This is a genomic window from Paenibacillus sp. Y660 (assembly GCF_057221575.1).
The window spans coordinates 1-48,829 of the sequence record NZ_JBXBBJ010000033.1; the positions used below are offsets into that span (position 1 = coordinate 1).

Annotated in this window: 47 protein-coding genes and 3 pseudogenes; 13 read left to right on the plus strand and 37 right to left on the minus strand. The window is 46.1% G+C overall.

Annotation, left to right across the window (positions count from 1 at the left end):
- The 3 genes and pseudogenes from AC2TDN_RS23570 to AC2TDN_RS23580 form a co-directional block, all read left to right on the plus strand.
- A pseudogene (locus AC2TDN_RS23570) lies at positions 1-190 on the plus strand (IS5-like element ISLpl3 family transposase); the annotation flags it as partial.
- Between the two features lie 414 nt (positions 191-604).
- Entirely contained in the window at positions 605-1,522 is a 918-nt protein-coding gene (locus AC2TDN_RS23575) for a tyrosine-type recombinase/integrase (protein WP_484690380.1), read from the plus strand.
- Between the two features lie 13 nt (positions 1,523-1,535).
- A pseudogene (locus AC2TDN_RS23580) lies at positions 1,536-4,505 on the plus strand (Tn3 family transposase).
- A 77-nt stretch (positions 4,506-4,582) separates the two neighbouring features.
- Here AC2TDN_RS23580 and AC2TDN_RS23585 read toward each other — a convergent pair.
- The 4 genes from AC2TDN_RS23585 to AC2TDN_RS23600 form a co-directional block, all read right to left on the minus strand.
- On the minus strand, positions 4,583-5,248 hold the full coding sequence (locus AC2TDN_RS23585) for a D-alanyl-D-alanine carboxypeptidase family protein (RefSeq protein ID WP_484690381.1): 666 nt from the start codon (positions 5,246-5,248) through the stop codon (positions 4,583-4,585).
- The gene (gene alr / locus AC2TDN_RS23590; RefSeq protein WP_484690382.1) at positions 5,212-6,372 is read right to left on the minus strand and encodes an alanine racemase; all 1,161 of its coding nucleotides are present in this window, start codon (positions 6,370-6,372) and stop codon (positions 5,212-5,214) included. Before alr ends, AC2TDN_RS23585 begins: the two co-directional genes overlap by 37 nt.
- A gap of 5 nt (positions 6,373-6,377) precedes the next feature.
- Positions 6,378-7,454 carry a D-alanine--D-alanine ligase family protein gene (locus AC2TDN_RS23595; protein WP_484690383.1) on the minus strand — a complete coding sequence of 359 codons (1,077 nt, stop codon included), beginning with the start codon at positions 7,452-7,454 and terminating at the stop codon, positions 6,378-6,380.
- Between the two features lie 182 nt (positions 7,455-7,636).
- Entirely contained in the window at positions 7,637-8,641 is a 1,005-nt protein-coding gene (locus tag AC2TDN_RS23600; RefSeq protein WP_484690384.1) for an aldo/keto reductase, read from the minus strand.
- 186 nt (positions 8,642-8,827) lie between these two features.
- Between AC2TDN_RS23600 and AC2TDN_RS23605 the strand changes: the two genes are divergently transcribed.
- A complete protein-coding gene (locus tag AC2TDN_RS23605; RefSeq protein WP_484690385.1) occupies positions 8,828-9,628 on the plus strand; it encodes an AraC family transcriptional regulator in 801 nt (266 codons plus the stop codon).
- Positions 9,629-9,670: 42 nt separating this feature from the next.
- On the opposite strand, the gene AC2TDN_RS23610 is transcribed toward AC2TDN_RS23605, so the two are convergent.
- Positions 9,671-10,099 (minus strand): GNAT family N-acetyltransferase, encoded by a 429-nt coding sequence (locus tag AC2TDN_RS23610; protein WP_484690412.1) that lies wholly within the window; start codon positions 10,097-10,099, stop codon positions 9,671-9,673.
- 462 nt (positions 10,100-10,561) lie between these two features.
- On the opposite strand from AC2TDN_RS23610, the gene AC2TDN_RS23615 reads away from it, so the two are divergent.
- From AC2TDN_RS23615 to AC2TDN_RS23625, 3 genes are all read left to right on the plus strand, one after another.
- Positions 10,562-11,458: a chitosanase gene (locus AC2TDN_RS23615; protein WP_482065872.1), complete on the plus strand. Its 897-nt coding sequence runs from the start codon at positions 10,562-10,564 to the stop codon at positions 11,456-11,458.
- Positions 11,459-11,669: 211 nt separating this feature from the next.
- On the plus strand, positions 11,670-12,509 hold the full coding sequence (locus tag AC2TDN_RS23620; protein WP_484690386.1) for a sugar phosphate isomerase/epimerase family protein: 840 nt from the start codon (positions 11,670-11,672) through the stop codon (positions 12,507-12,509).
- Positions 12,510-12,610: 101 nt separating this feature from the next.
- Positions 12,611-13,411 carry a hypothetical protein gene (locus tag AC2TDN_RS23625; protein WP_482065870.1) on the plus strand — a complete coding sequence of 267 codons (801 nt, stop codon included), beginning with the start codon at positions 12,611-12,613 and terminating at the stop codon, positions 13,409-13,411.
- Positions 13,412-13,608: 197 nt separating this feature from the next.
- On the opposite strand, the gene AC2TDN_RS23630 is transcribed toward AC2TDN_RS23625, so the two are convergent.
- From AC2TDN_RS23630 to AC2TDN_RS23650, 5 genes are all read right to left on the minus strand, one after another.
- Complete coding sequence (locus AC2TDN_RS23630) at positions 13,609-14,544, minus strand: tyrosine-type recombinase/integrase (protein ID WP_482065869.1); 936 nt, start codon at positions 14,542-14,544, stop codon at positions 13,609-13,611.
- Positions 14,545-14,704: 160 nt separating this feature from the next.
- Positions 14,705-14,893, minus strand: coding sequence for a Ger(x)C family spore germination C-terminal domain-containing protein (locus tag AC2TDN_RS23635; protein WP_484690387.1), 189 nt, complete (start codon positions 14,891-14,893; stop codon positions 14,705-14,707).
- Positions 14,880-15,083 (minus strand): GerAB/ArcD/ProY family transporter, encoded by a 204-nt coding sequence (locus AC2TDN_RS23640; protein WP_484690413.1) that lies wholly within the window; start codon positions 15,081-15,083, stop codon positions 14,880-14,882. Before AC2TDN_RS23640 ends, AC2TDN_RS23635 begins: the two co-directional genes overlap by 14 nt.
- An 89-nt stretch (positions 15,084-15,172) precedes the next feature.
- A complete protein-coding gene (locus AC2TDN_RS23645) occupies positions 15,173-17,116 on the minus strand; it encodes an ATP-dependent DNA helicase (RefSeq protein WP_484690388.1) in 1,944 nt (647 codons plus the stop codon).
- 141 nt (positions 17,117-17,257) lie between these two features.
- Positions 17,258-17,761: a hypothetical protein gene (locus AC2TDN_RS23650; RefSeq protein ID WP_482065866.1), complete on the minus strand. Its 504-nt coding sequence runs from the start codon at positions 17,759-17,761 to the stop codon at positions 17,258-17,260.
- Between the two features lie 218 nt (positions 17,762-17,979).
- Here AC2TDN_RS23650 and AC2TDN_RS23655 point away from each other — a divergent pair, with 218 nt between their 5' ends.
- Both AC2TDN_RS23655 and AC2TDN_RS23660 read left to right on the plus strand, forming a co-directional pair.
- Positions 17,980-18,303, plus strand: a complete 324-nt coding sequence (locus AC2TDN_RS23655) for a DUF5658 family protein (RefSeq protein ID WP_484690389.1) — start codon at positions 17,980-17,982, stop codon at positions 18,301-18,303.
- Between the two features lie 125 nt (positions 18,304-18,428).
- The gene (locus tag AC2TDN_RS23660) at positions 18,429-19,640 is read left to right on the plus strand and encodes a voltage-gated chloride channel family protein (protein WP_484690390.1); all 1,212 of its coding nucleotides are present in this window, start codon (positions 18,429-18,431) and stop codon (positions 19,638-19,640) included.
- Between the two features lie 61 nt (positions 19,641-19,701).
- Here AC2TDN_RS23660 and AC2TDN_RS23665 read toward each other — a convergent pair whose 3' ends face one another.
- The 11 genes from AC2TDN_RS23665 to sleB form a co-directional block, all read right to left on the minus strand.
- On the minus strand, positions 19,702-20,541 hold the full coding sequence (locus AC2TDN_RS23665; protein WP_484690391.1) for an undecaprenyl-diphosphate phosphatase: 840 nt from the start codon (positions 20,539-20,541) through the stop codon (positions 19,702-19,704).
- 188 nt (positions 20,542-20,729) lie between these two features.
- Positions 20,730-21,605, minus strand: coding sequence for a radical SAM/SPASM domain-containing protein (locus AC2TDN_RS23670; protein WP_484690392.1), 876 nt, complete (start codon positions 21,603-21,605; stop codon positions 20,730-20,732).
- Positions 21,606-21,736: 131 nt separating this feature from the next.
- Positions 21,737-22,414: a DUF4166 domain-containing protein gene (locus AC2TDN_RS23675; RefSeq protein WP_484690414.1), complete on the minus strand. Its 678-nt coding sequence runs from the start codon at positions 22,412-22,414 to the stop codon at positions 21,737-21,739.
- Between the two features lie 26 nt (positions 22,415-22,440).
- On the minus strand, positions 22,441-23,346 hold the full coding sequence (locus tag AC2TDN_RS23680) for a DoxX-like family protein (RefSeq protein WP_484690393.1): 906 nt from the start codon (positions 23,344-23,346) through the stop codon (positions 22,441-22,443).
- A complete protein-coding gene (locus tag AC2TDN_RS23685; RefSeq protein WP_484690394.1) occupies positions 23,315-23,803 on the minus strand; it encodes a thiol-disulfide oxidoreductase DCC family protein in 489 nt (162 codons plus the stop codon). Before AC2TDN_RS23685 ends, AC2TDN_RS23680 begins: the two co-directional genes overlap by 32 nt.
- 133 nt (positions 23,804-23,936) lie before the next feature.
- On the minus strand, positions 23,937-24,575 hold the full coding sequence (locus AC2TDN_RS23690) for a response regulator transcription factor (RefSeq protein WP_484690395.1): 639 nt from the start codon (positions 24,573-24,575) through the stop codon (positions 23,937-23,939).
- Positions 24,576-24,600: 25 nt separating this feature from the next.
- The gene (locus tag AC2TDN_RS23695) at positions 24,601-25,914 is read right to left on the minus strand and encodes a sensor histidine kinase (protein WP_484690396.1); all 1,314 of its coding nucleotides are present in this window, start codon (positions 25,912-25,914) and stop codon (positions 24,601-24,603) included.
- 146 nt (positions 25,915-26,060) lie between these two features.
- On the minus strand, positions 26,061-26,276 hold the full coding sequence (locus AC2TDN_RS23700; RefSeq protein ID WP_482065857.1) for a cold-inducible protein YdjO-related protein: 216 nt from the start codon (positions 26,274-26,276) through the stop codon (positions 26,061-26,063).
- A gap of 46 nt (positions 26,277-26,322) precedes the next feature.
- A complete protein-coding gene (locus tag AC2TDN_RS23705; RefSeq protein ID WP_484690397.1) occupies positions 26,323-27,411 on the minus strand; it encodes a lactonase family protein in 1,089 nt (362 codons plus the stop codon).
- Between the two features lie 227 nt (positions 27,412-27,638).
- The gene (locus AC2TDN_RS23710; RefSeq protein WP_484690398.1) at positions 27,639-28,358 is read right to left on the minus strand and encodes a DsbA family oxidoreductase; all 720 of its coding nucleotides are present in this window, start codon (positions 28,356-28,358) and stop codon (positions 27,639-27,641) included.
- Positions 28,359-28,544: 186 nt separating this feature from the next.
- On the minus strand, positions 28,545-29,201 hold the full coding sequence (sleB, locus tag AC2TDN_RS23715; RefSeq protein ID WP_484690399.1) for a spore cortex-lytic enzyme: 657 nt from the start codon (positions 29,199-29,201) through the stop codon (positions 28,545-28,547).
- Between the two features lie 445 nt (positions 29,202-29,646).
- Here sleB and xerS point away from each other — a divergent pair, with 445 nt between their 5' ends.
- Positions 29,647-30,741 (plus strand): tyrosine recombinase XerS, encoded by a 1,095-nt coding sequence (xerS, locus tag AC2TDN_RS23720; protein ID WP_484690415.1) that lies wholly within the window; start codon positions 29,647-29,649, stop codon positions 30,739-30,741.
- Between the two features lie 58 nt (positions 30,742-30,799).
- Here xerS and AC2TDN_RS23725 read toward each other — a convergent pair whose 3' ends face one another.
- The 3 genes from AC2TDN_RS23725 to AC2TDN_RS23735 form a co-directional block, all read right to left on the minus strand.
- A complete protein-coding gene (locus AC2TDN_RS23725) occupies positions 30,800-32,608 on the minus strand; it encodes an ABC transporter ATP-binding protein (RefSeq protein ID WP_484690400.1) in 1,809 nt (602 codons plus the stop codon).
- 15 nt (positions 32,609-32,623) lie between these two features.
- Positions 32,624-34,369: an ABC transporter ATP-binding protein gene (locus AC2TDN_RS23730; RefSeq protein WP_484690401.1), complete on the minus strand. Its 1,746-nt coding sequence runs from the start codon at positions 34,367-34,369 to the stop codon at positions 32,624-32,626.
- A 312-nt stretch (positions 34,370-34,681) separates the two neighbouring features.
- Positions 34,682-35,224, minus strand: coding sequence for an ADP-heptose synthase (locus AC2TDN_RS23735; protein WP_482065851.1), 543 nt, complete (start codon positions 35,222-35,224; stop codon positions 34,682-34,684).
- Positions 35,225-35,440: 216 nt separating this feature from the next.
- Here AC2TDN_RS23735 and AC2TDN_RS23740 point away from each other — a divergent pair, with 216 nt between their 5' ends.
- Positions 35,441-36,415, plus strand: coding sequence for a YpdA family putative bacillithiol disulfide reductase (locus tag AC2TDN_RS23740; protein WP_484690402.1), 975 nt, complete (start codon positions 35,441-35,443; stop codon positions 36,413-36,415).
- 696 nt (positions 36,416-37,111) lie between these two features.
- Here the strand turns inward: AC2TDN_RS23740 and AC2TDN_RS23745 are convergent.
- From AC2TDN_RS23745 to AC2TDN_RS23785, 9 genes and pseudogenes are all read right to left on the minus strand, one after another.
- A pseudogene (locus tag AC2TDN_RS23745) lies at positions 37,112-37,519 on the minus strand (AAA family ATPase); the annotation flags it as partial.
- A gap of 57 nt (positions 37,520-37,576) precedes the next feature.
- Positions 37,577-38,500 carry a polysaccharide deacetylase family protein gene (locus AC2TDN_RS23750; protein WP_482065849.1) on the minus strand — a complete coding sequence of 308 codons (924 nt, stop codon included), beginning with the start codon at positions 38,498-38,500 and terminating at the stop codon, positions 37,577-37,579.
- The gene (locus AC2TDN_RS23755; protein WP_484690403.1) at positions 38,487-39,479 is read right to left on the minus strand and encodes a phosphotransferase; all 993 of its coding nucleotides are present in this window, start codon (positions 39,477-39,479) and stop codon (positions 38,487-38,489) included. The genes AC2TDN_RS23750 and AC2TDN_RS23755 overlap by 14 nt, the downstream gene beginning before the upstream one ends.
- A gap of 5 nt (positions 39,480-39,484) precedes the next feature.
- Positions 39,485-40,165, minus strand: coding sequence for an MOSC domain-containing protein (locus AC2TDN_RS23760; RefSeq protein WP_484690404.1), 681 nt, complete (start codon positions 40,163-40,165; stop codon positions 39,485-39,487).
- A 229-nt stretch (positions 40,166-40,394) separates the two neighbouring features.
- Entirely contained in the window at positions 40,395-40,541 is a 147-nt protein-coding gene (locus AC2TDN_RS23765) for a hypothetical protein (protein ID WP_484690405.1), read from the minus strand.
- A 52-nt stretch (positions 40,542-40,593) separates the two neighbouring features.
- A complete protein-coding gene (locus AC2TDN_RS23770; protein ID WP_484690406.1) occupies positions 40,594-41,193 on the minus strand; it encodes a response regulator in 600 nt (199 codons plus the stop codon).
- Between the two features lie 62 nt (positions 41,194-41,255).
- The gene (locus AC2TDN_RS23775; protein WP_482065844.1) at positions 41,256-41,867 is read right to left on the minus strand and encodes a DUF3298 and DUF4163 domain-containing protein; all 612 of its coding nucleotides are present in this window, start codon (positions 41,865-41,867) and stop codon (positions 41,256-41,258) included.
- 15 nt (positions 41,868-41,882) lie between these two features.
- Entirely contained in the window at positions 41,883-42,395 is a 513-nt protein-coding gene (locus AC2TDN_RS23780) for a GNAT family N-acetyltransferase (RefSeq protein WP_484690407.1), read from the minus strand.
- Positions 42,392-43,117, minus strand: a complete 726-nt coding sequence (locus tag AC2TDN_RS23785) for a phosphonate ABC transporter ATP-binding protein (protein WP_484690408.1) — start codon at positions 43,115-43,117, stop codon at positions 42,392-42,394. Before AC2TDN_RS23785 ends, AC2TDN_RS23780 begins: the two co-directional genes overlap by 4 nt.
- 159 nt (positions 43,118-43,276) lie before the next feature.
- On the opposite strand from AC2TDN_RS23785, the gene AC2TDN_RS23790 reads away from it, so the two are divergent.
- On the plus strand, positions 43,277-43,501 hold the full coding sequence (locus AC2TDN_RS23790; protein ID WP_169081557.1) for a hypothetical protein: 225 nt from the start codon (positions 43,277-43,279) through the stop codon (positions 43,499-43,501).
- 65 nt (positions 43,502-43,566) lie between these two features.
- Here AC2TDN_RS23790 and AC2TDN_RS23795 read toward each other — a convergent pair whose 3' ends face one another.
- The gene (locus AC2TDN_RS23795; RefSeq protein ID WP_482065991.1) at positions 43,567-43,704 is read right to left on the minus strand and encodes a hypothetical protein; all 138 of its coding nucleotides are present in this window, start codon (positions 43,702-43,704) and stop codon (positions 43,567-43,569) included.
- A 146-nt stretch (positions 43,705-43,850) separates the two neighbouring features.
- Between AC2TDN_RS23795 and AC2TDN_RS23800 the strand changes: the two genes are divergently transcribed.
- On the plus strand, positions 43,851-44,585 hold the full coding sequence (locus tag AC2TDN_RS23800; RefSeq protein ID WP_484690409.1) for an HAD family hydrolase: 735 nt from the start codon (positions 43,851-43,853) through the stop codon (positions 44,583-44,585).
- An 84-nt stretch (positions 44,586-44,669) separates the two neighbouring features.
- On the opposite strand, the gene AC2TDN_RS23805 is transcribed toward AC2TDN_RS23800, so the two are convergent.
- The 3 genes from AC2TDN_RS23805 to AC2TDN_RS23815 form a co-directional block, all read right to left on the minus strand.
- Positions 44,670-46,922, minus strand: coding sequence for a type IA DNA topoisomerase (locus AC2TDN_RS23805; protein WP_484690410.1), 2,253 nt, complete (start codon positions 46,920-46,922; stop codon positions 44,670-44,672).
- Positions 46,923-47,162: 240 nt separating this feature from the next.
- Positions 47,163-48,314 (minus strand): hypothetical protein, encoded by a 1,152-nt coding sequence (locus AC2TDN_RS23810; protein WP_484690411.1) that lies wholly within the window; start codon positions 48,312-48,314, stop codon positions 47,163-47,165.
- A gap of 50 nt (positions 48,315-48,364) precedes the next feature.
- Positions 48,365-48,685: a hypothetical protein gene (locus AC2TDN_RS23815; protein WP_482065838.1), complete on the minus strand. Its 321-nt coding sequence runs from the start codon at positions 48,683-48,685 to the stop codon at positions 48,365-48,367.
- Between the last annotated feature and the right edge of the window lie 144 nt (positions 48,686-48,829).

The following is a 48,829-nucleotide window of genomic DNA, read 5'->3' on the forward strand; positions in this document are numbered from 1 at the left end:
CATTCCGCCTAAAGCGAATAGTCAAAATCCATGGAAAGTGGATTGGTATCGGTACAAAGAACGCCACTTAGTTGAGTGCTTTTTTAATAAAATCAAACACTTTCGCCGTGTGGCTACTCGTTATGACAAGTTGGCCACGTCATTCCTGACGTTTGTATACGTAGCTGCCATTTTCAAATTGACTCAATGATGAGTTTTCAGACACGTCCTAGTCTTCTCACTTTGGCTTCCTCTCCTCATATAAAAATTAGGATGCCTTGACAGTAGGTGCGATGGTTTCGTGAAAAACCTGTCTTTAGCAATAAACGCAATTAATGGAGATTAAGTTGCGGATATTAATCGTGAAAGAAAATTTAAAGAACCCAAATGTATTTACAAAAGAGTTAGACCATTTTTCAGGTTAGTCTAATAACCGTCAATCTGGTAATGCAATCATATTTGTGATCTACTATACGGAAAGGTTTTCTCAAAGTTAGAATGACCGCTAATTAAGATTAGCGGTCATTTAGTGTTTTCAAAGCATATACTTGATGTCCGCTAATGTTTCGTTTAAGTTGAGATTACAATGTCCGCTAATGTAATTCAAGATTTGGAGGCTTTTCTAATGAGACAGGCGACCGGGATTTCAGAACAGGGCGAGCAGACGATTCAGGACTTTATTCAAGCTCTCACCACCCACGAAGATTTGAATCCCAAAACACTAAAAGAGTACGCAAGCGACTTGAAGCATTTTATCGTTTGGTTTGAGACAGCCGATCACCAAGAGGAGGAGATTATCTTTCAAATTGAAGATGTGGTGACTCCAACACTAACACGATACCGCGAAGCCACACAAAAAGTGATGGAATTGAAACCGGCCACCATTAACCGCCGAATTATAACCTTGAAACGTTTTTTTGAGTGGGCCGTGTCGGAATCCAGGATTCGCCGCGACCCTTCGAAGCCGGTTAAATTGGTTCCAGAAGAAAAGGTAAGCCCGAGACAAATGACAGACAAAGAAGAAGCTGCATTGATCGCTGCGGCTGAACACAGTGGTTCTCTTCGGGATCAGACGATTTTAATTGTGATGTTTCACACCGGCTTGCGGACAATGGAAGTGTGTGACCTGGCCCCCGGAGATATTCAAATCGGTAAACGCAGCGGGCTGCTTACGGTCCGATCCGGAAAAAGGAATAAACAGCGGGAAGTTCCTTTGAACGCTACGTGTAGAACTGCTTTAGAAAAATATCTGGCAGAGCTTAATCCGGATAGCCCTTATCTGTTTCCATCGGAGAAAACCGGTGATCGATTAACCGAACGTGCTTTACGTCATTTGATTCAAAAATATATGAAAGTAGCCCGGCTTGAAGGATTGAGCGCTCACGATCTACGGCACCGATTCGGCTATGTGATGGCAGAAAACACGCCGTTGCACCGCTTGGCGCAAATTATGGGACACGATAGTCTGGACACAACGATGATTTACGTCAAGGCAACCCGTGCGGATCTGCAAGCAGAAGTCGAAAAAATAGCTTGGCAATAGGGGGATGAGAACGATGTACGCGAGAGTAAGGGAACTGCTGACTCCGGAGGAACGGCTGCAATATTTACAGATACCGCCTGATCTCGGCGAATGGGAATTGGGCACCTATTTCACATTTACCCAGCATGACCTTGAAATCATTCAGCAGCGGTGAAGAGATTATAATCGACTCGGCTTTGCCGTGCAGCTGTGCGTACTTCGTTATCTAGGCTGGACGCTTTCTGATATAAAGGAAGTGCCGGTTCAAGTTCTTCGTTATATTGCAAAGCAAATCAATGCCGATGTGGAGTCTTTTGCATCTTATGGCGAACGGGAAGCCACGAAATACGAACATCTGGATGAAATCCGTAAGGAGTACGGCTACCAGACATTTACCTTGAGTGAATATCGTTCTTTGTGCAAGCATCTTTTCAGCCATGCAATGGCAAACGGCAATCCCTTACACCTGATTCAGCTCGCACTCGAAGATTAACGTAAACGTAAAATCATCCTACCTTCAATGGCCACGATTGAAAGAGCAGTGTGGGAAACTCGCAAACGGACAGAAGAAAAAATATTTAAGCTGCTCAGCAGCTCACTGACAGAATTACAAATTGCTAAGCTGGATCGCGTCATAACCACCATGCCGGAAAGCAGCAAAACCTACTTGGCATGGTTAAGAGAAGTTCCAGGTACCAGCTCTCCGGATTCTTTCTTGAAGGTTATTGAAAAGCTCGAATACATAAGGGATTTGCAACTGCAAGTCGATACGAAAGGCATCCATCCGAACCGGCTACGGCAGCTTTCTAAAATCGGTTCGCGTTATGAACCTCATTTTTTTCGCCGCTTTAATGATCCGAAAAAGTACGCGATTTTAGTAGCGTACCTATTAGAGCTGATTCAGGATTTGACAGACATGGCTTTCGAGATTCACGACCGGCAGATTATGATACTGCTCTCCAAAGGGAGAAAAGCCCAAGAGGAACTTCAAAAACAAAACGGTAAATCGATCAACGAAAAGGTTGTTCACTTTGCCGATCTTGGGGCTGCTCTTATTAAGGCCCGAAGTGAGGGAACTGATCCGTTTGTTGCGCTTGATGCCGTTATGCCGTGGGATCAGATCGTCGCATCCGTGGAAGAAGCTAAACGGCTGGCGCGGCCCGTCGATTACGACTATTTGGACTTGCTGGAAAAGAAATTTTATGATCTCCGTAAATACACGCCAACGCTGCTAAAATCATTGGAGTTTCGGTCTACTAAGTCGGCAGAGCCGCTAATGAAGGCGGTCGATATCATCCGGGATATGAATGAAACCGGAAAGCGAAAGGTTCCGGAAGGCGCACCACTGAACTTCGTTTCGAACCGCTGGCAAAAACATGTTTACGACGATGACGGAACGATCAACCGGCATTACTACGAAATTGCTGTCCTGACAGAGCTGCGGAATTATGTTCGTTCCGGGGACGTATCCATTGTCGGAAGCCGTCAGCATAAGGACTTCGAGGAATACCTTGTACCGAAAGCTGATTGGAATGGTATCGACCCTAACGCTACAAAGCTTGCCGTTAGCTTGTCCGCAAAGGAATATCTTGAAGAACGGACTGAATCACTGCTTCAAAGATTAAACTGGGTTTCGGACCATATCGACGAGCTGGACGGCGTTAATTTGGAGAACGGGAAATTACATATCGAGCGATTGGAGAAAGATGTTCCCGATGAATCCCGGAATTTCAGCCTTTCCCTCTATGAGCTGCTGCCACGAATCAAGCTAACAGATCTGCTCATGGAAGTAGCCAACTGGACGAATTTTCATGAGCAGTTTATTCATGCTTCCAGTAACCGCGCTCCGAATGAGGAAGAAACGACAATTCTTATGGCTACCCTTATGGCAATGGGAACGAACATTGGGCTTACAAAGATGGCTGAAGCCACTCCGAGCATTTCATATCGGCAGATGGCCAATACAGCACAATGGCGGTTGTACGAAGACGCAATGAATAAAGCGCAGGCTGTTCTTGTTAATTTTCATCACAAGCTGGCGCTGCCCTCATATTGGGGGAACGGCACAACTTCATCATCTGATGGAATGCGTGTCCAGATCGGAGTTTCGGCGCTTCACGCAGATGCGAATCCCCACTACGGGACCGGAAAAGGAGCTACGATTTATCGGTTCGTAAGCGACCAATTTTCCACGTTCTACACGAAAGTCATCAATACAAACGCTCGGGATGCCGTACACGTCATCGACGGTTTGCTCCACCATGAAACGGACTTGGCCATCGAGGAGCATTATACGGATACAGCCGGTTACACTGATCAAGTCTTTGGTTTAACGCATCTGCTTGGATTTCGCTTTGCGCCGCGCTTACGCGACTTGGCTGATTCCAAGCTCTACGCTATAGGGAAACCTTCCGATTTTCCTAAATTGGAGAAGCTGCTGCGCGGACAGATTAATACAAAGATCATTCAAGAGAACTACGACGATGTACTCCGGCTGGCTCACTCCATCCGGGAAGGAACCGTTTCAGCATCACTCATTATGGGGAAAATCGGCTCTTATGCAAGACAAAACAGTTTGGCTACCGCGCTGCGAGAAATGGGGCGTATCGAGAAAACGATCTTCATCCTGGATTACCTTTCAAGCGAGGCGCTGCGGCGAAAAATCCATCGGGGGTTAAACAAAGGAGAAGCCATGAACGCATTGGCCAGAGCGATATTCTTCGGCAAACACGGCGAGCTGCGAGAACGTGCGCTACAAGACCAGCTCCAACGGGCCAGCGCATTGAATATTATCATCAATGCAATTAGCGTTTGGAATACCGTCTATCTACAGCAGGCAACAGAACACCGCAAAAAGCAAGGAAAGCTTCAGGAAGAGCTACTAAACCATATTTCTCCGCTTGGATGGGAGCATATCAATTTCTTAGGCGAATACAAGTTCAATTTCAGGCAGAATACGTCTCTTAATTCATTACGGCCGCTGAAGGAACAGGAAGTTGAATGACCGGTGGTCCGGGCTATGCCACCCGGACTGATGGGCTTAGAGTAAGAAAAAACGCTAAGCTGGTCACATCCGAGGGCTTAGCGTATATTTTCGTTAAAATGTTGGCGGGACCCCTCTAGACAAAAACTATGCTCCTCAATCAGCCTCGAATGAGGATAGCCAACATAGCGGAAATGCCATGGCTCACAGGAGATCTTAGTAATGGACTCCTTCCCTTCCTTATATCTTTGAATAAAACCATAATCCGCAGCAAGCTGCTTAAAGGTCTGACAGGCTCCGTTATTCGGAAAAGAAGGCGCTATAAAATCGACATCACGGCTATATTTGCCCACATCAACGGCTAGACCTGTTTGATGCTCGCTTTGATCCGGCAGCGCCACGTAGCTAGCTGTATAAACAGGACCATTTTCGATCAATGACGTTGCATTAATGTCTTCTTGCTCTTCCTTCGTACGATAGGCGCTTACGACTACAACTTCCTCTAACGCCTTGCTTGCAGCTAATAAAACCGACAACTGCTGCAAACTGGTCTTTTCCATAAACATGCCATCATGCAGCTCTTTTATGTCTTCGTTGGAGCTGATCGGAAGCAGCTTGTCTTCTTTTATAGGCTGCTTGATCGGATTATCGCCGTTTATTAACACCAAATGACCTACGTAGACTTCCGCTTGGCTTACTTGAACGGTAGTGTGATTTATAAGATGGCTCACTTGCTGCTGGAAATGATCAATCGCTTGTCCCATCGTTTTTGCGCCTCCCCTTTATCGTTATATATTCTAGTTACTCTTGTCGTTAGCGAGGTTGATATTTCCTGCGGTACGCTGCCAATGTGGGCAGCCAGCTCGGCAAATGTAATGCTCTCAGAGCCTTGGCTGCCTATTAAAGTCACAACGGCACCTTCCTTGCACGGACCCGGCAATCGAATCATAAGCTGATCCATACATATTTTCCCGACCACTTTGGCACGTTGCCCATTTACGAGCAGATCCGTTCCCTGCATGCTTTGCGACCAACCGTCGGCATAGCCGATTGGAACCGTACCCACCCACTGTTCCTCATCCGCCTGATAAGAATTGTCATAGCCTAAGTACTCCCCCTTTTTCAGCTTCTTTACCTGCATGAGTGTGCTGTGCAAGCTTAACGCAGGTTCGAGCTTTAGGCTTGGCACAAGCTTCTGCGGATAATAGCCGTACATCGCCGCACCAATTCGAACCATATCCATCGCAAGCTCTGGAAACCGAAGCGCAGCTGCACTTCCGGCGCAATGATAGCTGTTAACGGCGAGCCGCGACTCCTTCGCCCATTCAATCATGTCAACGAATCGCTTATATTGCTGCTTCAGGTACGATGTATACTCTCTTCCAGCAGTAGCAAAATGCGTATATATCCCTTCAACGATTACATCAGGAGCTTTCAGCCATGGCGTAATTTCGTTCCACTGGTCTTTCTCATAAATCCCCAGTCTGCCAAGGCCGGTGTCCAGCTTTACATGTATGCGCAGCTTCCTTGAAGAAGTGACAGGCTTAAAGCATCTTGCTTCTCTAAACCATTCGGCGCTTGTTACGGTAAGCATGAGGTCATGCTCGATCGCAAGCTTCACCTGCCGAGGTTTTATGGGGGTTAAAATAAGAATTGGCAGCGTAATCCCATGCTCCCTTAGATGGAGCGCTTCATCCAAATAGGCAACGGCTAGCTGCTCTGCGCCAGCCTGCTGAGCCATTTGGGCAGCTTCGATGTCGCCATGGCCGTAGCCATTTGCTTTGACGACCGCCATCAGCTTCACATTTTTAGGCAGCATTTGACGAATTTTCAGCATATTATTGCGTATATTGCTCAAACTAACCTCAGACCACGTGTCTCTATTCATGCCAATCACCTCGTATAGTGGATGGTTTGTTTTTCTGCATGGCGCGTAAAAGCATAATCGATCAGCTTTTCGACTAACTCGGCATAAGAAGTGCCATTCGTCCGCTCCCACATGACCGGATACATACTGAAATTCGTAAAGCCCGGCAGCGCATTAATTTCGTTCAGATACAATTGCCCTTTCTCATCCAGGAAAAAATCAATCCGAGCAAGTCCAGAGCAGCTATGCACCTGATACGATTGAATGGCCAGCTCCCGAATTTGCAAGGTAATTTCTTTGGAAATCTGTGCCGGAATCGACATCGTCAACTGCTTGTCCAAATATTTCGAATCGAAATCGAAAAAACGATGGTTATGGATGAATTCACCTGGCAGCGAAGCGAGTGGCTTCTCATTGCCCATGACAGCAACCTGAATTTCTCTGCCGATGACCTCTTGTTCAATGACGAGCTTAGTATCGAATCGGAATGCCTTCGTGATGCCAGCAATCAATTGCTGCTTATCCATGCATCTACTAATGCCAATGCTCGAGCCTAAGGATGCGGGCTTTACATAGCAAGGAAAACCAAGCTTTTCCGCTACCGTTTGCAGCATGTCAGAGCGATTCTCCAGCCATTGATCGTGGCGATATACGAGGTAATCAACTTGATTGATGCCTGCTTGGGCTAACAGCTGCTTTGATACGGCTTTGTCCAAGGTGAGCGCCGAAGACAGTACGCCGTTCCCCACATACGGCACATCAAGCAATTCGAGCAGCCCTTGCACCGTGCCGTCTTCTCCGTTTGAGCCATGCAGCAGCGGCAGTACAACTTTTTTGCCGGGCAGAGACAATTGGCTTACTAATACATCCCCAATGGAATTTGCTGCTGATGCGGTTGCTCGCTGTGCGACAAGATCGCTCATGATGAGCTGATCTCGGTTAAACTCATCTGGACTGCACCAGATTCCTTCACGAGTAATATAGATAGGAAAAACCTCGAATTTGGATTCGTCTATGGATTGAATAACGGTATATGATGTTTTTAAAGAAACCTCATGCTCGACGGATTTGCCGCCATATAGGACATAAAGCTTTGTTTTCACAAAAAAAACCTCCTAAAATCGACTTGTTATCTCTCTACTAAAGATAACCGTCAATATTTAAGAGGCTTGTAATTAAAGTTTAAATAAAGCTTAAGATTACTTAAATAGTTTATATGATACTTGTCCAGCTGCTGGTTTGTTGCCAGGCAAAAAACCCAGGCATAGCCGCCTGGGTTCGCTTTTTACCACGGAATATCTTGCAAGTTGCTCAATACGGCATCGATTTCCGTTAACTCTTCGGCAGATAACGGCGCGCTCTCAAGCGCCTTTACATTCTCTTCAATCTGGCTAACGCGGCTGACTCCGATTAGCGCTGAAGTTACTCCGCCTTCGCGAAGCACCCAATTAAGCGCCATTTGAGACAACGTTTGTCCTCGTCTAGCTGCCAACGCCTCAAGGCTGCGGAATTTCTGAACGCGCTCAGCAGTGATCGCCTCAGGCTTCATCGTGCTTGAAGCAGCTTTGGACTCTGCTTCGATTTTATCCACATATTTGTTGGTCAGCTGTCCGCGTCCGAGCGGGCAATAAGCGATTGAGCCTACGCCATTTTCATTCAATACGTCCTGCAATCCATCCTCTACCCAGCGATTCAGCATCGAGTAGATCGGCTGATGTATGAGGCATGGGGTACCAAGCTGCTTCAAAATTTTGACCGCTTCTATGGTCTGCTCCGTACTGTAATTGGATAAGCCGACATACAACGCTTTCCCTTGTCTAACCGCATGATCAAGCGCGCCCATCGTTTCTTCGAGCGGCGTTTCCGGGTCTGGACGATGCGAATAAAAAACATCAACATAATCAAGTCCCATCCGCATCAAGCTGCGATCCAAGCTGGAGAGTAAGTTTTTCCGGGAGCCCCATTCGCCGTACGGCCCTTCCCACATGTAGTAGCCTGCTTTGGTCGAGATAAGAAGCTCGTCGCGGTAAGGTATCAAATCCTTCTTATATACAGCTCCAAACGTTTCTTCGGCAGAGCCTGCTGGCGGTCCATAGTTATTCGCTAGGTCAAAATGTGTAATACCTAGATCGAATGCTTTTAAAATCATCGCACGTGAATTTTCCAGCGGCTCATTGCCGCCAAAGTTTTGCCATAGGCCGAGCGAGATCGCTGGCAGCTTAATGCCGCTCTTGCCAGAGCGATTATACCGCATATCGGAATATCTTTTTTGATCAGCAACGTAAGGCATCTGTTCGTATTCCCCTTTAGATTAATAGAATGGATTGTTCTCTTGAAGCATGCAATAATGAATGCTGCAATAGCTGACTGCTTTCAAAGTATAGCTCAGAAGAATCAATAATTGGAATGTCCACAAGCAAGTATTATATGGCATAATGTAATATAAATGTTTAATGAGATTAGGAGTGAGGATTCCATGTGCGAAAGCTACGAACTCATCTATTATTATCATGGCAAGCAGTACTGCGAGCCCGGCTATACGTGGGGTCCTGGAGTTAAAGACCATTATAAAATACTATTTATCCATGAAGGCAAAGGCACTTATCAAATCAACAGCACCACTTATGCGCTCAAAAAAGGTCAAGGCTTCATGGTGTTCCCAAACATCATTTGCCAGATGAAGGCTGATGAGCAAGACCCATGGGTATATTCCTGGATCGCCTTTCAAGGCGGAAGCGTCGATCAACTGCTTTCCCAGGTACAGCTAAGCAAGTCTAATCCGCATTTTCACTTTGCACCCGCAGCGTGGTTTGATCCGTGGCTGGATCAGCTTACCGCTGCCCAGGCACTCGAGAGAAATAGCGGATTAGTCGTTCACAGCCTTCTGTTCAGTCTCCTATCCGAATGGATCGACATGCTTAACGCACCTCATCAAATCGGCTATTTGCCGAAGGCGAAGGAAGTATATGTACGCAAGGCAATCGATTATTTGAAAATGAACTATTACAGTAAAATAAGCATCTCTGAGCTAGCAAACATGATCGGCATAGATCGGATATATTTATCCGCTTTGTTCAAAGAGTCTCTTCAGCTTTCGCCGCAAATGTATTTATTGCAATATCGAATGGATAAAGCCTGTCATTTAATGAGAAACCAACAGTTGTCGATTTCAGACATCTCTCACTCGGTAGGCTATACCGATCCTCTCCTTTTCTCGAAAATGTTCAAAAAAGTAAAGGGGATTTCGCCCTCACATTACCGAAAAAAAATCGTCTAGATATAAGAAAAAGCCTGCATGCCGCAGGCTTTTTCCAGGTATTTAATGTGGTAAATCTTTAATCATCTTAACATGCGGAATGTTCTCTTCCATAAATACGGTGGACGCTATTTCATACCCTTGCTTCTCATAAAACGGCGCCGCCTGAACCTGACCGTGCAGCTTGGCTTTCGCCACACCCTTTTCACGAGCAATGGCCTCCAGCTCTTCCATGATCGCTTTCCCTAACCGATGCTTGCGGTGCGTGGACAGCACACAAATTCGCTCGAGCTTCGCCAAATCATCCACGATCCGAACTCTGCCGGTTCCGACCGGTTCATTTTCGTAATAAACAAGCACATGATTTGCGATATCATCAAATTCATCCAGCTCGACTTCCTCCGCTACTCCTTGCTCTTTCACGAAGACCGCTTTTCGAATACGGAATGCTTCTTCTAATTGCTCTTCTGTCGTAACACGCTTCGTTTCCATATCTCTCTTTCCTTCCATAACGAAATCTCTTTCACACTGCAAAGAGGCAGCCCATATCATATATTATAGTGTTATTTCTCGAATTAGCAAAAAAAACAGTATTTATGTAATATCCAAAATGACCGGCACCTCCAGTTTCTTTGTTTGGAATGCGGAGTAAATAAACGATAGGAATAAAAAATAATTAATTTTTCTGTAGACACAAAAGCGGTTCATCTGATACATTAACTTACAGAAAGAAGAAATACATACGAGACAAATGTGAAAGCGTATCCAAAGGTATTCAATTGCGTTACAAATTCAATCATTTTTTTTTGACAAAAGTTAAAGCGCTATAACTTTGAGGAGGTGATCCGCCGATTTAGTAAGAGATTGACTTTGAAAAATCGTGGACAGACATCACTTCCGGTAAATTACCGAGACGTACGCAACAATCACTTTATTTTAGGAGGAATTTATGTAATGGAAACGACTAAGCAAGCTCCAAAAAAAGGGAAATTATTTTTTATTACTTTTGTTTGTTTTGCACTTATTCTTTCGTTAACATCCGCTTCACTTCTATCGAAGGCTTCTGCTGGGCCTCAACACGATGCTAACTTTTCCCCTGCCACACTCAGCTTCCTTAAATCCAAAACAGGTCTTGACGGCGAGCAATGGGACAATATTATGAAACTGATAAACAAACCGGAACAAGACTCACTCAACTGGACTAAGCATTATGGCTATTGTGAGAATATCAACGACAACCGTGGTTATACGATTGGTATATTCGGTGCTACAACAGGCGGTTCAAATGACACATACCCTGATGGCCCAGCACTTTTCAAGGAATATGATGCGGCTAGCGGTGCAAGCAACCCTACGATCGAAGGTGGCTTAGCGCGTATTGGCGCTAAAGGAAAAATGAATGGCCGGATTTTGAATATTACGGAAAGCGCATCTTCCTTCTGCAAAAAGATCAATGGACTGCAAAACAACTCTAAATGGAGAGACGCTATTTGGAAAACGTTCTACAACGTGTACATCAACTACGCTGTGCAACAAGCAAATCAACGTGGTTTCAAGTCCGCTTTGACAATCGGATCTTTTGTTGATTCAGCCCTGAATCACGGTGCTACTGGTGGCTCGAACACGCTTCAAGGCCTGCTTTCACGTTCAGGATCTAGCAGTAATGAAAAAACGTTCATGAATAGCTTCCATGCTACACGTACTAAGATCGTCAATACTAACCACTACAATCAAGCGCCAAACGGCACGAATCGTGTCAAGCAATGGAACGATCTATTGAATCAAGGCTACTCTTCTCTGAAAAACGCCGATTCTGCAGTTGTTAAAGCTACTAGCTGGACGATGAAATAATAAAATAAAATTTCGTCAAAACTTTCTATTTCTTTCTCAAAACCTGACGTAGGTAAATCTCGTCAGGTTTTTTGTTTCCTTGGTCTTCCCCATTTCGCTCAATAATGACCAACAAGAGGAGTAATATGACACAAGCGGATCATTTTTTTCAGCTTACAAAGTGCTATGCTATTTATAGGTTAGACTAAAATATAAAAAGGCGGGATAAATAGTGTCTTATCTATCCATTAGTACATGGAGCTTGCATCGCATTCTTGGTCCACTCCGGTGGACGGTATGGGATGCCGAATCCCTCACCCATCAAACCCAATTGCACGATCAGCCGCAGGTATTAACACTGCTTGAATTGCCAGCTGAAGCAGCTTCAAGAGGCTATCAAGCGATCGAGGTTTGTCATTTTCATTTTCATTCGACGGAACCTGCATATCTGGAACAGCTTCGCAGCTCCTTTAACGCAGCTGGCATTAAGTTCGATACGCTCCTTTTAGACTATGGCGATTTAACATCGACTGATAAAGCTAGAAAGTCTGCTGACTTTTCTCTCATCCAACAATGGATCGACGTAGCATCCCTCTCCGGCGCCAAGCAAATTCGCGTCATTGCGGGTGAAGCTTCGCCCACTGATACAGAAGCAATTCAAGCTTCTGCAGCTGCCTTGGCTGATTTGGCGCAATATGGCGCCACTAAAGGCGTTCATGTCATTTCAGAAAATTTCAAATCACTCACCTCGACAGCCGAAAGCAGCCTCAAACTGCTTGCACAAGCTGGTCCGCAAGTTGGGTTCATTACCGACTTCGGCAACTATCACGGTGAGGGGAAAGTGGAAGAAATCGGTGCAACAGCGCCACTGAGCGTATCCATTCATGTCAAGCCAACCTATGATGCTGTAGGTTTTCCAGATAAAAAGGAGCTCATTTCAAATCTGAATATGGTTCAAGAAACAGGCTATGATGGCGCTTATGTGCTCATATATGATGGGCCTGGCGACATGTGGGAAGGGCTAGATCGCATTAAGTCTATTGTCGAACCCTACATATTGACAGTGCGCTAGCACCCTCCTATACTTATAGAGTCGATAACAATGATAATCGTTATCGTTGCATCATATACTCTATAAGTATTTTATAATGACGAACTAAGAGGAGTGCTCCAATGGCACATGGTATGGATTTTACGCTTGTTGAAACCTTTTTTCATATTTCTCCGAGCGGAGCAGCTGAGCCCGCGCTAGAGCTGCCCGCGACCGATTTTCTTAACCGTGAAATTTCGCATGCTGCATTGATAAAAGCAGGTGAAATGGTTCAAGCAACAGGGATTCAATTAGCGGCTTCTTTCGTCGGCATGTCCTTCTTCAATCTTTGTATTACAAATCTTATTTTCGCTGCGCAGTATAACCGGTATTTGGATTTATCGCTGCATAACTTGACTTATCAGCTGGAATACCACAATGATCACGCTCATCTTGGCTTCAAGATTAATGAGCTTCGCTGGACAGATGTTCCTCTCGATGAGCACGAGCGCAATAGCTTTCTCGAGCAAGCCTTCCGTTCCTTTTTTAAGGATGAGATTAATGCCATTGTTGAAGCGGTTGCCTTAAGCGCAGATGTGAAATCGGCGATGATATGGAATCAGGTTGGCGGCCAAATCCATGCTGTACGGGACTACGTTTTCGAAAATATTAAGGATGATGCGCTTCTAGCAAGCTTCCAGCAGGATCTTGACGTTGTTATCGGCCTGCCAGCAGAAGTATTTAACCGGAAACGGAATCCTTTCGTTCATAAACCGCGTTATGTTGATAACCCATGGTCGCCGCCAGACGGCAAGCTCATTCTCCGCTCTTCCTGCTGCATGTATGATTGCCGTATCGATGGTGAGAAATGCTACACTTGCCCGCGCATGCTTCCTGACGAGCGGGAGGAACGACGCAAGCAAGTTCTCGTAAGCGCTCACTAAACAAAAAAACAGATGGCAGATACTTCATGTATCTGTCATCTGCTTTTGAGATGAGGATTTCGTTGGTACTGTATTTTTTTCTTTAATGATTCCTGTCCTTTTAGAATAAGTCTGCACCAGTAATCTTAATGAAAAACTGCTGCATCCTCCCTGTCTAATCCATTTCCCTTTAAATAGTTTACATAATTATAATTACGTTACCTCTTATGGAGATTTAAAGGAATTTTACTAGAAATGTTATTCATCGCATTTCGGAGCTGCTTATTATCGATATGCGTATAAATTTGCGTCGTTTCGATGCTTGCATGTCCGAGCAGCTCCTGCAGTGTCCGAATGTCCGTCCCGCTGCGTATTTGCATCGTCGCGAATGAGTGGCGAAGCTTATGGCTGGACAGCCGTTTATCCGCGAGCGAAGGCATCGTTTCCTTGAGCAGCTTAATCGTATCGTCGGCTACCGTCTGAATCATTCGAATTGAAAGCCTCCGCCCGAATTGCGACACAAAAAACGGCTGCTCCTTCCCCTGCCGCGATTCCTTCCGATCCTCAAGCGCATCGTTCAAGATGCTTTGCAGCGCCTCCGGAAGAGGAATGACACGCCATTTTCGCCCTTTCCCCAAAATATGAATCGAGCCGTCCTGCCGATAATCCTGCACATTCATCCGATGCACCTCTCCTACGCGAAGACCGGCATATGCCATTAAAAGTACGATAGCTACATTTCGTATGTAATATTTGCCCTTAATCGTATGGAGCAGCGCCTCAAGTTCATTTTCCTCCAAATAAACCGGGATGCGATTTTTCTCCTGCTTGGACTTTGCAATCAGCGACGCAGGGTTTCCCTCAAGATGCTCCATCTCATTCATCGCTTTAAAAAAAGATCGTAGTGAAGACAGCTTCCGATTACGCGCCTCATCACCAGCTCCCTTCTCCCGGCAAACGGCCATATAACGCATGATATCCATTTTTGTAATTTGCTTCGTTTCGGTTGGGTATGCGGTCTGAAGAAAATCACTTACATCACTTATGTAAGCTTGATGCGTCGATCTGGTCATCCCTTTATTTTTCATCCATATGGAAAAAAGCTCAATTTCGATTCCGTAGCTATCCGTTACCTCATGTTGTCTCTCTCGCAAGGTTAATCCCCCATAAAAACGATTCTATGTACTCTAATTAAGTGATCAACTACTCTACTATGATAGCTGAAAAGTCGATATAAATGCAAACTGCGTGAAATATGTATTTCACGCAGTTTTTTGCATCCGAAAAAACAAACTTTTTCCGATAAAATATCACCTAATGCCCCTTTTTTGCTCCTGTTTCTGTAATCGTAGGATTGACGCTATAGGTAATCGGAATTCGGCTAAACTCCATGTCCCAATCGTCCTTTACTCTACGCCATTGTTCAGGATGCTCAATGCTCAATCGTTTTCCAAACCCGACAACATCCGTTTTATATTGCTTTTGGATCTTATTTAATCCCAACTGGATAAGTCGCCGCACCTCCTTCTCTGCGGACTTCTCCGCCTTGGAATGACAATGCTGTTGATTTGGCTCCCATCAATACCAGCATAACCCCTCCTGCTAATGCAGGCCTTAGATTATCCAATTCAAATATTTTTAATGACATAAACATTACTAACAAATAGATAACGATCGTAGTGGGTAAAATCAGCTCATGTAAGTAACCTTATGGTCGTATGATTATTCGAAAAAATTAAAAAAAGGAGAAGGGATTTCCCCTTCTCCTTAACTGAGCTATTTTCATTTATAACTAAGCGCTACACCTTTCGGAAGGACGCCTTCAACCTGTCCCCGCACGTAGCTGTCATTCATTTTTTCACCGAAAATCACGATATTTCCGCTATCCTCACGTTTTCGAATCAATCGTCCGATTCCTTGTCTGAGACGCAGCAGCATATAAGGCATATCGACCTGCTCAAATGGCGAAACCGCATCATTTCTCCTTGCTGCAAATAAAGGATCATTTGGAGGAAACGGAAGCTCCCACACGATAACCTGCGAGAGCGATGGCCCTGGAATATCCAAGCCCTCCCATAAGGTTACCGCGCATAATATACTTTCTTCCTCATTTTGGAACTGCTCAATCAAGTAACTGATCTCGCTTGAGCCCTCATACAAGAAAGAATAAGATGCGGCATCAGTATGCTTGTCCGCTTCAGCCTTGAACTGCTCCAATTGCTCCATGGATGGGAATAAAATAAGCGTCCTTCCGCCTGACTGCTTCAGCAGTGTAAAGGCTTCCTCCACTTTATCATTTAACCCCATTAAATTAGTGGATTCGGGAATCGACAATGTCATTTGCTGCTCGTAATCATATGGTGAAGGAACAGAAAATGACAAGGAGCTCTCCATTCCCAAAATGTCCATCATGTAATCAAACGAGCCGTTTACCGACAGCGTCGCTGACGAAAATACGATTGGCATTTTACGAGAGAATACTTGCTCCTTCAGCACTTCCTTCACCCATTTTGGCATAATGACAAGCGAGGTGCCTTCCTTATCCTGGGAGACCCAGCTAATCGGCTTGTCCTCTTTCTTGAATAAGGAAAGCGCAAATTGAATCATCTCCAAATGCTCTTCTACAATTTTCAGTTGGTACGTATCGATCGTATACAAGCCGCTTTCAAATACGAGCTCTTCTTCAATAACCGAGAGCGTATCCTGCAAACGATTGACCTCTCGGATGAGCTCCGGGCTCCAAATGATCTCCTTGCGGCTTGAGGCAGGCACCTTCAGGCTGTGCTTGTCCATCATTTTGAACAAATATTCGCTTTGGGCAATGGCATCCTCAACCGCAACAGCGAGCGATTCGCGAATTTCCTCTTGCAGCAGACGAGTAACAATTCCTTCGAAAACGGCATGATTGAGCTTATAGGTTAATGCTTGCTGTGCAGCCGTTTCCAGCAAATGTCCCTCGTCGAAGACGACCGAGCTGTGCTCTGGCAGCAATGGCAGCTGCCCCTCGCGCTTCCGAGCCTCATATGTCCATACATGCTCCATATAGAAGTCATGCGAGCAAATGATGACATCTGCCGCTTTGCGGTAATGGTCGCGCGACAGTGTTTGTCCGCAGCGATGTCTGACGTCGCACACTAAGCAGTCTTGGAATACATCCCAGCCAAGCTCGTTCCACTGTTCATCGCTGAGGCTTGGATAGTCCTTGCGATTTCCGTAAGGATGGAAGCTCTGCATTGAATCCGGCTTGTTAACGAAGCTTGGCAGGCCGCGATAGATGCTATCGAACAGCTCCGCATCATCCTGTCCGGCTCTCGCATCCTCCAGCTTATTCAAGCAAATATACTGATCCGCTGACTTACCGAGTCTAGCGTCAATGGTTAAGTCCAAGTAGCGCGCAAGCTTCGCAATGTCCCCTTCAGGCTTCACGAGCTGCTCGATTAACGATTCATCCGCACAGGCAATAATGGCTGGCTTTCTCGTATAACGCGCATAACTGATTGCATATAGCAGATATACGAACGTTTTGCCTGTGCCGACTCCTGCTTCCGCAAAAATTGTTTGCTTATCGGCATAAGCGCGTTCTAATTGAAAGGCCATATAAATTTGTTCATCCCTAATTTCAAAGCCGGCCTCCGGCAGCTTCTCATAAAATACATCGGCAATCCAATCGCTTGCCTGCTGGATAAAAGGGTGTTTCGGGTCAAAATCAAACGGATACTTATTCACGGGTAGCTTGCCTCCATATAGTAGGCACAAACGGCTGCGTGCATGCACGCAGCCGACTGTGAAATCTCCTGTACTAATCGCACACTCAAATATAGCACTAGTGACTATGTTTAGTCAAAGGGTATACCGATTCTTTCCTATTCATTCGATCCAACGCACGAGATTAGGATTTTCGTCCAATATCGATTCATACTGCTCCCTCCAGCAATAAATGGCATTCGGATCCAGCAGCTTATAACGCTCATACTTAAACAAGCGATCCTTCTCACGCGCCCAGCCCAAATGCTTAACTCGCAGGCTGTCTCCGGTATGATCCGTGCTCCCATCGTCAATAATGACCGCATGGTCAATATATTGCCGGTGATGCTCAAGTACTTTACGCAAGAAGCGATCACCTTCATTTTTTACAATCATCGATAAAGTGAGCTTAGGACCAGCTTCCGGCACGATAATGGTTGGTCCTGCTAATGTAGCAGCCTCTGCTGCATTTGGAAGAGTAACACCCGTTGACGCCATAAATAAAGCCGCTCGAGGCAGATCGGATTCACGGTACACATGGAAGGCTGGATATCTGGTATCCACATGCAAGCCAATGCCAAGCGCAGCTGCCCTGACGCAAAAATGACGGTCCTCTCCCCATAACAAAAGGAATAATCAACTGTATAAGAGCTCTTCGTCAGCCGCTCCAACGAGTCTAGAAAATAGCGCAATACAGATGGCTTCTGGCGAATGGGACTTCCAATTAATATTCGCTTCAACGGCATGCCTCCTTTATTCCAAGAGAAATACGCATGGAATGTTAATCCATATGAGTCATATGCATCTAATATGCGATCAATCACGAGTTTGTTCAGAACGGAGGTATGGAAGCTATCGCCGCTATCAAGAATTGGGATTTAAAATCACTGCTCTTCGGACTTCTATTTCTATGCTTTGCCGATGCCGCATTTACAGATATCGGTTTGCGGCTACAACTAATAGAGGAGCTTAATCCGCTCGTAGCGCGTCTCTATGAATGGAACACAGCCGGCTATTACGCGACGAAGCTATCGCTTCCGATCATCCTTATTCTCATTTACTATCGCATGAAAAATCGGAGCTGGATTAACCCGCTTATTCTCTTAACGGTTTTCCTTTATTTCATCGTCAATCTCTATCATCTTATCTGGATTTCTTATGTCGCTTAGGGTGCTTGAATGAATCTTCGCCCATGGAAAGATTTTCTTTACCTCGATTTAGGCTGTTGTATAATAGCTAGTATAGGTTTTTAGCAGCAGCTCTCATTTCTATTGGGACATTAAAGGAGTTCAACATGCTCGAAGCAAGAACAAATGCACCCTTCACCCTTATCAAATTTATGTTAAAATGGCTCCTGATCGCAGGCACGGTTGGTGTCCTGTCCGGCTCTGCCGCCGCCTTCTTTCTGGCTAGTCTCGACTGGGTGACCAAGACGCGGATCGATCATCCTTGGCTGCTATGGCTGCTTCCAGCTGGCGGCGCTTTAGTTAGCTATCTCTATCTGAAGCTCGGCAAACAATCGGGAAAAGGCAATCATTTAATTATTGAACAAATTCACTCCGGAGATGGCACAATTCCGTTAAGAATGGCTCCGCTTGTCTTATTTGGAACGCTTACGACTCATTTGCTGGGCGGCTCAGCCGGGCGGGAAGGAACAGCTGTCCAGATGGGCGGAAGCTTATCCGAATGGGTAGGCAAGTTATTTAAGCTGAATCCGCTTGACCGTAAAATCATTCTCATGTGCGGAATCAGCAGCGGCTTTGGCGCGGTTTTTGGAACGCCGCTCGCAGGTACGCTATTCGGGCTAGAGGTGCTCACGATTGGACTTATTAGCTATGAAGCGCTGCTTCCGTGCTTTATTGCCAGCTACGTTGGCCATTTGATTACCACGGCATGGGGAATTAATCATCTTCATTATTCGATGGGTGCCGTTCCGCAGATGGATGGGCTATTGCTTTTCAAAATTGTATTGGCATCCGTCTTGTTTGGTTTGACGGCCCTGTTATTTACGCAGCTTACTCGAAGTCTCAAGCTATTATTAACGAAGTGGTTTAGCAACCCTGTCTTAAGAAGTGCAATCGGCGGTTTCATTGTGATCGCACTTGTATATGCTTTAGGGACTCGCGATTATTTGGGACTTGGCATCCCGCTCATTCAACAAGCCTTTCAAGAAGCGGTTTCGCCCCTTGTTTTCGTTCTTAAGACTCTATTTACAGCCATTACGCTTGGGACAGGCTTCCAGGGCGGCGAAGTGACGCCTCTCTTCGTCATCGGCTCTACGCTGGGCAGTGCGCTCGCCGGCTTGCTTGCAGTGCCGGTCCCGCTACTTGCTGCAATAGGTTTTGTCTCCGTATTTAGCGGCGCTGCCAAAACCCCAATCGCTTGCTTTATTATGGGAATTGAACTTTTCGGCGCCGAAGGTGCTATTTATATGTTCATCGGCTGTGTAATCGCATTTCTCTGCTCTGGTCGGGTCGGCATTTACGAAGCTCAAAAACAGAGGTAAGTTCCCTCACCTACACAAAAATGGCCTGCTCCCTTTATAGGGCGCAGGCCATTCCTTTTGTTTAGAAATAGACAATATAGATAACAGCCGCGAGCACGATTCGATAAATCGCGAAGGGCATCAGCTTGATTTTGTTAATGAGTTTTAAGAAGAAACGAATGGATATAAGCGCGAACACAAATGCGCTGAGGAAGCCTGCAATGAAGAACGGCAGCGACTCTACATTGAAATATTGCCAGTTCTTCGCCAAGGATAGCAAGCTTGCACCCGCCATGATCGGAACAGCCATAATAAACGTGAAATCCGCGGCTGCACGGTGACTCATCCCTAGCAGCACCCCGCCTGAAATCGTTGATCCCGAGCGCGAGAAGCCTGGCCAGAGTGATAAGCATTGAATCAGACCGACCGAAAGAGCTTGCTTGTACGTAATTTGGTCGACCGTTTCCACCTTCGTCTTCGCAGGTCTAAAACGATCCGCAATAATCATGAATATGGCACCGATAACGAGGCCAACCAGCACGGTCCGAGTCGAGAATAAATACTCATCGATGTAGTCATCGAATAGGAGGCCGAACACTCCCGCTGGAATAAGGCCAACGAGGACATGCGTAAGCTTCAGCTTTTTTTGCGGCACAGACGTAGACTGACCTGCTTCTTTGCTGCTGCCTAAACCGAGCAAATCGATGAAACGGTTTCGGAAAATAATGACAACTGCTAGAATCGATCCTAGCTGGATGACGATTTTGAACGTATTCGCTACGTATTTCGTCAAATACTGCTCTGATTGTAGCCACATATCGTCTACAATGACCATATGTCCCGTTGATGATACAGGTGCAAACTCCGTCAAGCCTTCCACAATTCCCAAAATAATCGCTTTTAAGATCGTCAAAAAGTCCATGTGCGCTTGAATCTCCCAACTCTATGAATGATAGAAAAACGATAAAGAACAGAACCTTTCAAATCATAACATATAATGCCCTCTTCCAACAAATCGAGCGGTTGAAAAAATTCCCATTTGTCGCAATTGAAATAAAAAAAGTCGCCGTTCGCTCAGGATTGAGCTGAACGACGACTGTCGTTGACTTATCAGCCAAAACGCTGACGGTACCCGCATTTGCGGCAAAGCTCCTCAACTGCTTCCCTTCTAGAGAAGCCATCATAGAGGTTCGTTGACCGTTCATTTTCAATAATTTCGGAGAAATGAGTATCGTGAATGTTGCCAAGATTGATAACGCCCTCTCCATCCAAGCAGCATGGGATGACAGTACCGTCAATGAGTATACCAGCTTGATTGCGCAGCGCATGGCAGAATCCTTTGCCGTTATACTCAGGCTCCTTCAAATCCGGCCATTTGAACTCAGGATCTTGGTTTAAGTAAATGTGCTCCGCAATTTTTACGCCTGAGCCGGGAATGAACTTCTCCTCTATTTTATAATCAAGATCGAACGCCTTCTCTATCATGCCAAGCAGCTCGCGGTTTTTGTTCTTCTGCTGATTGGTTTCATTATCCATATCCAGATTCCATAGTCGGAATGAAATAATGATATTCGTGCTCGCTACCGCTTCCTTCACGAACGACAAAATTTCCGCAAGATAGTCTTCCTTATTCGTTGATCCCGCATGTCCATCAAAGCTGTGAAGCGAGAAATTGATTTGGCGCAGAGCCGGTTTATTCAGAAGCTTTTCTTTATTTTTCGTAATTAGCGTTCCATTGGACGTTATATTGACTTTAAAGCCCTTCTCATGGCTGATGTCGAGCAGCTCATCCATCTTCGGGTGCAGCATCGGCTCGCCTTTTACATGAAAATAAATATAGTCCGTGTGCGGTTTTATTTGATCGAGCGTTTTCTTGAAGTCCTCCACTTTAATAAACCCCTTCGCTCTCAGCGTAGGAGGACAAAAGCTGCACGATAAATTGCAAATGCTTGTTGTTTCTATATAAAACTTTTTAAACCTTTTCATTCTTCATATACTCCAATCCGTTGACTCAGCTGTTTACATTATATAAGCCCAAAAATCATCCCAATTAATTCTATCGCTATTATACAACGCCAAGCAAGGAAGTGACAAAAGGAATAAACGGCAGCTGCCGCTTATTCCCGTTTCTCTTCGCGCAATGGCTGAATGCCAACCGGGATCGCTTCCGGATCAGACACAATAAAGGAAGCTTGAAAAGTACCCTCGTAGCGGAAAATTTGACCAATTATCGGATTTCGGACATCAACCGTAATCTTGTAGCAGCCTTCATCGTCATCATACCATTCGTTAACCTCGGCGCAGCCGGTCAATCGTTTAGGGAACCGGAACTTCAGCTTCCCCTCGTAGAAGCGCTGCTCGCCAGATCGTATACGAATGCCTCCGTTTGCCGCTGCGGAAATGTCCAAGTCTACCGCCAGATGCTGCTTGTTGCCCAAATAATCTACTATTTGCTCCCGTTCGCTGCTATACACCATCGTAGCATCAAAATATCTAACCGTGCGCGGAAATTTAAATTTACGAATCCAGGTCACCGTCTCGCGTCCAAATCGATCGACATACGCAAAGTTTTCGATTGAAAACGGAATGTCCCTGCCCCCCTGCGGGAACATAATATGACGAAACGTCCCAATAAATAGCGGTAATGCAACGAGCTTGTTGTACCAAATACGCTGCATCACGCCATGACCAATGGATGCGGCCTTATCGTGACTGCAAAATCCAAAACGCTGCTGAATGCGCGGATGAAGCTTTTGAAAGTCGTCACCCAGCGCTTGCTCATAGATCGAACGCATCATCAATTCCCCCTTGCTGACTAAGTTTATTTTGATTGTCGCTTGCACCTGCTTGCTTGCGGCAAATATCGTGTGCTCCACCTCGCAGTTAAGCATAAGCCAATCATCGGAATAGCAAGCGTCAGCGGATTAAATGGCGACATGAGAAGCTGCGGGCTATAAAATAGCGCAGGAAGCGTTAACGTAAGCAGCATCGCAATTAGAGCGATATAGAGTCCCTTTTTCCGATGAAAAAAAGCTGTTATTAAGGCTAATGCCATTTCCCCAATCCCTATAAGATGAACCGTTAATAGCTCTCTCCCCTCAAACCAGCCTAATTGCTGCAGTAGAAAAAGCTCTCCTGCTTGTGGAAATAAAAGCTTAGGCACAATGCCTTCATAGAGCCAGAGCAGCATCATGATCATAACGCTGACATAATGAATCAATGCTCTTTCAGTAATGACAGAAGGCGGAACTTGCTCCTCCAGCCATATGCGAAGTCGATCGAAGCTCCATGCGGTCGCGTAACCGAACAGGGGCCGGAAAATAAAGCGATCCAGCAAACGTCCAGCCCATCCAAAGCGGGTTCGATAATCGAATAGCGTTATAAACGTTACTTTGTCTCCGTTAGCCTTGTATTTCCAGTAGCCGCCGCCGCGGCGAATAAGCGAAATAGGCTGCTCTGATGCAAACGACAAAACGGACATTTGCTCAGTTGTGCGAGCGTCCAGGGTGTTATTCGTTTCGCCCGTACCTTTGATTTTTAATCCAAAACCGATTCTCGTCTCATATAAAAACTTCTGTTTTTCGGTATCAGCTAGCCTTGGCAAATAATGAATTTCTGAAAAACGTAAATCCCATTGCTCATGCAGCTTTGGCGATTGCGTATGCTCCCAAAGCTCGGCTTGTTCCGTACGTATATCAAGCTCGACATATATCGGTTTCGATTTCATCCGGAATTCCCTCCTGCTCAACAGCTTGTATCCCCTGCTCCAAAAAACTTCCGATCAAATCAGGCGTTGGCCGTATACATATGTCAGTCCTTCCAAAACAGCGGTATCGATTATTTGCAACAACATCATAAACTAGATTTCTCCATGCTCGCGGAACAACAATAAATATATAAAATATCCGCCACCATCCTCCCAGCTTGCGAAAAACACGCAATGCCGCATCTGATTTCGTATAATAATGATTTCCTTGGACCATCACGAACGTATTTAAATCTTGCGTTGATAGCTCTCCTTTAATCAGCAGCTGAACCCCGATTGACGATTGCAGCATCGCAAAACGAAAGGCTCTCGCTTTGTCCCTTGCTGCTACAAAGCGTGTGATTCCACTGCATAGCAAGCATTGTCCATCAATCAGCAGCACAGCGGGCTCATCCTTGCGTGATCTAGACCGATCCATTCTTATCGCTTCCTCTCATAACTATTGTAAGCGCATGTGCAGCCTCTCAGGCAGTTCCATCTTTCATAGAACAACAAGCAAAGGGGTACTACATATCGTAGTACCCCTCATCATGTAAGCTATGAACAAAGCGCTATTCCTTATCCTCCCGCTGGAACAGACCTCTTCTTCTAACCTTTTCGATCGCTTCTTTACTGCTGCGAACGCCAAATTTTTTCAGCATCTTGTTCACCTGATTTTTAAGCGTGCTCTCAGCCTTGTACAGCTTCTGCTCGATTTGCGATTGCGTATAGCCGGCTTCGATAAGTTCGAACACCTCGCGTTCTGCGCCTGTCAATTCCTTTAACTGCTCCTCGCGCTTCAGACGTGCCAGCTCCTTCAGCAATGCCTCCATCGGAGCAGGATGATGATAGGCACTGCGAATCGATTGCGGAAGCTCCTGAAAGCGAGATTTCTCTAAATACTGCACAGCCCCTGCTGTAAAAGACTGCGTCATCGATTGTTCGTCATTTAATGACGTTAGCATAATGATTTTGGCTGCTGATAGCTCATGCATCATCATCGCCGTTTGAATGCCGTCCAGCCTGCTGCCCTCCAGCTGAATATCCATCAGAACAACGTCAAATACACTCGTCTGAGCCATACTGAGCGCCTCGCTCGAATTCACAGCCGTACCGACGACAAGCAAATCCGGCTCCCGATTCAAATAGGAGGTGAGCGCTTTAATCCAATCCGCATCATCTTCTACAATCAATACTTTAATATGGCTCAAGGCTATTCCCTCCCCATTCAATCTTTTATAGAAGCTTTTTCCGTGGCCATATAAAAGCAACCTTAGTGCCTTGGCCTTCTCGGCTCATCATTTCGACCTTGGCTCCGCTCTTCTGCATGACGTTATAAACATAAGATAAACCTAGGCCAAAATTTCTTCCGCCCTTCCCGCTGCTGAAGAAAGGATCAAATATTTTCCCAAGCTTATCTTCCGGTATCCCGATGCCGCTATCTTGAACAGACAGCATAACCCCACTCTTATGTGTATCCAGACGTACCGTAATCGCGCCTCCGTTTGGCATGGCTTCACAAGCATTCATTAACACATTTCCTAGCGCTTCGCTAATATGAGTGGGGTCGCACAGAAGTATAGGCCGAAGCTCATGAGTGACGTTGACGGATACGCCATATCTTTTTAATAAACCTTCATTCTGCATAAGACATTGATCGATGAGCCTATCGAGTTGAACCGGTTCTTCCTTTAGAACGATATCCTTCATTTGGCTGTGAATACGGCTCATCATCTCAAACATATGATTGGAAGCATTCGCAATGATTTGTAAATGCTGGCTTGACTGCTCATTCGAATCAGGATATAAGCGCTTAAGGTTTTCGGTGCTGATCGCGATTTTTCCAAGCTCATTTTTTATCGTATGGTTCAGCATCGCAGCACCTGAACTGACGGCTCGCATCGTACCCTCCAGCGGGTCATGCTCAAAGCGCAGCTTGACGCCAAGCACGCCATACATAAACGTGCAGAGCAAAGCCACCGCGAGCGAGTAAATCATAAAAACGGAAATATAATTAAAAAATTCAAATGCAGGAGAAATGACCTTTGCAATATAAATGAAAAAGAGAACGGCAAGCAGCGTCGGGACAATGATAATGGCTGTAATAAATCGACTGCGCTTTAAACGAGCATCCCGCTCTTTCCAAAACGAAGACACTAATAAATAACTAGATATCAAATAGTAAGGCGCGCTCCAAATAAGCAACAAATTGAAAAACCATTGCTTATCAGCGGTTAACCATTCAAGACCAGCCATAATAGCGACTGGCAGAGCCAATAATAATTTAACTTTGCTTCTTGCCCGCTTAGTATTTATGGCTCCTGAATAAATAAGGCTAAAAACAATAACGCCATACGGCGTTAACGTATAATTGAGAAATTGCAAGATCTCAGCTGCTGCAGAGAGCTTGCTATCCATGAATAGATCGGACAAACCACCAATTGAAGCGCTGCACAAGAAAAACGCCGCCCAACGGTTCGATTCGCTGTTCCGGTTGTTAAGGATAACGATAATGGCTGCTGTGAATAAGGCTAAAAAATAAAAGAGCATGCTCAGGCACCGTCTCCCGTCCCGTCATCATTTGGTTAGTCTATCGTATCATATATCGATACAGGTAAGTCCAGCAGTTCCATCATTCGGCATAAAAAAAAATCCCAATCCTATTGCATTCAATGGATTGGGATTTATTAGTTCGGTTAGTAATCAGATTTCGGCTTGCGTGGCTGTGGCTTCGGCTTGTTCTGAACAGCAGGCAAATGACGCATGCTGCGGAGCATCGGGCCCTTACAGATCGGACAAGCTTGCTCGGCATCCGCAAACTCATCCCTTACCCAAGCTTTGCAGTCCTGGTTTTTGCATTTGAAAATCTTGGTTGCTTTTAATTTCGGTTTTTCCTCTTCGCTAGTAGCCACGCCTCTGTATTCCCCTTTTCACTTCTGTACTAATGATATTAATTGTTTATAACGTTAAATAAATAGGAACTACGCACACTGGTTTGGATACAGTAGTGCTGTGGCCAGTATACGTTAACTTCCCATTGTCTTTATCAACCGCAAAGACTGCAATATTGTTCGTGTCCCGGCTTGCAGCAAGCAAATAACGTCCGCTTGGCGTCAATGCAAAATGGCGTGGATGAGCGCCCTCTACCGATTTGTGCTGAACAAGCGATAATAAGCCTGTCTGCTCATCAATCGCGTATACGACAATGCTGTCATGCCCGCGATTAGAACCATACACAAATTTGCCGTCTGCAGATATTGTAATTTCAGCACATGAATTCTCTTCTTTAAAATCTGCTGGCAATGTGCTTACGGTTTCCAATGTCGTTAACGCACCGGTCTCACTATTGAAGATAAACGAAGTTATCGTTGAATCTATCTCGTTAATGACATAGACGTACCTTCCGTTTGGATGGAACGACAAATGCCGAGGGCCAGCGCCAGCATGCAGCGCAACCTCGTTTTGACGCACAAGCTTGCCATTTCCAGCATCTAAAGCGTATGTAACGATGCGATCAAGTCCTAAATCCGATACGAGTAAATATCGGCCATCTGGGCTGTAGAATGAGGAATGAGGATGCGGACGATCCTGGCGATCAGGATGCTGGCTGCTGCCTTCATGCTGCTGAACGTCAAGAACCTCTCCGATACCTCCTTCTTCTGTAATGGAAATGAGACCAATCATTCCGCCATGATAGCTGGTAACCGTCAAAAACCGGCTGTCCGCATCACGCTGAATGTGGCAGGTCGTCGAATCAACCGTTATGGCACGGTTCATAATTTGAATTGAGCCTTTGGCAGCATCAATTGAAAAAGCGGCCGCTTCGCCAACCTTCTGTCCTTCTTGATTCACGGTCTCGGCGATGGCGTACAAAAGCTTGCGATCGGCATCAACATTAAGAAATGTCGGGTTTTTGAGTCCGACGAACTCATCTGTCAACGTTAATGTGCCCGATTCTTCATCGAAATCATACACATAAACGCCGCATTCCTCCGCTTCCGCATATGAGCCTGCGAACACTAGCAGTCGCTCCTGTTCAACTGTCACGAATAATTCCCCCTTAACGTTAGCGTATCAGAGCACGAGTACGAGCGTCTGACTTGTTTACCGTTATCTATTATAAGTCGTGATCGCATTCCAGACAATTAAGTTCTACATTTACGCATTAAGATATGCTTGCAAGTCGTTCCCAGCTGCTGCCAGTCCAGACAACTAGGTCGCCGGGACAAACTTTCTCGGCGACCTTGGCAATTGGAACTTTTATATTTTTCCCGTTAGGATTTTGATGAATCCGGAATACAGTGCCCATCTGTGCAAAGAGCGTCGGCATCCCCGTCATTTACTTGTATAAACGTAGGATGCTTCTCCTTCCATGCTTTGTTTAGCGTATCCAAAAATACCTCAGGCGATTGAGCGCCGGAGACGGCATATTTGCGATCAAAGACATAGAAAGGAACGCCGCGAATGCCAAGCTGGCTGCCTTCGTCTTCTTCACCGCGAACGGCATCTGAGAATTGTTCCGTTTCAAGCATTTGGGCTACTTCGGCAGCATCCAGACCAACTTCAGCGGCAAGCACAGCTAGCCGCTCGCGATTGCCAACATTTTCTCCATCTGTGAAATGGGCTTTGAATAGTCTTTCGGACATTTCTTTATCCTTGCCTTGCTGGGCTGCAAGATGAACGACGCGGTGCGCGTCAAACGTGTTTGTTTCCTTCGTACCTTCAAAATGAAAAGCAAGACCAACGGCTGCTGCCTGCTCCGTTACACCAACCGTCGTTTCTTTTGCCTTCTCGATGCTCATCCCGTATTTGGATGCCAGCATGCTGTATGTGCTAATATTGGAATTAGGATCAGCGCTTGGATCCAGCTCATAGCTGCGAAACACGATCTCGATTTGATCTTTGTGTACGAATTTCTCGAGCGCTTGCTCGAACTTTCTTTTGCCTATATAACAAAACGGACACACATAATCCGACCAAATTTCCACCTTCATCACAGACACCTCCGATAATTTTTCGGAAAAAAAAAATGCTCTATTTCGTATTGTAACATGTTTGGTTACGAGTTTGAAAACTTCTCATTGACAAATATGTAGAACAAACAGAAAAACGATGCTGACGGCAAGGCCAAATTCACTTGCCGATTTGCATCGTTTTCTTCTAAACACCGAAATTTACTTTTATTCTGCGAAAATATGTCGACCAATCTTAATGGTTTGCTTGCGCGACCAGATCCAATCAGATGTTGCAGTATCTGGATTGAAGTAATAGATCGCCCCGTTCGTTGGATCGTAGCCTTTCACCGCATCCTGAGCTGCCTTATAGGATGTCTTGTCCGGCTTAAGCTTATATTGACCATCGTCAACAGCGGTAAAGGCTCTCGGCTGCTCAATAACGCCTTTGACCGAACTAGGGAAGCTGGACGAAGCCATCCGATTCATAACGACGGCACCAACCGCAACCTGACCTTTATAGGATTCGCCGCGGGCTTCGGCATAAATGATTTTTGCCAGCATATCCAGCTCTGCCTTGTTTACCGAAACCTTCTTCAACGTTTCCCAAGTCTTTTTGCCGGCGACGCCGTCCACCCTGATTCCATATGCCTTCTGAAAACGTTTCAGTGACTCCAACGTCGTTTTGCCAAAGTAAGTTGTTACATCCGTGTTAAAATAACCTAATGTCTTTAAACGATATTGCAAATCCGGCACATCTGGACCCGAGCTGCCTATCTTTAGCGTTGCTGGCGAAGCAGCATGAACAGCTTGCACTGGAATGTCAAATGCCATCGTAGAAACAAGAATAAATGCCATAATATATTGGATATATTTTATTTTCATTTTAAGAAATAATCCTCCCTAATCTCATAAAACAAACAAATTTTATGCAAAATATATTTAAATTGTTAACCGGTCGACTGGTTCGTTCGATTTTAGCACAGTTATTTTTGAAATGTAACCGTGAATGAGCAATTACATACATTTACTAATTTACAAATCCAAATCATTTTGAAACAAAAAGTTGATTTTATAAGCAAATTGTAACTAAAATAGTTACATGAATGGAGCATCGTCGCTTATTATTTTTAAGTGAAGCTCGGCAATGACCACTTTCTACTAAAACGATAACCATGAATATCCCTGTTTACGTTGTCCACCCCTGCCTCAATTGTTACAATGAAACTATTCTGTTCCGTGTGAATGCTCGAATTTGTTTACATAATTATTGTTATGTTCATTTAGTGTCGTTAACGGATTTCCCGATTATTAGTGGAGGTGGCTTACTATCAATATTTTAAAGCAAAAGGATCGTGAAGAGCTCGATAAACGGCTCCCTTCCATGCCCTGGTATATTGAAAAATTTATTAATTATAAGCTGCCGGATTTGTCGCCTTCCTCGCTAGTCGAATATATGAGGGATTATGAAACATTTCTGAATTGGTTGATGGCTGAGGGACTGTCCGAAGCGACACGGATTAAAGATGTAGCTTTACTTGAGCTGGAAAAGCTGCATATGGACAGCATTGACGGCTTTCGCATGTACTTATCGACTTACAAGGAGGAGCGCAACAGCAAGACTACAATATCTCGCAAGCTCTCCTCCCTCCGTTCCTTGTTCCATTATTTGAGCCAAATTGCGGAGGATGAGGAGTTTTATCCGCTGCTTAAGCGCAACGTGATGGCGAAGGTAGCGATTAAGCGAACGCATAAGCCCAAGGATACTGCGGCTAAGCTCGAAGGCAAGCTGCTTCAAGAGGAAGAAATATCGGAGTTTATGGCTTATATTAAACAATATTACGGGGTTGATGTCGCCTCTAATAAGCAGGCGCTTTACGCATATGAACTAAACATGACGCGAGATGCGTGCATCATCAGCTTTATTTTGCATTCTGGCCTGCGCGTCTCGGAGCTTGTTAATTTGAACGTAGATGATATTGATCTTAAAAAAAAGCTGTCGTACGTTTATCGCAAAGGTAAAAATGATGATACGTTCAAAACGCCCGTTTATTTCCGTCAAGAAGCAGTGGAGGATTTGCAAGCATATATGACTCTCCGTGAAATGCGCTACAAAGCTCCTAAGCGTGAGAAAGCTTTGTTTCTCGCCATAGCCAATGGCAAGCAAGAAGGCTCGCGCATGACAAAGAGAGCAATTCAAGAAATGGTCATCAAATACGCGAAGCGCTTCGGCAAGCCGTACTTATCCGTTCATAAGCTGAGACATAGCTTCGCTACCGACTACTACCTGCGAAATGACATCTACAAAACCCAAGAGCAGCTTGGGCATGCCTCACCAGAAACGACACAGATCTATGCGCATTTAACCGACAAAACGATGGCACAAGCAATCGATCGCACGAAAAAAGAGGACGAGTCAAGCTAGCGCTTCCTTCACGCGCTCGCTTGCCTGCCCTCTTTTTTTATCCCCTTAATCCGCACGCTTAGGAGCTCGTTTGCAAAATAACAGATTCCTGCATCGAAAGCTGCGTTAAAATAAGATTGGCATAAATGCCGCGTTGCTTCATGAGTTCCGCATGCGAGCCCTGTTCGGCAATTCGGCCATCCTCTACTACCAAGATAAGATCGGCGTCCTTGATGGTCGATAGTCGATGTGCGATAATAAATGCCGTTCTGCCGGCAAGCAGCGTCTGCAAAGCCTCTTGAATATGCTGCTCCGTTTCTGTATCCACGCTCGAAGTAGCCTCGTCTAATATTAGAATTCTCGGATCGGACAGCAGCACGCGGCCAAATGCAAGCAGTTGCCTCTGCCCTACGGAGAGCTTCGAGCCCCGCTCCTCCAGCTCCGTCTGATAGCCATCCGAGAGCTTGGCGACAACTCGGTCGAGCCTAACGCTTTCCGCTGCTTTTACAAGCTGATCTTCGGAAGCATCCTCGTTGCCGTACCGCATATTCTCTTCTACCGTACCTGCGAATATAAAGGAATCCTGCAGCACGATCCCCATCTGCTTGCGCAAGGATTCAAGCGTGGCCTGCTTGACATCCACGCCGTCGATGCGAACAGAGCCCTCAGTTGCATCATAAAATCGCATCAATAGATTAACGATCGTACTCTTTCCCGCTCCGGTTGGCCCAACCAAAGCGACCCGTTGGCCTGGCTTCACATGAAAGGAAACATCATGCAGCACGTTAGGCTTATTTTCCTCATAGCGGAAGGAAACGTTCTCGAACGAAACTTCTCCGTGAACCTGCGGCAGCTCGCGAGCCTCTTTGTTGTTCTTCACTTCCGGATCGGTATCCAGCACTTCAAAAATACGCTCAGCGGAAGCCATTGCCGATAGCAATTGACTGTAAACCTTCGACAATGCGCTAAGCGGCCCCCAGAAACGCCACAAATAGTTAATAAACGCCATAATAAACCCAAGCGTGAGCACGCCTTCCATAACGCGCATCGCTCCAAACCAGACGACGATACAGGTTCCGATCATCCCGATCATTTCGACCAGAGGATAGACGGTGGATTCCAAAGTAATGGCTCGCATGAACGCCTGCTTGTTCCTTGTATTGATGCCATTAAAACGTTCGTTGTTCGTCCGCTGGCGGGAAAAGGCTTGAATAACGCGTATTCCTTGAATCGTTTCATTCAGATTGCCGTTAATGGACGACATGGTTGAACGCGAACGCGACCACGAGCCCTCGATTTTTGGGCGCAGCTTCGCTACGATAAAATAAAGCAAAGGCAGCATAATAAAGGAAAGCAAAGCGAGCTGCCAATCCATCCATACTAAAATGATGACGATACCGAGCAGATGCGTCACTTCCATGACCATCGTAATTAACCCGCCGTTTATCAGCTCGCCAATGGCATTTGTATCGTTAGTAATGCGGGACATGATCTTTCCTGCAGGACGACCGTCGAAGAAACGGAACGATAACGATTGCAAATGATTAAATAATTGCTGACGCAAATCAAACAAAATGCGTTGTCCGGTAAAATTGATCCATCTCGTATGCATCCAGCTAAAAAGCCAGCTAATAAGCTTAATGCCAAGCAGCACAGCGCCAAGCACATGGATAACGGTGTAATCCTTGGCTAAAATTCCTTTATCAATGATGTAAGCAAGAATAATCGGCTCTGATAAGCTCAGCAGCATATTAATGAGCACGATGATAACGACCCATGTCATTAATTTGCGATAAGGGGCAAGATACCGAAGCATGCGTCGCATGTATTTGCTGTTAAATGGCTTCTCTTCAATCTCAGTATCCGAATCCCACTCCACTTGGCTCATGGTTTCACCTCTTTTCTATTGATGAGCGATTTGCTTCTGACGGTCAAACAATTGCCGGAAGAAGCCATTGCCTTCATTTAATTCCTTATGTGTACCCTGCTCGGTCAGTCGGCCGTTCTCAAGGACAATGATTCGATCTGCGTGCTGAATGGAAGAAAGCCGCTGCGCGATAATGAACGTCGTCCGGCCTTTCATCACTTCCAGCAAAGCCTCATGAATAGCCGATTCTGTCGCCGTATCCACGCTTGCCGTCGCTTCATCAAGCACGAGAATAGGCGGGTCCATTAGAATCGCGCGCGCAAGCGCTACACGCTGCCGCTGGCCGCCGGATAAGCCAACCCCGCGTTCACCGATGCGGGTATCATAGCCGTCTGGCATGCTTTCAATAAAAGCATGAATTTGCGATTTGCGTGCTGCGTCCTCAATTTGCGCTTGCGTTGCATCGGGATAGCCATAAGCGATATTATCGCGAATCGAAGCGGAGAACAGGAACGTTTCCTGCGGCACGATCCCTACGCTTCTGCGCAAACCGTCAAGCTCGTAATTCCGCACATCAATGCCATCAATAAGAACGCGGCCGCCGGATACATCATAAAACCGCGACAGCAAGCCAATTAGACTGCTTTTGCCTGAGCCCGTTGCTCCAAGCACGCCAATAACCTCGCCCTGCTCCACCTCAAAGGAAACATCGTCAAGGATCGGCTTATCCTTGGCAGCATCTTGATCGGCAAAATGGAAGGTAACGCTGTCGAACTTCACATTTCCATTCATATTGACGGTTTCTTTTCCTTGAGCGGGATTCTCGATATCGATAGGCGTATCAAGCACCTCGAACACGCGCGGAGCTGCTTTAATTGCTTGCTGAAAAATATTAATTTGCCAGCCAAGCATGTTCAGGGGCCAAATAATGCCCCAGGTGTACCATTGAAACGCCATAAAGGTGCCAAGCGACATCTCGTCACGAACGACAAAGATCGCTCCAATCCAGATCATCATGACAAAGGTAATGCCGCCATAGAAGCCCATGAGTGGAAAGGCTTTCGCCTCAAGCTTCGCGCGCTCCATATTCGTTTCGAAGTTTTGCTCATTCCGGTCAGCGAATTTCCGCTGCTCGACCGACTCAGTCGCAAACGACTTGACGACACGAATCCCTGAAATATTTTCTTGCAGCGTCGTCGTCAATCGGCCCATTTGCTCGCGAATGTTAGACCAAGCGGGTCCTACCTTATGATTAAAACGGTACAATACGAACAAAATAAACGGAATCGTGATCAAGCTGATCACCGTAACCTGCCACTGCATCGACATCATGAAGATGATCGTTCCGAGGAAGGTAAGCATGCCCGTAAATAAATTCATCGCGCCAAACCCGATGAAATTTTTCACTGCATCAATGTCGCCTGTCATTCTAGACATCAATTGGCCTGTCTGCGCCCGATCATAATACGAAAATGACAAGCGCTGCAATTTCTCGTAAAGCTCCTTTCGCAGCTTAAACACGACATTTTGCCCGACTAGCTCTTGCGAATAGCTCTGTACAAACATCCCTGCGCTCTTGAGAGCCTGTATGCCTGCAAGTGCAAGCGTAAGTCCGATTACGACGCCCATATCCCGCTTTGCAATGCCTTCATCAAAAATTTCCCTTAAAACCCAAGGTGCAACCAAATCAAATATCGTCGCTAAAATCATAATGGTGACGGCGATAAACACCCATTTGGCACTTGGTCTTACGTAAATCATCAATCGCAACAGCGTTTTCATTGGGACAACCCCTTTCCTCTAGGAAACAAAAAAAGACCTCTAGCCACAATTGGCTTGAGGTCTTCGTATGATGGCGGACAACGAAGCAAATTAGCTACGTTGACACCAGTGCACGAAGGCAGGCCTGTCGGCATGTTTGATTGGACATATGAAAATGCATGCTGCTCTGTACGCCGTCGACATTTTTAAAAGTCCAATTGTTAAACATCCTTAAGCCCCCCTTTTCGTATTCCGATTGATCATTTCTTCCTAGCCCACCCAAATCTTAACATCGTATTCCGTCTTTGCGCAAGAGGGGTTTGGAAAAAAATATTAAAATCTGTCCGACTCCAAAGGGAGATCTATATCGCTTGTGGAAATCCCCTCTTCTACCGCAAACTCAAAATCCTCTATATCATAAATTTGTACCGGCACCTCGGCTTCTATCAGCTTATCCTGAAACTCGAATTGATCAGAAAGCAAAGGCAAATTCAGCTTCAAGCCCGTTAGCAGCAGCTCGGTTTCGATGGGATCGAACATTTCGCCATAATGCGCGTTATCGACAGCATGCACCACGGTAAATTGTATCATGTCATTAAGGAGCAATGGCGAGCTTTCTCTCCACGGCACCTGCATCGCTTTTTCAATTTTTTTCCGATTGAGTGAATCCTCAAAGAAAGCAATGAGCTCGTTTATTTTGCTTTTTACATGCCCATCATCATCAGGATCATCCATGACAGGATCGACACCATCCCTCATTTCATACAATTCTGCTATGGATGAATAAGGCACGACATAATCAATTGGACGGCTAGGTACAAGAAGATGCCCATACGTTGCCACCAATACTGCTTCTATTACAAAACGCCGCCGCATGTGATCTCCTCCAATCATTTTATGAACGAATATTAGCTTCTTATGAGCTCATTTGCTTAACAAGAACGGTTCCACATTATTATACAATAATCCAATGCCTGTACAAGATAGTCAAAACACCAAATTTGCACAAAATATGCGTCTAGCAGTAAAATGAGCTTTAGATGAAATACTGGAAGCTGCACTTGCTTCGTCATATTTTAGGAGGTAATACATATGCAAATAGAAGAAGCGATCATAATTGGAGCAGGCCCCTGCGGCTTGGCGGCAGCGATCGAGCTTGAGAAGATCGGGCTTCAACCCCTTGTCATAGAAAAACGAAATATCGTTCATTCGATCTCGCAATATCCGACGTATATGCATTTTTTCAGCACGCCGGAAAAGCTTGAAATAGGTAATATTCCATTCACGACCGCCAATGATAAGCCTTCTAGGCTGGAAGCTCTGAATTATTACCGTACTGCCGCTCAGCGTAACCGCGTTCGTGTGCAGGCGTATGAAGCGATTACTAGCATTACGCCAGAGGATGGCGCCTACATTCTGCAGGGCGAGGACCGTTTCGGCAATAAGCGCATGTACAAAAGCCGGTATGTCGTCATAGCGACGGGTTATTTTGACCATCCGAACGAGCTTGGCATTCCTGGTGAGCAGCTCGACAAGGTCAGCCATTTTTTCCGCGAATCTCATCCTTACGTCGGCATGAAGGTAGCTATTATCGGCGGCAGCAACTCGGCGATCGACGCAGCGCTTGAATTAGAACGCGTAGGCGCGGAAGTGACAGTCGTCTATCGAGGCGAGGATTATTCCACAAGCATCAAGCCTTGGGTGAAGCCAGGCTTTCAGAGCAAGGTGACTAATAGATTAATCAACATGCTGTTCCAATCCAAAGTAGTCGCCATTGAAAACACTTCTATAACCGTGCAAGGGCCTGAAGGCGATATGGAATTACCGAATGACTTTGTTTTGGCGCTTACCGGCTTCCATCCTGATCGCAACTTCTTAACCGCGACCGGGGTTACGATGGAGGAGGAAGGCTTTCCTACCTTCGATCAAGAGACGATGGAAACGAATGTACCCGGTATCTATCTGGCAGGAGTCGTGGCATCCCGTCATGAAGCGAATGAAATATTTATCGAATCCGGCCGTTACCATGGAAACAAAATAGCTGAGCATATTGTTAGCAAAAGATAGATCCATAGCCACACCTTTAACTCTAGATCCATAGCCACACCTTATAGCTGCTGACTTTAAAATGGAACCGAGCCATTAGAGTCGGGCCTTTAGAGTCAAGCCTTTAGAGTCAAGCCTTTAGAGTCGCTTAGCGCTTCTAAGGCTCGTTATGCATATCGGTCATTTTTATAGCTGCCGCTCGACATATTCAACAACAGGAAAATGTCCTGCTAATTCTCCAATGGAGCTGCCTTTCGATCATTTAACTGGAAAAACTCCCGTTAATAACGGTATTTTTACCCTAAATAGGTAAAAACCTGGATATTAAAGGGAGAAAATCTAGTCCCACCATTGTCTCCTGTCTCCTGTGTCTTTTATTCTTCGCTAATGAAAGCACACTCCCCCTTTTTCTTTGCCTATACCTTCCTTCGAAAAATAAATCAAAATGGCGTGTCAAATTGATAGTCAATTTGCACGCCATTCCGTCTGTCGCTTCTTTTATGTCAATATCAAAGCGATATCATCAAACTACTCATTCATTCGCAAGAAGCTTCCTATGCATTCTCTAACTCTTCTTCTCCAATTGCTTTTAAAAGCTTCCACCTGTTGCTCATCCGGCTCCTTATCGCCATACCGTTACCGATAATCAATGCGCCATCCAACCCGCCAATCGCTATCGCTAGCAAAAGCCTCACGCCATAACGCAGGTTAGACCATCGTAGCGATTACCATGAAGGGACGCTCTAGCTGCTTCGTTTCCCCGTCAATGCTTATTTGCCGCTCCTCCATACATTCAAGCAAGCTGGATTGCGTTCGAGGCGTTGTGCGATTGATTTCATCGGCAAGCAGTAAATTTGTAAACAACGGACCTGCTCGAAATTCGAACTCGCTTATTTTTTGATTAAAGAAATGAATGCCGCTCAAATCCGATGGAAGTAAATCGGGCGTAAACTGTCTTCGTCTAAACGTGAGCGCTAGCGATTTGGCTAGCGATTTCGAGAGCAGCGTCTTCCCCGTACCTGGAACATCCTCAAGCAGCACATGCCCGGAAGTTATAAGTCCGATGAGCAGTAAATCAACGACTTCCTCTTTGCCAACGATTACACGTCCAATATTTGCTTTCACCTATTCTGTCAACTGTTTTATCGTTTCAAAAGACATAAGTCAGCTCCTTCGAATAGGTTACTTTGCAAATCCGGTACGCTCGCGCTGCAGCTTCTGAAGCTCCCGCCAACGGATCATGCGGATGCCTTCGTCCTGCAGCGTCTGTCTGATCTCAGAGTCGCGGAACAGCTCCAGCTCCATCCCACGCTTAAGCGGCTGCCCGTGAAAAGCATTCAGCTCTTCCGTGACGAGTGAAGGATGAATGATAAGCTCGGTTACACCTGGATGCAGACTCTTCAATAGCTGCTGCATGCTAGTTTTTAGTGAATCATAGTCTTCGCCATCCTGCAGCTTGAATGGAAGCCCCACCAAATAGTCTAATATGACGACCCCCTTCGAATCGGCAAGCTGCGCAAGCTGCTTAACTTGCTCCGCAAGTTCTGGCGGGGCTACCTGGCCATTCTCCTGCAGTAAATAACGAGGCAAACGGAACGGCAAACCATAGGAAGCGCATACTTCAAATACGATTGGCAAAAAGTGGCGTCCCGTCTCTAATCCATAAAGGCTGCCCATATGATTGTCGGCATGCGATGGTTTCATTCCCATAGCTAATGCCATCTCCACTTGGGCAATCATCTCTTGTTTTACCTGCTCAGGATCAGCTTGCTGCTCGAACGTCTTGCAATCCTTCGGAAAATAATTTTCATTTGTAACAAGCGAGTCTGTACTCCCTTTGCGGTTAACCGGTCCCCAGCGATAGAGATCCCATTCACTTGTAAACGTAAAATGTACGCCAACATCGATTTGGGGATGCCTCGCGCTCCAAAGCGCAGCCTCCCGTGCCCAGCCGCAGGGCATCATTAAGGTAGCCGAGCTAACCGTGCTATCAAGCAGTAGCTGCTGGATGCCGTTATTCACCGAGTGACATAATCCATAATCGTCCGCGTTTACAAGAAGCAGCTTTTCACCTTCATCATATCCTAGCGCCTTAGCTAAACTCATTTATTTCATCCTCCCAGTTCTCATTGATCCAATCGCAGCCAAACATACATTGATCGATAATGCTGCAAAGCACATCCTCTTTGTCCAACTGATCTCTTAAACGAACGGCAAAATGCAGCGCTACGTCCAGCAAGCGCAATTTCATTAAGGACGGCAGCTTCTTCAGCTCCTGTTCGGATAAAGGCAGCGTATTCAGATAGCCTTGCAGCAAGAGCTTCACCTTTTCCGAAACGGCCGTATTACTTGGCTTGATGAGATCAACAGCGATAACGGCAAGCTCCATTGCCCTTACGTCAACCGTCGTGAACTCAAAATCCAGCACGCCGATTATCTCATCGTCATTAGACACGGTATTGTTGAAAACCAAATCACCATGAATCCATTGCTGCGGCAGCAGTGCAAGCTCTTCGCATTCTGCCGCAAGCTTGCGGCGTTCCTCGTTAATCGCTATGAAGCTGGATCTTCTTGCTGCAAGCGGCCCCGAACGTTCAGCCATCGATAAGAATGCAGCAATATCCATAGATGCGTAAGTCTTTTCCAATAAATAATAAGGACTGTACAATGGCATGCCCTCTGGCTGAATATAGCCTAATGCAGCTGTCAGCTCTGCTGCTGCTTGCCCAAGCGCATACACATGTGCAGCATTAGCTGCTGTTGGCCGGTCCCCTTCAATGTAGCGGAACAACGAAGAAAGCGTGCCGTCACTCGATATGCTGACCGTATCGCCTCGTTTATTGCGAATCGGCACAGGCACTCGAAAGGAGAGCTCCTGCCTCGTCAATTGGGCCAGCACCTCATGCTCCAACCTGACAATGTTCTCATCCTTATGATTATTATAGATACGCAGAACAAATCGTTGACCGCCTGATGCGATCATGCGGGTCGTATTATTCATTCCGCTTTCCCTAAGCTCAACCTTGCAAGGCTCTTGAAACTCATATTCATTAAGAAATGTTGTAAAATCTAAGGTGTCATACAACCCTCTTATCCTCCTTGCTCTTCCATCATCAGTTTTTCTAGCCTACTTCCTAGCTGCTGCTGCCAGCTCGCCGCAAGCTCTTTAATGACAAGCAGCTCACGAATGCCTTTTATATCTTCTTTATCTACGTACATCACACGGTTAGCTTCTGTAATCGACTTGCGCGCAGGGTGTTTATGAGTCAAGGAAAACATCGTTCCTGCTGTTATGCTGCCCTCTTGAAGCACTCGGAAATAAAATCCCGTATAGCCATTGCGCTGAACATTTCCCGGTAATTCCGGCATCTGATGCCTTATACCCAGCTTAAAGCAGGGCTGCCTGGGCTGACTCACTTGAAGGATGACTTCACCAGCTTGAACGATATCGCCCATACACAAATCGTCCTCCGTCCAATTCGATAATGTGAAATTTTCTCCGAAGGCTCCATAATCAAGTGGTTTATCGAGCAGATCCCGCCAATAGGAATAACGCTTCTCAAAATAAACGCAGACCGCCTTATCCGGACCGCCATGATTGACCATATCGCCTTGCCCATCGCCTTGCAGCCCTGTAAAGGTGAGCAAATGCGAAAGCTCTGAAGGCTGCTTGAAGATACCCGTTATAACCTCTTTTGAACCATGCGCAACGGCCACAGGCTTGCCGACATTCAATGATACGAGGCTTGCCTCCGACAATTGTGTTGTCATTATCCCAGATTCCTCCTATTCGAATCTCTTATTTGACTATTATAATCTTGGGAGGGAGATGTTGGCAAAGAGATATAACCACATTAATAATTAATGTGGGTTATTATATCAATGCAAACGCTTTCGACATGTTTTATTACAGCTTTCCCCTTTGCATGTCGAAAAGCTCTCTTTCATGTAGCTTATTGCGCTTCCCCGGGAAATGTTTTTTAAATAGTCGGAATATTTCCTATATTTCAAACGTTTGAAAGCAGCGAAATACCGCATACAGCAGCAGAACGCCAACGATCATTTCGATCATACGTCCACCTCCATACGTAACTGTATGAGCCGTTTGCAGTCGGCATGCAATGGAGACCCGTTTCAGCTGGAACAAAAAAAAGCCTCGCATCCTATTAGATGCGAAGCAATCTTTCTGAGGCCTCACCTTACGCTTGCTTGCCGTATTGCTCAAGCAAACGTAGAACCTCCTCTTTCAATTCCATAATATCAAAAGGCTTGGTGATGCATTTGCTTATGCCGAGCATCTCCGCAGCTTCCAATTTTTCAGGATCAGCATAAGCCGTAATGAGTATGACGGGCACCTCTGCTGATAGGTTCCTTATCTCGCGAAGCACCTCGACTCCGTTTGTATCCGGCATTCGCAAATCGAGCAAAACGCAGTGAACCGTATGCTTTTCAAACAGCTCCAGCGCGATGCTCCCATTGCTCGCCTCATAAACCTCAATGCCCTGAGACGTAAATAATTCAGTAAGCATCATTCGAATGGCAAGTTGATCGTCTACGACCAATATAGCTCTTTTTTGATTCGCCATATGCGTATGGACGCTTATGGCTAACCCGCTTGCATCCGCATTCGAGTTAGAATCCATTTGCTTTGTTGCAATTGTACTCGTCGTTTTTGAGGGTTGTACCTTTGGCCTATCTTTGATGAGACGTTGCTTCTTTTCCCTCTTACGCTGATAGTAGAAGACAATCGAAATAGCGGTAAGCACTGCTGCGATGATGAGTAGAAGAAAATAAATCAATTCGTTGTCTCCTTATAGCTTTGCGGCAGATTGCAGCTTAGCCAAAATAGGCATTAGCCATACTAGTCGTTTACTAGCATCGGACCAAGAGGGCCATCCTCATTAATAATATCCTGCAGCTCGTAGACGGATATCGGAAAATATATAAAGCCATAAACATACGCCGCCAGCTCGTAGAGCTGGAAGTAAATGACGAGCGAGCGATCGGCCACATAATAGTCTTGGTCGGGCCGTATGGATGTAAACGGTTCAAGCGTATCAATCTTCCGCTCCTTGATTTGTGCACTTACGATGGCGCTTATCCGACCGACATAATCTGCTCCCGGTTTAAAAAGCTGAGCCAGCGTATAGGTTTGCCCTGTCGATTGCTTAAAGGTCAGCGATTGCTGCAGCGTCAAGCCATGCGCCCCGCCTGTGAAGGCGTAATTAAACAACGATAGGCTGAGATAATCCTTTTGATTGTTCTTTTGTTCAAAATAGCCCAGCATCTGAGCCCTTGGATCGTCCAATGAGCCCTGATTGTGAACGAGCTGCTGTACGGCCTGATGGATCGTATGGTTTATTTTCTTATCTGCTGCCTCGCTTTTTCCCCCGCTTATATAAGGCAGTGACAGCTCCGCTTTTGGAAAATCAGCCTTGGCAGTTTGTACGACGACAGGCGATTGAAATGGCATGATGAAGACACCTTCCTATTCGGTAAGATGCTCCATTGTATGCAAAGCACGGCTCATCTCATACCAAACGATGCCGCCATGAGTGGAGGACGAAACGCCCCGCAGCGCAAACTGCTCTGCCTCGTAAAATGGAATCAGATGCTGCTCGCACATCAGAATAATCGTATCGATGCCGCTCTCTTCGCACTGCTTCACGAGTCTTCGAAGCAATAAAGCTCCGATCCCTTGCCTGCGATAGCCCTTATCTACCGCAACCGTTAGCACGCAAAAGTTGCTTCCCGCTAGTGAATCGGCCTGAACGCCTTTCATTTCATCGCCGCAAGCGTTCTGCTCTGTACGTATGCCATTCGTAATGCCTGCTAATTGATCCCCGTCCCAAGCTGACCAAAAATATGGCCGATAATGCTCATAACGATATTGAAAGCCTGCCAGCGTTGCCGCCGCTTCAGGCGTATAACAGCTCTGTTCAAGTGAAATAGCGTCCTCAAGCTCCTCTACTGCTATCAAGCGCAGCTCAATTTTGCTCACAGCAGCGCCTTCTCGCGTTCGGTCAGTCTTCTGCCGCTAACGTCGAGCACCAGCTTGCCATTTTTTAAGCCGAGAATGCGATCCGCGAACCGCTCTGCCCAGTCGCCCTGATGCATAACTGCGATGACGATGACGCCTTGCTCCTTGCATAGCGCTTTCAAATCCGTTAGCACCTGATCTGCCGTATGCGGGTCAAGGCCTGATACCGGCTCATCTGCCGCAATAACTTTGGCTCCATGAACAAGCGCTCTGGCAATTGCCATACGCTGACGTTCTCCGCCGCTTAGGGTACTGGCCTTTTGATGCGCTTTTTCAAGTAGTCCGCGCTTCTCGATCATATCCATAGCGCCCATATAATCGTCATTTCGCACCATGCCTGTCCATCTGCGCCAAGCAGGCGTTTGCGTGACGGAGCCGATAATTACATTTTTGAGTCCCGTCTTATTAGGGAACAGAAACGGTTTTTCTTCTACGTAAGCAACCTCTTGCTTTACTTTAAGCTTGCCCGAGAAGCCCTCCTTGAAAATATCCTTGCCATCGAATTGATAGGTGCCCTCGCTCCACTTTTCTTGCAAAGCAAGGCAGCGTAACAGCGTTGACTTCCCGCTCCCGCTATCGCCTTTTATAGCAATAAAGTCACCTGGATAAGCCTCGAAGCTAATATCGTCAAGCACCTTCGGCCCACCTGGAATTCGTCTGGATAGGTTCTTTATTCTGATCATTTTCCGCGCTCCTTCTGTTTACAGCAACTGCCTCTATGAATCTAGTTTACGTCAAACAAAAAACAGTTTCCATACGAACAAATGTTTGGTATAATTAAAAACAAGAACAAACGTTCTATTGATCATCGAATTCAACCATTTGAAGGAGGCCTGATCACCATGAGTAACATCTGCGAAAATTTCCGTTATTTAGAGAATGGACGTCCTGGACGCGATTTAACGTTTAAGTTTTACGCCGATGGACGGCTTATCATCATTGATAATGTTGCAGAGGAGGTGATCACTCCCAAAGATTTGAAGGGCGCCAGCAAGGACTTTTATGTTCGCAGGCGCATCGATTTTATTAAGAATCAATTAAGAGCTTCACAGCTTAAATATGCATAGATTCAGTAAGAGGAGAGCAGACAATATAAGCTCTCCTTTTTACGTTGCTTAACCATTCGTTCTTACTAAGGAAGCTGTTTGTTAATGCCGTTTAAGCTTGGCGGGCGCTTCGCGAATTTATCGGTTTTTAGCTTGCCCGCTTGTCCTTGTGAGCTAGAATGATTTTGACGATTATCCGTTTTGCTGTTTTTGTTAAATGCCAATCCAATCACCTCCACTATCATTATGCCGATATTATTGGATAACTATGTAAAAAGTTTATCTGCTGGTGTTTCGCACATTGACTCACCCCCTCCAATTGCGGTAGATTGATCATACAGTTCCAAGTTCCGCAAAGGAGATCGCTTATATGAAGCAACAGATTATGTTTGACCTAGACGATACGTTAATTCACTGTAATAAATACTTTTACCTCGTGATCGATCAATTTATTGATGCGATGACTACTTGGTTCGGCACCTCGCCGCTCGTCACCGCACAAGCGATACGGGATAAGCAAATGGAGATCGACATTGCTGCAGTAGCCGTGTTTGGCTTTAAGAGCGAACACTTTCCGCAATCCTTTGTCGACACTTACATTCACTACTCTCACTTAACGGGACGCAAACGCTCTACAAGTGAAGAGAACTTTCTATGGAAGCTTGGTCTGAGCGTCTACGAGCATGATACAGAGCCCTATCCCAATATGGAGCAAACGCTTTTCTCGCTTGCAGAGGCTGGCCATGAGCTTCACCTGTACACAGGCGGCGAGCTGCCGATTCAACGTCGCAAAATTGAGAAAATGAATTTGGAGCGCTACTTTGGCTCACGCATCTATATCCGTCACTTGAAAAATAGCGACGCCTTGGAAAGCATTTTATCCAAAGGTACGTTCGACCGCAACAGCACCTGGATGGTAGGCAACTCTATACGGACTGATGTAGTGCCTGCATTAACGGCTGGCATCCATGCCATTCATATGCGCGCAGTGGCCGAGTGGGAATACAATATTATTCAAATCGAAATCGAGCCTAAAGGCGCCTTCTTGACGCTGGATCACCTTAAGGATGTGCCTGATGCTATTCATGGTTATGTGAACCGATAAGGCAGGCAATAAAAATAGACTCGAATCCGCCCTCGCAAGCACCTGAGGACGGATTCGAGTCTATTTGTTCTGAGCAGCGGCCTGTCACTGCTCAATGGCAAGCTCACCTGTATCTACATTTCTAAGCACGATTCGGCCTTCTCCTGGCGTGCCGTCTGCAAGCTCAAGCTTCAGCTTCGTCGTCTTTCCTTTTTCAACGAGTGCCTTCACCTGTGAATCGGTTAAACTTCGTCCGAAGCTTTCCTTCCAAATGACGAATTTGCAGCCTTCCTTATAATGCGAGCAGCCATAGCCTTTGCGCCCCATAAAGATAGACCCGCCGCAGCCCGCACGCGGACAGGTTGTGATCACTGTAGGCGCACTAGAAGAAGCTGCGCTCTTCTGCGCTGTTGCTGTTCCAGCCGCCTTCGCTCTCGTTGCGCGGCTGCGCGGAGCAGCCGCCGCATTGCCCGCTGCTCCTTTGCCAGGAGCCGGCGCTTCGCTTTCAAACGAGGTTTTCGCAGCACGCGACTGCACACGAACTTTGTCGACAATCATCGTTGCGAACTTTTTCACGTTCTCCATAAACTGTCCATCAGAGGCCGTCCCTCTTGATATTTCATTCAGGCGCCGCTCCCATAGTCCGGTCATCTCCGGAGAGGTAAGCAGGTCGATTCCCGCACCTCTAATGAGCTCTATAGCGGTTCGGCCCTTTTGCGTCACTTGAATTTTCTTCCCCTGCATATCGATATACCCGACATTTTTGAGCCGTTCAATCGTTGCTGCGCGCGTCGCAGGCGTGCCAAGACCCGAGTCCTTCATCGCATCCCGAACATCCTCGTCCTCAATTTGCTTGCCCGCGCTTTCCATTGCCTTTAGCAGCGTGCCTTCCGTGTAATGCTTCGGAGGCTGCGTATCCTTCTCCTTCACGACGGCATCCGTACAGGCGATGCCCTCTTCTGCCGAGATCGAAAATGGCTCATTTACCTCTATTTCCTCTTCCTCTGCTTCTTCCTTATCCTTGCCTTTGGCCGTCGACTTTGCCTTTTCCTTCTTCTGATCGGCATAGATAACCTTCCAGCCCAAGCTCAGCAGCTCCTTGACCGTTGTCTTGAACATCTCGTTCTCTACCTCGGTCAAGACGGTGTGCACCTTATATTCAGCAGGCGGATAGAACTGGGACAGAAATCGCCTAACGATCAAGTCATAAAGCTTCTGCTCATCCGGGCTTAGCCCGTTTGCTTTGCGATTCGTAGGCAGGATAGCATGGTGATCCTCTACCTTAGCCGGGTTGCAAATAAACTTGTTTCCCTTGTGGACAAGACTGCGATTCGTCCCTTTTACAAGCTCATCATAGCTTGTACCCTGCAGCGCATTCAGCGTTTTGTGCATCTCCGGAATGTTCTGCTCCGTCACATAGTTCGAGTTCGTTCTCGGATAAGAGATAACTTTATGCTTCTCATATAGCGCTTGCGCCGTATCCAACGTTTTTTTCGCAGAAAATGCATATTTGCCGTTCGCTTCGCGCTGAAGCAGCGTAAGATCATAAAGCTTGAACGGATACTCCTTCGTTTCCTTCACCTCATAAGACGAAATCCGTCCCTGCTTGCCCTTCACCTTGGCTGCGACGGCTTCAACCTTCGCTTGATCGGTCATTCTTTCGGCCTGCCACATGCCTCGGTATGACATTTCATTTTGCGAGAAATGTCCTTCCAGCTCAAAAAACTTCAAGGACGAGAACGCCTCAATTTGCTTTTGTCGGTCGTAAATGAGCGCAAGAACAGGCGTCTGTACTCTGCCGACAGAGAGCAGCACATTATGTTTGGTCGTAAAGGCGCGCGAGCCGTTCATTCCAATTAGCCAATCCGCTTCGCTTCTTGCCGTTGCTGCACGCGTCAAATTCTCATACTCGGCTCCCTCCTTCAGCTCGGCGAATCCTTTGCGAATCGTCTCCGGCGTAAGATCCGAGATCCATAGACGCTTTACCGGCTGGCTAAGCCCCAGATGCCGCTGAATAAGCGAAAAAATATATTGCCCTTCCCGCCCCGCATCGCAGGAATTGACGAGCAAATTGCTGCGTTTGGCAAGATCGCCGATGACTTTAAGCTGATCGATCGTTTTTTTGTTAGGCACCAGCTTGAATTGAGACGGAATGATCGGGAGATCGTTGATGTTCCACTTCTTATATCGATCGTCATAAGCATCGGGCTCCGCAAGCCCGATCAAATGCCCGATTGCCCACGTAATAATATATTGTTCGCCTTCTATGTAGGAACGGTGATTTTTTGCTTTGGGATCGATTGCGGCTGCAATATTTCTGCCCATATCCGGTTTTTCCGCAATGATTAATGTCTTCAAAAGATAATCGCTCCTTCTTTAAGCATTTCATAAGCGCAGCTGATTGTGCCACCCACCCATACATAACATGAACTAGCCACGCACAGCCTTGCCTCTAAACATTTTACAGACTTCTCTTCCAAAAAGGAATCCTTTTTCGTCTTCGCAGCGACAAGTGCCGTCAAAAAAAATAAAACCCAATGGGATGATTGTCCCAAATGGGTTCACTGTATAGTGGCTCTAACGAACCAGGAACTATCTCTACTCGCCAGTTGACGGAGCTTCCAAATAAGCCTTAATGGTGGTGAAAATAGAGCGGACACCGTCTGACCATTTTGGGTCCTCCGCATACTTCCGATTGATCCATGTGAACGGGTCCACATCCGCAGGCCGGTCCTTGCTTAAGTTGAATACCGTTCGCGCTGCGATCTCTGAGGATTGTCCGATATTCGTATTAAATTCCTTCCAGCTGTGAAAAACGTTAAAGGGATTATTAGCGATCTGCTTATGCAGTTTATTCGTCTTCGGCACAAAGCCCTGTTCTTGGCCTGTAATGGCAAACAACACGACAGGATGAATATCGAAGCTTTTGGCGGCTTTGACAATAGCGTCAAAATAGTGCTTCTCAGCCAATATGGATGATTTGCTCTCCAAAAAATCAATCAATCGCGCCTGGTCAATATCAACATAACGGAGCTCAGCAGGGAGCCCGTCTGAAGGTACCGCCAGCTTCTGAGCAGGCTTCACAGCAACAGTCGGCTGAAGCTTATGCTCGGAAGGCTTGCTTAAAGACCTGCCATAAAATAAGGTAGTTATGATTAAGAGCACGCATAATGCACTATACATGTAAGCTCTTGCTCTTGTCTTACGAGTTGCTGGATTCATCCACCCAGCGGTGGGTAGTGCAATTACTTCGGCAGTGCCCGCAGCTGCTGATTCAACACGAACCTGGGCACCTTCTGCTATTAGTAAACCTCTCAGCTGCGTCAAAAGGCTGTTCTCAGCCTCAGCATGCGAGAAGTCCGATTGCTCCCTTGAAGATGAAAGCTCGTCCATTAGACGCTGCATGACGGGCTTCATACAGCTTACATTCAGCTTCAGCTCGACCCATTCATGGAAAGGCTCATAAATATGAGTGTCAGATCGGTCCAGCAACAAACAGGCCTGAAAAATATCTTCAGCCCGTACTGGTCTTTGTCGCTCCAAAACGGCTGTTCGAATCAATGTTCCCGTGATGGATCGCTTCACGCTGCTCTCGAAATTCGGCAACTGCTTATGTATGATCCGTTTGACCGCATCCGCTACGATCTCTGCCCGTTTCTCCTGCGGCATCGCAGCGTATTTGTGCTGAACGTAGCTTCGAATGTTCCGAACGTCTGCCTTAGACAGAACGTATGCTTCATCGGCTGGCATGACGAATCGCCCCTTCGCGTCATCTCAACCCTATTTTACCACATCTTTCCTTATGATAGTGAGCTAAGTTTGCGAATCTCAGCTTGAATATGCGGCTGCATAATAAAAGCAGCAATTTGCTCCTTCTCGCTCACCGTAAACTGATACTCGCAGTCGCAGCCCTCATCAAGAGGCACCATTTGAGCGATCGTCCCGTCAATGGTACTAATGACGAGTGCCGTAAAGTCTATGAGGTCATCAGGTACTTCCGTATCAGGAGCTAGCTCAAAGCGAAGAACAATATCCACCCACTGCTCGTTCCTTAGTTCTATCGCAGGTTGAAAGGAGCTGAATGTAAGCTCTGTTATTCGGTCTAGCCCATATTTTATCATGTCGTTCCTCCTATTCTCTCTAATAGCCTCTCGGCATTTGCCGAGGCTGATGGGACAAGGGTTTCCTCGAACCATCTTTATTAGCATCCTCCTACTTGGTTAGGGGGATTTTTCATTTAATCCCATTTTTCATTATGGGAAATA

Coding starts and splice junctions, on each gene's coding strand:
- AC2TDN_RS23575 (WP_484690380.1), top strand. CDS start 605: ATGAGACAGGCGACCGGGATTTCAGAACAGGGCGAGCAGACGATTCAG.
- AC2TDN_RS23585 (WP_484690381.1), bottom strand. CDS start 5,248: ATGGGACAAGCGATTGATCATTTCCAGCAGCAAGTGAGCCATCTTATA.
- alr (WP_484690382.1), bottom strand. CDS start 6,372: ATGAATAGAGACACGTGGTCTGAGGTTAGTTTGAGCAATATACGCAAT.
- AC2TDN_RS23600 (WP_484690384.1), bottom strand. CDS start 8,641: ATGCCTTACGTTGCTGATCAAAAAAGATATTCCGATATGCGGTATAAT.
- AC2TDN_RS23605 (WP_484690385.1), top strand. CDS start 8,828: ATGTGCGAAAGCTACGAACTCATCTATTATTATCATGGCAAGCAGTAC.
- AC2TDN_RS23610 (WP_484690412.1), bottom strand. CDS start 10,099: ATGGAAACGAAGCGTGTTACGACAGAAGAGCAATTAGAAGAAGCATTC.
- AC2TDN_RS23615 (WP_482065872.1), top strand. CDS start 10,562: ATGGAAACGACTAAGCAAGCTCCAAAAAAAGGGAAATTATTTTTTATT.
- AC2TDN_RS23625 (WP_482065870.1), top strand. CDS start 12,611: ATGGCACATGGTATGGATTTTACGCTTGTTGAAACCTTTTTTCATATT.
- AC2TDN_RS23655 (WP_484690389.1), top strand. CDS start 17,980: ATGGAAGCTATCGCCGCTATCAAGAATTGGGATTTAAAATCACTGCTC.
- AC2TDN_RS23660 (WP_484690390.1), top strand. CDS start 18,429: ATGCTCGAAGCAAGAACAAATGCACCCTTCACCCTTATCAAATTTATG.
- AC2TDN_RS23665 (WP_484690391.1), bottom strand. CDS start 20,541: ATGGACTTTTTGACGATCTTAAAAGCGATTATTTTGGGAATTGTGGAA.
- AC2TDN_RS23670 (WP_484690392.1), bottom strand. CDS start 21,605: ATGAAAAGGTTTAAAAAGTTTTATATAGAAACAACAAGCATTTGCAAT.
- AC2TDN_RS23675 (WP_484690414.1), bottom strand. CDS start 22,414: ATGCGTTCGATCTATGAGCAAGCGCTGGGTGACGACTTTCAAAAGCTT.
- AC2TDN_RS23680 (WP_484690393.1), bottom strand. CDS start 23,346: ATGAAATCGAAACCGATATATGTCGAGCTTGATATACGTACGGAACAA.
- AC2TDN_RS23685 (WP_484690394.1), bottom strand. CDS start 23,803: ATGGATCGGTCTAGATCACGCAAGGATGAGCCCGCTGTGCTGCTGATT.
- AC2TDN_RS23695 (WP_484690396.1), bottom strand. CDS start 25,914: ATGCTCTTTTATTTTTTAGCCTTATTCACAGCAGCCATTATCGTTATC.
- AC2TDN_RS23710 (WP_484690398.1), bottom strand. CDS start 28,358: ATGAAGGTGGAAATTTGGTCGGATTATGTGTGTCCGTTTTGTTATATA.
- sleB (WP_484690399.1), bottom strand. CDS start 29,201: ATGAAAATAAAATATATCCAATATATTATGGCATTTATTCTTGTTTCT.
- AC2TDN_RS23725 (WP_484690400.1), bottom strand. CDS start 32,608: ATGAGCCAAGTGGAGTGGGATTCGGATACTGAGATTGAAGAGAAGCCA.
- AC2TDN_RS23730 (WP_484690401.1), bottom strand. CDS start 34,369: ATGAAAACGCTGTTGCGATTGATGATTTACGTAAGACCAAGTGCCAAA.
- AC2TDN_RS23735 (WP_482065851.1), bottom strand. CDS start 35,224: ATGCGGCGGCGTTTTGTAATAGAAGCAGTATTGGTGGCAACGTATGGG.
- AC2TDN_RS23740 (WP_484690402.1), top strand. CDS start 35,441: ATGCAAATAGAAGAAGCGATCATAATTGGAGCAGGCCCCTGCGGCTTG.
- AC2TDN_RS23750 (WP_482065849.1), bottom strand. CDS start 38,500: ATGAGTTTAGCTAAGGCGCTAGGATATGATGAAGGTGAAAAGCTGCTT.
- AC2TDN_RS23760 (WP_484690404.1), bottom strand. CDS start 40,165: ATGACAACACAATTGTCGGAGGCAAGCCTCGTATCATTGAATGTCGGC.
- AC2TDN_RS23775 (WP_482065844.1), bottom strand. CDS start 41,867: ATGCCATTTCAATCGCCTGTCGTCGTACAAACTGCCAAGGCTGATTTT.
- AC2TDN_RS23785 (WP_484690408.1), bottom strand. CDS start 43,117: ATGATCAGAATAAAGAACCTATCCAGACGAATTCCAGGTGGGCCGAAG.
- AC2TDN_RS23790 (WP_169081557.1), top strand. CDS start 43,277: ATGAGTAACATCTGCGAAAATTTCCGTTATTTAGAGAATGGACGTCCT.
- AC2TDN_RS23800 (WP_484690409.1), top strand. CDS start 43,851: ATGAAGCAACAGATTATGTTTGACCTAGACGATACGTTAATTCACTGT.
- AC2TDN_RS23810 (WP_484690411.1), bottom strand. CDS start 48,314: ATGCCAGCCGATGAAGCATACGTTCTGTCTAAGGCAGACGTTCGGAAC.
- AC2TDN_RS23815 (WP_482065838.1), bottom strand. CDS start 48,685: ATGATAAAATATGGGCTAGACCGAATAACAGAGCTTACATTCAGCTCC.